The sequence below is a fragment of the Pseudooceanicola sp. genome (assembly GCF_029213205.1).
Classification (GTDB): Bacteria; Pseudomonadota; Alphaproteobacteria; order Rhodobacterales; family Rhodobacteraceae; genus Pseudooceanicola.
In genome coordinates this window covers 111,360-160,494 of the sequence record NZ_JARGNH010000002.1, presented here as the reverse complement: position 1 = coordinate 160,494, position 49,135 = coordinate 111,360, and the positions used below count along the sequence as shown (strand labels likewise).

Here is a 49,135-nt window from a genome sequence, read left to right as displayed (position 1 = left end):
GGCGGCCCCCCCCCGCTTTTCCAGTTCGTTCACATCCTGCCCGCGAGGGGCAGGCCCTTGTCCTTAGGACAGGGTCAGGTTCGACGCGCTTTCGCGACCGTCGCGGCCCGGTTCGATGTCGAAGGTCACTTTCGCGCCTTCTTCCAGCCCGGTCATGCCCGAACGTTCCAGTGCGCTGATGTGCACGAAAACGTCTTTGCTGCCGCCATCGGGTGCGATGAAGCCGTAACCTTTGGTGGTGTTAAACCATTTCACAACGCCAGTAGCCATTGTGTGTCTCCTTACTCATGCTGCCCGCAGAATGCGGCAACTCGGCTCGTCCAAGCATCCGAAGCCTGTAGCCGTGCAGCAAACAGTAGATCGACGGTAGAAACTAAGCGTCATACAGATGGCCTTTTTTCGGCAACTTTTCAAGTAGCATTTCTTTGATTTTGAGGACACAGGCGCGGATTTTGAGGACACAGGCGCGGGTGCGCGCAACGCGTCAATTGCAGTTGTTTTTTCGAAATCCTTTGCTTGACAGCCCCCCGTGGCCTCCTTACCTACGCGCTGTTAGCACTCGATCAAAGCGAGTGATAACGGCTTCGCCGGGAACGCCCGCGAAGTCTCTTGTGGGAAACTTTGAGCCAAGGAGCCTCAGAGATGGCATTTACACCGCTGCATGACCGGGTGCTGGTTCGCCGCACCGAAAGCGAAGAAAAAACCAAAGGCGGGCTGATCATCCCCGACAGCGCCAAAGAAAAGCCGGCCGAAGGCGAAGTCGTCGCCGTGGGCGCCGGTGCCAAGGATGACGACGGTGACCGGATAGCAATGGACGTCAAGGCGGGCGACAAGATCCTGTTCGGCAAATGGTCGGGCACCGAGATCACGCTCGACGGCGAAGAGCTGTTGATCATGAAGGAAAGCGACATCATGGGCATTCTTGCCTGATTTCGCCGATCCCGTTGAATTCACAAAGATTTGAGGAGTCATACTGATGGCTAAAGAAGTCAAATTCGGCACCGAAGCCCGGAACAAGATGCTGAAAGGCGTCAATATTCTGGCCGACGCTGTCAAGGTTACGCTGGGCCCGAAAGGCCGCAACGTGGTGCTCGACAAATCCTTCGGCGCACCGCGGATCACCAAGGACGGTGTTTCGGTTGCCAAGGAAATCGAACTGGAAGACAAGTTCGAGAACATGGGCGCCCAAATGGTGAAGGAAGTTGCTTCCCGCACCAATGACGAGGCCGGCGACGGCACCACCACCGCGACGGTTCTGGCTCAGGCCATCGTCAAGGAAGGCATGAAATCGGTCGCAGCGGGCATGAACCCGATGGACCTGAAACGCGGCATCGATCTGGCCACCGCCAAAGTCGTGGCAGCGATCAAAGCCGCCGCGCGTCCGGTTTCGGACAGCGACGAAGTCGCCCAGGTCGGCACCATCTCGGCCAACGGCGAAGTCGAAATCGGCCGTCAGATCGCGGATGCGATGCAGAAGGTCGGCAACGAGGGTGTCATCACCGTCGAGGAAAACAAAGGCCTGGAGACCGAGACCGATGTGGTCGAGGGCATGCAGTTCGACCGTGGTTACCTCAGCCCCTATTTCGTGACCAATGCCGACAAGATGATTGCAGAGCTCGAAGACTGCATGATCCTGCTGCACGAAAAGAAACTGTCCAGCCTGCAGCCGATGGTGCCGCTGCTGGAGCAAGTGATCCAGTCGCAAAAACCGCTGCTGATCATCGCCGAAGACGTCGAGGGCGAAGCCCTGGCAACCCTGGTGGTGAACAAGCTGCGTGGCGGTCTGAAAATCGCAGCCGTCAAGGCCCCGGGTTTCGGCGATCGTCGCAAGGCGATGCTGCAGGACATCGCGATCCTGACCGGCGGCCAGGTGATCAGCGAAGAGCTGGGCATGAAGCTGGAAAGCGTCACCATGGACATGCTTGGCACCGCCAAGAAGGTCGAGATCACCAAGGACGAGACCACCATTGTGGACGGTGCCGGTGACAAGGCAGAGATCGAAGCGCGCGTCGCCCAGATCAACACCCAGATCGCTGACACGACCAGCGATTACGACCGCGAGAAGCTGCAGGAACGTGTTGCCAAACTCGCCGGCGGCGTGGCCGTTATCCGGGTTGGCGGGATGACCGAAGTGGAAGTGAAAGAGCGCAAAGACCGTGTTGACGATGCGCTGAACGCAACCCGAGCTGCGGTCCAAGAGGGCATCGTTGTCGGTGGTGGCGTGGCCCTGGTTCAGGCGGCCAAGGTGCTCGAAGGTCTGAGCGGCGCCAATGCCGACCAGAATGCCGGCATCACCATCGTTCGCAAAGCCCTGGAATCGCCGCTGCGCCAGATTGCCGAGAATGCCGGTGTGGACGGTGCCGTTGTCGCGGGCAAGATCCGCGAGAGCGAAGACGTCAAATTCGGCTTCAACGCGCAGACTGAAGAATATGGCGACATGTTCAAATTCGGCGTTATCGACCCGGCCAAAGTTGTGCGCACCGCTTTGGAAGACGCGGCTTCGATCGCCGGCCTGCTGATCACCACCGAAGCGATGGTGGCCGACAAGCCCGAGCCGAAAGGCGCCGGTGGCGCTGGCATGCCCGACATGGGCGGCATGGGCGGCATGGGCGGCATGATGTAAGATCAGATTCGCTCCGCGAATTTGATCTCGGAGGCGGCAGGAGAGTGGCAAGGCCATTCTTCGAGAGCCCCCGGCCCGATCTGAGCAAAGGGGCCCCGGCAACGCGGGCCCCTTTGTCCTGCGGAATTCGAAACGCGAATTTGACCGACAGGCGACAGTGGGTCGGCCCCGGCCAATCTGCGAGCGCCCACCGCTCAAAGCATCACAAAGGGGTCCCGTCTGGGGCCCCTTTTCTTATGTGCGCGGGGCGAGGGCAGGGGGCGGTCTGCCTGTGCCGGGCCAGCGCTGAAATTGTGTCAATGCAGGTCAAACCCACCAGCGCCACTGCCGCGGATCACGCTGCGCTCGCTTCGGGCGGGTTGATCCATGCCCCGGCCTTTTCGGCAATCTGACGCCCGGGCTGTTCGACGACGGCGCTTGGCGTTATGCCGGGCGCCATGTTGACCCCCTTTCATATTACCGATGCCCGCATCCTGCGCCCTGACGGGCTGAGCACGGCACCGCTCGGCCTGGCCGGTGGTCTGCTCAGTGAGGCGACGCCGGGACGGGCGGTGTCGTTGCCGGGCTGGCTGGTGCTGCCGGGGATCGTCGATCTGCATGGCGACGGGTTCGAGCGCCATCTGGCACCGCGCCGGGGCGCGATGCGCGATCTGCGCCAGGGTCTGTGCGCCACCGAGGCCGAGCTGGCGGCGAACGGCATCACCACCGCGGTGCTGGCCCAGTTCTGGAGTTGGGAGGGCGGCATGCGCGGCCCCGATTTTGCTCTGGCGATGCTGGCGGCGCTGGCGGAGATGCCGGGCGCCTTCACCACCGATCTGCGGGCGCAATTGCGGGTCGAGACCCATCTGATCGACGACTATCCCCGGATTGCCGAGGCCATCGCGCGCTTCGGTGTCGGTTATGTGGTGTTCAACGATCACCTGCCGCATGCGGCGCTGGCAGCCGGGCGCAGCGTGCCACGGCTGGTTGGGCAGGCGCTGAAATCCGGTCGCTCACCCGAGGCGCATCGGCAGCTGATCGAGGCGCTGCACGGGCGCGGCGGCGAGGTGCCGGAGGCGGTGACGGCGTTGGCCGCAGATCTGGCGGCGCGGGGGCTGCGCCTGGGCTCTCATGACGATGCCAATGCGGCGGCGCGGGCGCTCTGGCGGGGGCGCGGGGTGCGGATTTCCGAATTTCCCGAAAGCCTGGCGGCGGCCGAGGCGGCGACGATGGCGGGCGATGCGGTGGTTATGGGGGCGCCGAATCTGCTGCGCGGCGGCTCTCACGCCGGGCATGTGGCGGCGGCAGAGGTGGTGCGGGCCGGATTCTGCGACGCGCTGGCCTCGGATTATCACTATCCCGCGCCACGGCTGGCGGCGCTGGCGCTGGTGGCCGAGATCGGCTGGCCCGCGGCCTGGGCGCTGGTGTCGGAACGGCCTGCCGGGCTGTTGGGGCTGACGGATCGGGGCCGCTTGCTGCCGGGTTTGCGCGGCGACCTGGTGATCCTTGATCCCGAGAGCGGTGTCGTCGGCGCGACCCTTGCGGCGGGCGAGATCCGCTATGCCGCCGGGACGGTGGCGGCGGCGCTGATCGGCTGAGGGCGGGTCGGGCCGGGAACCTGGGCGCGAAGAGTTGCGATTTCCTGTGGAAATCGCCAGGCCTCCGGCGGGGATATTTTTGACCAGAGGAAGCGGAGGGCGTTAAGTGGCCCGTGGCTTGACGATATTGACATGGCCCATCTTGCGGCCCGGCCGGGTTTCGGCCTTGCCATAGAGATGCAGGGCGCTGTCGGCTTGCCGGGCAAGGGCCGGGACCTGGTCCATGTCATCGCCGATCAGGTTCTGCATGGTGACGTCACTATGGCGGCTGCCATCGCCCAGCGGCCAGCCCGCGATGGCGCGGATATGCTGTTCGAACTGATCGACAGCACAGCCGTTCTGGGTCCAATGGCCGGAATTATGCACCCGTGGGGCAATTTCATTGACCACCAGCCCAGCGTCGGTGACGAACAATTCCACCCCCAGCACCCCGACATAATCGAGCGCGTTGAGAATCCGCGAGGCCAGCAGCACCGCATCGGTCCGCAGCATCGCCGGGATCGGCGCGGGAACACTGGTGGTGCGCAGGATGCCGTCGCTGTGGTGATTGACGCCGGGGTCATAGCAGGCGACCTCGCCCGTCGGGCTGCGCGCCGCGATCACCGAGATTTCGGCGTTGAAATCGACAAGACCCTCAAGGATCGCCGGGGCGCCTGCCAGAGCGGCCAGTGCCGCGGCCGCGTCATCGGCTGAGGCGAGGCGCATCTGCCCCTTGCCGTCATAGCCGAAGCGGCGGGTTTTCAGGATCGCCGGGGTGCCGATATCGGCGATGGCCGCGGCCAGGCTGGCGGCCTCGTCGACGGCGGCATAGGGGGCGGTGCTCAGCCCGAGATCTTGCAGAAACGCCTTTTCGGTGAGCCGGTCCTGAGAGATCCGCAGCGCCTCGCGGTTGGGGTGGATCGGGCGCAGCTGTTCGAGCTGGTCGAGGGTCGAAGTCGGAATGTTTTCAAACTCATAGGTGATCACATCGACCGATTGGGCAAAGGCCCGCAGCGCGGTCTCGTCGTCATAATCGGCAGTGGTCAGCGCATGGGCGACATCGCCGGCGGGCGGGGTGGCGCCGGGTTCGAAGATATGGCAGCGCAGGCCCAGCCTTGCGGCGGCCAGCGCCAGCATCCGGCCCAATTGGCCGCCGCCGAGGATGCCGATGGTGCGGATGTCACTCATCAGCCGGGCTTTCGGGGATCGAGGCGGTGAGGGCGGCGCGCCAGGCGTCGAGCCGCGCGGCGAGCGCCGCGTCCGAAGTGGCGAGGATCGCCGCCGCCATCAGCCCGGCATTGGCCGCGCCGGACGCGCCGATCGCCATGGTGGCGACCGGATAGCCACGTGGCATCTGGACGATGGAATAGAGGCTGTCGACGCCGGACAGTGCTTTGGTCTGCACCGGCACGCCGATCACCGGCAGCCGGGTTTTCGACGCCATCATCCCGGGCAGATGCGCCGCGCCGCCGGCCCCGGCGATGATCACCTTGAGGCCGCGCCCGGCGGCCTCTTTGCCATAGCTCCACAGCCGGTCGGGGGTGCGATGGGCGCTGACGATGCGGGTTTCATAGGCGACGCCCAGCTCGTCCAGGATCAGCGCGGCCTGTTTCATCGTTGGCCAGTCGGATTGACTGCCCATGATGATGCCGACGGTCAGATCTGCCATTTGGGTCTCCCTCGATCCACGCGGTTCGGGTTATAGCCGACGGCGGCGCACATGCAATCGTCAAGGCGGGATGCATTTGGCAGCTCTGGCTGAGCGCCGGTCAGTCCGGGTCAGGCGATGATATCCGGGGTCAGCCGGTCTTCGATCGCGGCGATCTTGTCCTTGAGGTGCAGCTTTTGTTTCTTCAACCGTTGCAGGGTCAGCGCATCGGCGGTGCCGCTGTCATGCAGGGCGCGGATGGCGGCGTCCAGATCCTGGTGCTGGCGGCGGAACACCTCGAGCTCGACGCGCAGCACCTCATCATTCTTCATCGAGATGTCATTCTGTGCGTTCATCGGAGAGCCTCTGTCTGCAAGCTGCGCTACAGAGTATCGCGGCGCGCGGGTCTGCGATAGCCCCGGCAGGGATGAAATCCTGACGCAGGCCAATGCGCCCCCAGATCTTGCACCGGGCCCGGTCTGCCCCCATATTTACCGCAAGAGGATTGCCGCAACGGGATCCCGCTGATGGTCGCTTTGTAAGGACACGTCGATGACGAAACTGAGTTTGGGCTCGCATCCCTATCTGCTGGGGTTCGAACAATTGGAACGGCTGCTGGAACGCAATGCGAAATCCGGCAACGAGGGTTACCCACCGTTCAATATCGAACAGACATCTGACACCTCGTATCGGATCACCCTGGCGGTCGCCGGGTTTGCCGAGGCGGATCTGTCGATCACCGTCGAGGATCGGCAATTGGTCATCCGTGGCCGCCAGACCGAAGAGGGCGATGACCGGGTGTTTCTGCACCGCGGCATCGCGGGGCGGCAATTCCAGCGCTCTTTCGTGTTGGCCGAAGGGGTGGATGTGGGTGAGGCACAGATGGAAAACGGGCTGTTGCACGTTGACCTGAACCGGGCCGAACCAGAGCGCGTGGTGCAAACCGTGCGGATCAGGAAGGGGTAGAGCTATGAATGAACAATATAATGTGAATGCAGTGGGCGAAGGTGAACAGCAGATCGTTTACATCCGTCCGGTGGCGGTGAAAGAACTGCCCGAAGAGGTGCGTGAGCAGGCCGAGGGCGCTGATACTGTCTATGCGGTCTGTGACGCCGATGGCGAACGGCTGGCGCTGGTGAAAGACCGCAAGCTGGCCTTTATCCTGGCGCGCCAGCACGATTATGTACCGGTGACGGTGCACTGATCTGAAACGATCTGCGCCCGGCGTTTTCCGGCGCCGGGCGCGGGTCTTTGACGGCTGAGACGGCTAAGGCTGCTGGCTGAAACCTTGCCGCCTCAGGGCCAAATGCCATAGGTGGCGCGCATATATTCGATACAGGCCTTGTTCGCCTGGCCGCGGTTCAACCCGGCATGAACGGCGGCGTGCAGCGGCTGAGCGGTGTCAGCATCGCCTGCCGGAATGAACGGATGCCCGGCGTCGAGCCAGATCGGCACCCCGTTCTTGCCGATCATTCCGGACAGCCAGACATCATCGACCGAGCGCAGCTCGTGCGGGATTTCAAAGGCGTCGTCGTCAAAGAACTCCGGGCGCACCAGCACCCCGCCATAGCCCAGCACGACGTCGACATAACCAGACCGCAGGTGTGAACGCCGGGTTGCGACCGGCTGTGGCTTGCCGGTCAGGCGGCCCTTGATCCAGCGCAGCAGACGGCGGGTTTGATAGACCGGATCGGTCTTGCGCCACAGCCGCAGGGCCCGTGGCTGATGCGCGCGTTCCATTGTGGCGGGCGCATCGTCGCGCGCCTCGGTGCCATCTGAGGCAATGGCCGCGTTCGGACGCTTGGCGCGCTCCTTTAGGAACCGCGCCGCCCAGTTGGGCGGGTAAAGCGCATCATCGTCGCAGAACAGGATGTCGACATCCTGACCCTTGAATTCCTGAACCGCAGGCAGAACCTTGGTGGCGGGGCCAAAGTCGCGCTCGCAGACATGCACCTCAACCCCCTCCGGCACCTGCGGGAGGCTGCCGTCGTAATCGGGAAAGCGCGGATAGGATTTCGGAATATAGACGATGATCTTGTCCGGCTTCGCCGTCTGTCGCAGCAGGCAGTCCAGAGTCGGGCCAATCTTGTCAAAGCGCGGTGGCACCGTGGAAAGAGAGATCACAAACATATCGGTCACATCCAGCCGTGGTTTCGGTTCCGCGCTTAACATGGGTGGTGGGGTTGGAAAAGCCAAACGCCCGGAGAGTGCTCCGGGCGTTTTATGCGATCAGGGGAAGGGTGCTTAATGCGCCGCGATCAGCCCCATGCTTTCCAGCTTCAGGATCACCTGATGGGCGCAATTGTCGACCTCGACATTTTCCGTGTCGAGCGCCAGTTCCGGCGTCGCGGGCACATCGTAGGGGTCGGAAATCCCGGTGAATTCCTTGATCTTGCCTTCGCGGGCCAGCTTGTACAGGCCCTTGCGGTCGCGGCGTTCGCATTCTTCGATGCTGGTCGCCACATGCACCTCGATGAAGGCGCCGAATTGTTCAACGTCTTCACGCACCGCACGGCGGGTGGTGGCATAGGGCGCGATCGGGGCGCAGATGGCGATGCCGCCGTTCTTGGTGATCTCACTGGCAACATAGCCGATGCGGCGGATGTTCAGATCGCGGTGTTCCTTGGAAAAGCCGAGTTCGGAGGACAGGTTCTTCCGCACGATATCGCCATCCAGAAGGGTGACCGGGCGACCGCCCATCTCCATCAGCTTGACCATCAGGGCGTTGGCGATGGTGGATTTTCCCGAGCCGGAAAGGCCGGTGAAAAACACGGTGAACCCTTGTTTGGAGCGCGGTGGCCGGGTCTTGCGCAGCTCTGACACCACTTCCGGGAACGAGAACCATTCCGGGATCTCCAGCCCTTCGGCCAGGCGGCGGCGCAGTTCGGTGCCCGAGATGTTGAGGATGGTGACGTTGTCGCGGTCGGCGATTTCGTCATTGGGTTCGTATTGGGCGCGCTCCTGCACATAGACCATGTGCTTGAAATCGACCATTTCGACGCCGATGTCGGCCTGATGTTCGCGGAACAGATCCTGCGCGTCATAGGGGCCGTAGAAATCTTCGCCCTGCGAATTCTTGCCGGGTCCGGCATGGTCGCGCCCGACGATGAAATGGGTGCAGCCGTGGTTGGCGCGGATCAGCCCATGCCAGACCGCCTCACGCGGGCCGGCCATCCGCATGGCGAGGTTCAGCAGGCTCATCGTGGTGGTCGAGGAGGGGTATTTGTCCAGCACCGCCTCATAGCAGCGCACCCGGGTGAAGTGATCGACATCGCCAGGCTTGGTCATCCCGACCACCGGGTGAATCAGCAGGTTGGCTTGCGCCTCTTTCGCGGCGCGAAAGGTCAGCTCCTGATGCGCACGGTGCAGCGGGTTGCGGGTCTGGAAGGCGACGACACGGCGCCAGCCCAGTTTGCGAAACAGGGCGCGCAGCTCGTTCGGGGTGTCGCGGCGGCCACGGAAATCGTAATGCACCGGTTGCTGAATGCCGGTGACCGGCCCGCCGAGGTAGATCTTGCCTGCCGTGTGATGCAGATAATTCACCGCCGGATGGGCGATGTCATCGGCGCCAAAGACCTTGACCGCCTCGTTGGATTTGTCCGGGGTCCAGCGGTCGGTGACCGTCATGGTGCCGAGGATCACGCCCTCCTGGTCGCGCAGCGCGATGTCCTGACCCAGTTCGATCGTGTCGGCAAAGTCTTCGGAGACGTCGAGGGTGATCGGCATCGGCCAGAGCGACCCGTCGGTCAGCCGCATCTCTTCGACCACACCGTTGTAATCGGCCTCCGACAGGAACCCTTTCAGCGGGTTGAAGCCGCCGTTCATCAGCAATTCGAGGTCGCAAATCTGGCGCGGGGTCAAATCCCAACTGGTCAGCTCAGCCGCCTCCAGCTTCAACTTCTGGGCGCTGTCATAGGATACGAACAGTTCGGGGATTGGCGCGAGATTGGCGATGTGCATGGGGAACCTTCGTGATTGGGGAAACCGGTCGGGTGGGAACCCGTTGCGCGGCCTTCTAGACCCACAGTCAGGGCGAGCGCAAGCGTTGCAGGCGCGGGTTGGCAGAATGGGAAGAAAAAGACGCAAAAACGCCGCGTAGCCCGGGGATTTTCCCGAATATCACGGCGAATTCGGGCATTCAGACCGGGGGTTTTTCGGTCAATCTTCGGCTTCGGCAAGGAACCGTTCGGCATCCAGCGCCGCCATGCAGCCCATACCGGCGCTGGTCACCGCCTGGCGATAGACATGGTCGGTCAGATCCCCGGCGGCAAAGACCCCGGGGATGCTGGTCGCGGTCGATCCCGGCATCACTTTGACATAGCCGCCGTGATGCAACTCCAGCTGATCCTTGACCAATTCGCTGGCCGGGGCATGGCCGATGGCGACGAACACCCCCTTGGCCGGAATCTCGGTGATCGCGCCGGTCTCGACATGTTTGACCTTCACGTCGGTGACGCCCTTGGGGTTGTCGTCGCCGACGACCTCTTCCAGCTCGTGATGCCAGAGCGGTACGATCTTTGGGTTCTTCATCAGCCGGTCGATCAGGATCTTTTCCGCCCGCAATTCGCCGCGGCGGTGGATCAGCGTCACCTTGGAGGCGAAATTGGTCAGGAACAGCGCCTCTTCCACGGCGGTGTTGCCGCCGCCGATCACCACGATCTCCTGACCGCGATAAAAGAACCCGTCGCAGGTGGCGCAGGCGGACACGCCAAAGCCTTTGAACGCATCCTCGGAGGGCAGGCCCAGCCATTTGGCGCGGGCGCCGGTGGCCAGGATCACCGCGTCGGCGATGAAGTCCGCGCCGCTGTCGGCCTTGGCCTCGAACGGACGTTTTGAGAGATCGAGCGAGGTGATGATATCCGAGATGACCTCACAGCCCATCGCCTTGGCATGGGCTTCCATCCGGATCATCAGGTCGGGGCCTTGCACCTCGGTGTCGCCGGGCCAGTTTTCGACCTCGGTGGTGGTGGTCAGCTGGCCGCCCGGCTCGATCCCCTGGACCAGGATCGGCGACAGCATCGCCCGGCTGGCATAGATTCCGGCGGTATAGCCTGCCGGTCCGGATCCGATGATCAGAACCCTGGTTTTGCGTGTCTCGGCCATGTCGGACTCTCCTCTGTCAGCCGGGTCTATCTAGGCGCGGGGCGGCGGCGGCGCAACCGGGGCACAGCGGCTATGCCGCTGGCGGGCATGCTGCGAATGGAATGTTGCGCCAGCGCGAAATATTGTTGCGCGGACGGGCGGTATGGATATAACAAACGCAATCCTGGGAGGGTAGCATATGGCCGGTGCCCGGCTCGATCCGATTGACCGCAAGATCCTGGCCGAGCTTCAGGCAGACGGTCGGATGACCAATGTCGAACTGGCCCGGCGGGTTGGGATTTCGGCACCACCCTGCCTGCGTCGGGTGCGGGCGTTGGAGGACCAGCAATTCATTCGCGGCTTTCACGCCGATGTCGACACACGGGTGCTGGGTTTCGAGGTGCAGGTCTTTGCCATGGTCGGGCTGTTGAGCCAGGCCGAAGCGGATCTTTCGACTTTTGAAGAGCGCTGCCGTGCCTGGCCGCTGGTCCGCGAATGTCACATGCTGAACGGCGAGGTGGATTTCATCCTGAAATGCGTCGCGCCCGACCTATCGACCTTTCAGACCTTCCTGACCGAGGAACTGACCGCCGCCGACAATGTCGCCAGCGTCAAGACCTCGCTGGTGATCCGCTGCGCCAAGGATGAGCCGGGGGTGCCGTTTGATGTGCTCGAGGACCGGTTGAGCCGGACAGCTTGAGCCAACCCGTCTGATCCGGGCCACCTGATCCCCTCTGAAACCGACCCAGGTTAACGCAAATGGCCCCGCCCGGCGGGAAGGGCCGCAGAGTGCACGCGTGGCCAGGTCAGGCGGCGGATTGCTTCATCATCAGGGTGCGCAGTGACATGCGCGGATGCGCCAGCAGCCCGAAATCCGCCAATTCATCCAGATGCGGGAACAGCGACACGAACAGCGCCAACTTGTTCGGGCCCATGGTTTCCGCAAGGTGATAGCCGGGGTGATAGGATTCGACGGCGACCTCATTGGCAAAGATCGTGGCATGCTGGGCGAGGCACAGGTGGAAGGTTTCCAGCGCCGCCGGCGGCACCACCTCGAACACGCTGTCGCCGTCAACGAAATCGGTAAAACTGGTGTAGGACTGGCCGCGCAACTCGTCATCGCGCAGCATGTCGGGCGAATGCAACATCCGGGCACCGGGGCCGACCATCAGATCAGAGGCCGGTTTGCCCTGGCCGAACCGGTCGCCGGTGATCCGGGTCAGGCGCGATTGTGCCGGATCCACCACCGGGGCGCTGGGCACCAGGGTCATCGAACCGATCCAGGTGATTGCCTGGGGGCCGTTTTCCAGGGTTTCCACCAATTGGCCGGGGCGCAGATCCTCGATCGCGCGCGGCCCGTCCGGGGTGGAGATCAGGGTGCCACGGGCAAAGGCGTTGAAGGCGTTTTCAAATTCCGCCGTGGCCGGGGCCATATGTTCGCTGACCCGCTCATACCCCTTCACCCCGATCGTGGCGTTGGTGTAGCGGCGCAGCAAGGGGCCGCGACGTTTGGCTAAGGACAGCTCAGCCGGGAGGGAACCGTGCCCGAAGGCGCGAGGAGATATCGTCATGTGTGAACCCGTTCAATTGGGTGTCACATCCGCGCTGGCCCCCACCAGCAACGACAGACGGACAGTCGTGCAGCAATGGGTCAAATGTGCCTAGAAACTGGCCAAAAGTCAAAGAATTGCAGGCATTGTGCACGATGCGAGGGGTAATCCGCAGGTGCGGATCCGCTTCGTTTCCGAACGCCGGGGTAGGGCCACAATCTGGCCACATTGGGCCGCAATGCGGCCACATTTGCGCCGAATCACTGTCGTGACGAAGGCGTCAAGATTTCGATGGAGTTAACTGCGGATCGGTCCGCGTCTACCAGGAGCCCGGTCAGGCCCTGGCCACAGGCGATGCGGTTCAGGCGGCCTTTGGGGTGGCGGCATCGCGACGGACGTTCAGGGATTTGCGGGTGCCGCGGTGGAACGGCAGCGGCGCATAGTCGGCCTTGGAGGCTTCGATCACCGATTTCATCCAGCGTTTTTGTTTCGTCCGCATCGGAAAGTTCCTTCCACTATCTGGCACCGGGGGTCTGGTGCGATAGGTCCAGGATGCCGCTGGTTTGGGGCCGACGAAGGGCAAAAACAGACTATTTTTCGAATCTTTGATTTTTCTTTGATGGTTGCCCCTATGAATCAAGGCAGCGGGTCAAAGCCATGAAAACAAGGGTATTGGTGGAAAACCCGGCGCGTGATGTCGCGAATTCAGGCAGAATCCGGGCGCGATTTGCCGCAAGTGTGACGTGATTACAGCCGGATGGTCGAGATCAGCCGTCCGTAGTCGGCTTCGCCCAGATGGGTGGTGCGGCGATAGGAATAAAACCGGTCGGGGTCGGAATAGGTGCAATGCCGGGTCCATTCCGCCTGACCCACACCGGCGCGCCTGAGCCGGTAGAGCCCATAGGCGGGCAGGTCGAACAGCATCCGGTCGCCGTGGCCATTGGCAAAGAACCGGGTATTGGCCTGATCCTCGGCGAGGAAGTCGTCCAGAAACTCCGGCCCGACCTCATAGGCGGCCTGGCTGATGCTCGGCCCGATTACCGCCGTGATCCTGTCGCGCGCGGCACCGAGGGTTTCCATCGCCTCGATCGTCGCCTCAAGCACCCCGTCCAGCGCCCCGCGCCACCCGGCATGGGCGGCGCCGATCACCCCGGCCTCGGCATCGGCAAACAGCACCGGCTGGCAATCGGCGGTCAGCACCGCCAGCACCATGCCGGGCTGATCGGTGACGATCCCGTCGGCCTGTTCGGGGGTGTCGCGGGTCGGATCGGCCACCACGGCACGGGCCGAATGGACCTGATGCAGCCCCTGCAGCTCCGCGGATGTCGTCTGCATCGCCTCGGCCACCCGGTTGCGGTTGATGGCGACGATTTCCGCCAGATCAGAGGATCCATGGCCGCAGTTCAGCCCGGCGAAGACGCCGGAGGAGGCGCCGCCGCGCCGGGTAAAGAACCCGTGCCGGATCGGCGCCAGCGCGTCGGAGGTCAGGATTTCCAGCGTCATGCCTGCGGTCCCCGGGTCTGCAGCCTCATGGCTTCAAGCCCCGGCGGCGGGCTGGCCTGGCTTGGATAAAATGCAATCACCTTAAAGAGCGTCCCCATTTCCTGCGGATGGGTCAAGCGGCGATGTGCGGCAATGTGACCGGAAAGCGCGTCACCGCTCAACCGATCGGCCAGCCGCTGCGCGCGCTCGGTGATCCCCAGCCGTTCCAGAAACACCCCCTGCGGTGTCAGCAGGCTGTGGGCCGAGGCGGCGTCGGCCAGCGTTTCGAAATCGACATGTGCGGTCAGGTCGGCGGTGCCGGGATCGGCCAGCGGATCGGTCGGGGCGTGGCCGCGCAGTGCCTGAAAGGTATCGCCAAGGGCGTGCCAATCGCCGTAATCGACGATCAGCGCCGCACCGCCATGGGTTTCGATCCGGGTGCTGATCGCCTGGGCGATGGCGGCGGCACCGGGGCAGATCTCGACAATATCGCCCTCGGCGGTGTCGCTCAGGCGGTGCTGCAAGGCGCCAATCGGGGCAGGCGGCGACAGCCCCAGGCTCAGCGCGCCTGCCGTCGCCCCGACCACGGTTTCGCGCCAGAGGTCGCCGCTGCGGCGAAACTGGCGGATCGGCAGGGCGTCAAAGAATTCATTGGCGATCAACAGCAGCGGCTGTTCCGGCAGTTCGCTGACCTGGTCATGCCAATGTGCCGGATGACCGGCCAAGGCCGCCTGCTGACGGGCGCGCAGCACCGGCGAGGCCTCGACCAGATGCAGCTCGACCGCGGCGTGAAACCCCGGCACATGCGCGGTGGCGCGCAGCACATCGGCGATCAGCGTGCCCCGGCCCGGCCCCAGCTCGGCCAGGGTCACCGGCGACGGCGCGCCTTGGTCCAGCCAACTCTGCGCCAGGCAGAGGCCGATCAGCTCTCCGAACATCTGGCTGATCTCGGGGGCGGTGATGAAATCGCCGTCGCGGCCCAGCGGATCGCGGCTGGTGTAATAGCCATGCACCGGATGCAGCAGGCAGGCCGCCATGTAATCGGACAGCGGCATTGGCCCCTCGGCGGCGATCCGGCGCAGCAGGATGGCGCGCAGGTCCATGTCACCGCGGCTCATGTCACTGGCGCTCATGTCACTGGCGCGCGACGCAGCGCCAGGACGACCAGTGCCAGCCCGATCAGAATCATCGGCAGCGACAGCAGCTGACCCATGGTGATGCCAAGGCTGTCGGTCAGCCGCAGCACATGGCCATAGGGGTTGTCGGGGCTGATGAATTGCCCATCCGCCAGGCGAAAGAATTCGACGAAGAACCGGGCGAGGCCATAGAGGGTCAGGAACAGCCCGGTGGTCAGCCAGGGCCGTCTGAACGCGCCAAAGCGCCAGACCGCCAGCGCCAGGATCAGCCCCAGCAGCAGCCCCTCAAGCCCGGCCTCATAAAGCTGTGAAGGGTGCCGCCCGCAAATTCCGATGACACCGGGGCAATTCTGCGCCGCTGGCCCGGGAAAGGCGACAGCCCAGGGCACATCGGTTGGCCGCCCCCAAAGCTCGTTATTGATGAAGTTCGCGATTCGGCCCAGCCCGATGCCGATCGGCGCTACCAATGCCAGGGCATCGGCGGTGCTGGCCAGGGATACGCCCTTGGCCCGGCACCAGATCAGCGTCGCGACGCAGACCCCGGCAAAGCCGCCGTGAAACGCCATGCCGCCCTGCCACAGCTTGATGATGTCGCCGGGATGCGACAGGTAATACCCCGGCTGATAGAGCAAAACAAAAGCCAGCCGCCCGCCGACGATGATGCCGATGACCAGCCAGAACAGCAGATCCTCCAGCGCCTCGCGGTCCATTGGCGCGGTGTTGCCGGGCCAGAGCGTCGGGCGTGCCAGGGCCCGCCGGATCAGCAGATAGCCCAGGACCACGCCGCCGATATAGGCCAGCGCATACCAGCGCAGCGCCAGTTCGATCCCGAACAGGGTGATCGAAACCAGCTCGGGTGCGATATCGGGAAATGAAATGACCGCCTGCATGGGCGCATCTGTCGCCGTGGCGGCAGACGAAGTCAACCTTGCGGCGCGGTGCTGTGCAGCGCATATAAAGACAAAGCCATGACCGGAGGGCCGGATGCAGACCCGTTCGAAATTCTTCGACGATATGTCGAAACTGATGACCAATGCGATGGGCGTTGCCCAGGGCGCCAAGGACGAGGCCGACACCGCGTTCAAGTCGATGATCGACCGCTGGCTGGCGGATCGCGACTTTGTCACCCGCGAGGAATTCGACGCGGTGCGGGCGATGGCGCAAAAAGCGCGCGAAGAAAACGCGGCATTGGCGGCGCGGATCGCGGCGCTGGAAGCCGGGAAATAGGCTGGCCGGCCCGCTGGGTCTTTCAAATAGATCCTAGTTTCGGACCGGGCGACCCGAGTCCAGTCAACCGAACCTTCACACCAAGGCGATTAGCTGCCCCGGAATAGCTCTGGAGGCTTCCCTTGTTTCGATCACTGCTGTCTCGCCTGTCGCTGCGCCTGCTCGCCACTGGCATTATCTCAATCACCATGGTTTTGGCCCTGCTGTTCACCGGCGCCTTTGCGGTGATCCTGATCGAGGTCGAGAAATCCGAGGATCAGGCGCATCTTCTCAGCTCTCGGGCCAATCCGCTGGAATCGGCGGTGAACAATCTGGTCGCCGCCCTCGGCTATGGCGGGATGATCCACAATCTGCAAAACGCGATGATCCGGGGCGGGATCGAGTATTCCGACAGGGCGCGGCGGCGGATTGGTGCGGCATTTGCGGCGCTGGACGACGTGGCGGCGCTCGACCGCGACAGCGCCGAGGATGTGGCGATCCTCCGCGCCGTGGTTCAGACCTATGAAAGCGGGCTGGCCAAGATGGAAATGTCGCGTGTCGCTGCGGTGATGCCCGATCTTCTGGCCGTCGATGACGCGGCGGCGGTGGCTTCGCTGGATCGGATCATCGCCCGCCTCGCCGTCGCGGATGCGGTGCCGATTGGCAAGGGGCAGAAACTGCGCGATCTGAAACGCAGCATCGGCTATGGCGGCGCGATCCACGACCTGAAATCCTATGTGTTGGGCCTGGACCCCGACGATGCCAGGGCGGCCGAGGTCGGGTTCCGCGCCGGATTGGGCGAAATCGTCGATCTGCGCGCCATTGGTGCGGAAACCGGCCTGTCTTCTGCGGAATCTGATGCGCTGATGGTGCTGCAGATCACTCTTGAGGATTACCTCGTCGGGCTCGGCAAGGCACGCGACGTCGCTGCAACGGGCGCCGGTGCTGCGGCGATCGATGCGGCGATCGAAGTTGATGATGCCCCGGCCATTGCTGCTTTGGCCGTGCTCGACCGGGCGCTGCTTCTGGATGTCGAGGCCACCACGCGGCGGCTGGGTCAATTGCTGACCCGCACCAAGTGGATCGCCCGGATCGTTGGCGGGGTGGAGATTTTCCTCGGAATCGCGATCTTCTCCATCGTTGCCTTTGCCCTGATAAACGGCGCGGTGCGCCCGGCGGCGCGCATCGTTACGGCGATGAAACGTCTGGCTGCGGGCGATGCCGACGTGGATTTTCCGGACCAGAACCCGCGCACCGAAATCGGGGTGATCGCCGGTGTCGCGGCGCAATTCTCCGAGACCTTGAAGAACAACAAAAGGCTGCGCGCCGAATCCGAAACCCATGCGCGGGAACAAGAGGCGATGGCACGCGAACAAACCCGCCTGCTGGAGGAACAAAAGGCCCTGCAGGTCCAGATGCAGCAGGCGGCGGAAAGCGCCCGCATCCGCCAATCCAAACAGGAATGCTTGCAGGAGCGGATCACCCTGGTGGTCTCGGCGGCAAGTTCCGGCGAATTTTCGGGCCGGATCGAGCAGGATTTCGGCCAGAAGGATCTGGATGAGTTGGCGCGCCAGTTCAACGATCTGATGTCCGGCTTCGCGCATGGGATCGATGCGGTGGCAGCGGCGATCCAGGACATGGCGCGCGGCAATCTCGGCGCCCGGATGGAGGGCGAATTTGGCGGCGCCTTTGCCCGGCTGCAAACCTCGTTCAACGAGGCGGTCGGCGAAATTGGTCGTCTAGTCCGCGAGGTTCTGTCGAACGCCGGCAGCATCGATTCCGAGGCCAGCGCCATCGCCACCGCCTCGGCCGATCTGTCGCGGCGCACCGAGATGCAGGCGGCCACGCTGGAAGAAACCGCAGCGGCGGTGACCGAACTGGCCGCCTCGGTGAAATCGGTGGCCGAAAATTCAGGCGAGGCGCGGGGCATGGCCAACCGTGCCGGGGCGGTCGCCGACGAAAGCGGTGCCGTGGTCGACAGCGCGGTCGCGGCGATGGACCGGATCGTCGCTGCCTCGGCCAAGATCTCAAAGGTGACCGCCCTGATCGATGACATCGCATTCCAGACCAATCTGTTGGCCCTGAACGCCGGAGTCGAGGCCGCTCGCGCCGGGGAAAGCGGCCGTGGCTTTGCCGTCGTCGCCACCGAAGTGCGTGCCCTGGCGCATCGCTCCTCGGACGCGGCCAAGGAAATCAACGCCCTGATCGCCGCCAGCGAGGGCGAGATCAGCGCCGGGGCCGACAAGATCAGCAAGGCCGGTGAATCGATCCGCGAAATCGCCGCCTATGTCACCCAGCTGCGCGAGGCGATCGACACGGTGGCCAATGCGACCTCGGAACAATCGGTGTCGCTGGAAGAGGTGAACGCAGCGATGAACCAGCTCGACAATGTGACTCAGCAGAATGTCGCGATGTTCGAGGAAACCAGCGCCTCGACCGTCGCGCTGCGCTCGCGCTCGGCCGAACTGGTCGAGGCCGGGTCGCGGTTCCACACCGGCGGCGCGGCAGAGGATGGCTGGCACAGCCACGAGAGGCCATCTGGCCCGCTGGTGGCGGTGGTCGTGCGCTAGGGCGCGGAACGGGGGTGCTGTCTTATAGATTCGGGATCGTCACGGGAATGGCGTCAAATCCTGGCAAATCCCTTTCCGGAGTTTGCGGATGGGTCTCACCATCTTCAATAACTCGGCAATTTCTGTGCCACCCGGGGCCAAACCTGCTGGTTTAACAGTGATCCGTTGGCGCGGCCGCAGCGATTTCATGCGCGGCTTCAGCCGACAAAAGCCTTTTCGACCACATATTCCTTGGGCTCGGAATTGGCGCCTTCGCGCAGCCCGTGGCTTTCCAGAATGCGCTTGATGTCGAGGTTCAGCCCCATCGAGCCGCAGACCATCGCCCGGTCGTGTTCCGGCCCGAAATCGGTGATGCCGAGGTCGCGGAACAGGGTGCCATCCTCAAGCAGGTCAGTGACCCGGCCCATCTTGGCGCTCGGCTCGCGGGTGGTGGTCGGGTAATAGACCAGCTTGTCCAGCCCGTCGCCAATCAGCTCGCGCAGCATTTCGTCACTGCGCACGGTTTCGACCAATTGCCGGCCATATTCCAGATCGGCAACACTGCGGCAGGTGTGGGTCAGGATGACCTTGTCGTAATCCTCATAGGTCTGCGGATCGCGGATCAGCGAGGCGAAGGGCGCGATGCCGGTGCCGGTGGCAAAGAACCAGCAGCGTTTTCCGGGCAGCAGCGCGTCATGCACCAGGGTGCCGACCGGTTTCGGGCGCAGGATGATCTCGTCCCCCGGCTCGATATGTTGCAGCCGCGAGGTCAGTGGGCCGTCCTGCACCTTGATCGAATAGAACTCCAGCTCCTCATCCCAGGCGGGCGAGGCGATGGAATAGGCCCGCAGCAGGGGTTTGCTCTTGCCGGTCTTGGGATCGGGGTCGCCCATCAGCCCGATCATCACGAATTCGCCAGAGCGAAAGCGCAGGGTCGCGGGCCGTGTCACCCGGAAAGAAAACAGCCGGTCGGTCCAATGGGTGACCTTGGTCACCACCTGCGCGTCAGGCAGGCTCGGCTGTTTGGGGCTGTCGGTCCGGGTGTCGGTCATGGTCATGCTCGTTCAAGGGCCTGTTGGCCCCCCTCTAGTTTCTTATTCCGTAAATGGAAAGTGTTTCAGCCCTGCCGCAGCCGCGATTGATAGTCATGGACCTGCCAATTGGCGCGGAACCGCCATTGCGCCTCGGGCTGGCGGGTGGCCAGATCGGCGGAGATTTCAACCTCGTCAAAGCCCGAGCGCCGCGCCATCGTATATTGATCGGCGATCACATGGCCCTTGGCCCGCAACCGGCCCTGATAGCCGCGCAGCCGCAGCTGCCGGGCGATGGAAAAGCCGCGCCCATCCGAAAAGCTGGGGAACTCGATGCGGATCAGCCCGGGCGCGCTGCCGAGGTCGACAGCGGCCGGATCGGTGTCAGAGCCAAGGTCGAGCACCGCCTTCGCGGCCCAATCATCACTGGCAAAGCCAGTATCGGTGACGATCACCGGTTCCGGCACCGGTTCCGGCGCATTTGCTGCCAGGGGTGTCGGTTCGCTCACAGGGTCAGTCATCGGGTCACTCCTTCGCACCACCTTGCCATCGACAATATGGATGCCGCATTCGTTCTTGTCCTGGCCGCGCCAGCGTCCGGCGCGGGGGTCCTCGCCTGCCGCCACCGGTGAGGTGCAGGGCGCACAGCCAATCGAGGGATAGCCGCGCGCCACCAGAGGATGCCGTGGCAGGCGGTTTTCGTCCATATAGGCGCGCACGTCTTCGGGCGCCCAATGCGCCAGCGGGTTGACCTTGATCCGGGTCGGGCCATCGGTCTCAAAGAATTCCAGTGTCGCACGGGTGCTGCCCTGAAACCGTTTGCGCCCGGTGATCCAGCCGTCGAAACCGGCCAGCGCCCGTTGCAGCGGCACGGTCTTGCGCAGATCACAGCAGGCATCGGTGTCGAATTGATGCAGGGTTCCGTCCGGGTCCTGCCGGGCCAGCGCGATATCATCGGCGCGGATTACCCGCACGTCGCGCAGATTCAGCCGCTCGGCCAGCTCCTGCTGATAGGCCAGGGTTTCCGGGAACAGCAGCATCGTGTCGATGAACAGTACCGGGGTGCTGCGGTCGATCATCGACAGCAGATGCAGCAGCACCACCGATTCCGCACCAAAGGATGAGACCAGGGTCAGCCGCCCGGCCTGCGGATCCTTCAGCGCGCGCTCCAGCACCGCGGTCGCGCCGTGATGCTCATAGCGCGCGTTCAGATCGGCGATCCGGGCGGCTTGGGCCGCGGGGGCCTCGCCGCTGAAATCCAGCGCGGCCTCAGGCATCGACGGTTTCCTTATCATAGAGTGCCGCCTTGAACGGCGCGGTCCCGATCCGCCGATAGGTGTCGAGGAAGGTTTCCGCCGGGCTGCTGCGTTCGGCCAGATAGGTGCGGATGATACGCTCGATCGCATCGGTCACCTCGTCATAGGCAAAACCCGGCCCCATCCGTTCGCCGATCACCGCATCCTCGGTGTGATTGCCGCCCAGGGTGATCTGATAATTCTCCACCCCGGCCCGGTCGAGGCCCAGAATGCCGATATGGCCGACATGGTGGTGCCCGCAGGCGTTGATGCAGCCCGAGATCTTGAGTTTGAGCGGGCCGATGTCATGCTCCAGCTTCAGCGCCTTGAACCGTTCGGCGATCTCCTGTGCCACCGGGATCGCCCGAGCCGTCGCCAGGGAACAATAATCCATGCCCGGGCAGGCGATGATATCGCTGATCAGACCGATATTGGCGGTCGCCAGATCGGCGGATTTCAGAGCCGCGTGCACAGCGGGCAGGTCGGATTTGTGGATATGCGGCAGCACCACGTTCTGCTCATGGCTGATCCGCAGCTCATCATGGCCGAATTGTTCGGCCAGATCGGCCATCACCCGCATCTGTTCGGCGCTGGCGTCGCCCGGGGTGGCACCGTGTTTCTTGAGGCTGATCGAGGCGATGGCATAGCCTGGCGCCTTATGCTCGGCCAGGTTGGTATCGCACCAGTCGCGGAACACCGGATCGGCGGCATAGGCGGCGTCAAAAGCGTCGATGGGTGCGGATTTGAATGCGGGCGGGGCAAATTGCGCCTCGATATCGCCCAAAACCTCTTGATCGACGCCCGAGAACAGCGGCTTGCGTTTAAGGAATTCTTCCTCGACCATCGCGCGGATCTTGTCGATGCCGTTTTCATGCACGGTGATCTTGACCCGGGCCTTGTATTTATTGTCGCGGCGTCCCAGCAGGTTGTAGACGCCGACGATCGCCTCGAGATAGGGCAGCAGATCGGCGCGCGGCAGGAACGCGCGTACCACCTTGGCGATCATCGGGGTGCGGCCCAGACCGCCACCGACCAACACCTCGAACCCCGGCTCGCCCGCATCGTTGCGGATCATCCTGAGGCCGATGTCATGGGATTTCACCACCGCCCGATCATTGGGGCTGCCGGTGACGCCGATCTTGAATTTGCGCGGCAGGAACTGGAATTCCGGATGGTCGGTGGACCATTGCCGGATCAACTCGGCCACCGGGCGCGGATCAGCGATTTCATCCGCCGCAGCCCCGGCGAAATGATCGGCGGTGACATTGCGGATGGTGTTGCCCGAGGTCTGGATCGCATGCATCCCGACCTCGGCCAGCGCGTCGAGGATATCGGGAACCTCGCTGAGTTTCGGCCAGTTATACTGGATGTTCTGCCGGGTGGTGAAATGGCCATAGCCGCGATCCCAGCGTTCGGCGATCATCCCCAGCTGCCGCATCTTGGCAGAATTGAGCGTGCCATAGGGGATCGCCACCCGCAGCATATAGGCGTGCAATTGCAGATAGAGCCCGTTCATCAGCCGCAGCGGCCGAAACTCGTCCTCGGTCAATGAGCCGTCGATGCGGCGTTGCACCTGGTCGCGGAACTGATCGTTGCGCGAGGCCAGAAAGGCGCGGTCGAAATCGTTGTATTGATACATTGCGGATTGGCGCGGGTTACGCGCACTCCTCCTGCTTGCCATGGAAATAATTGGACGGGCCAGTGCGGCGGAAATCCTCGCGGAAATGGCGCGGTTCGGGGCCGTTGGCGCCGGGGGCCATATCGGCGAGATAGGCGCCGACGATTTCGCCGCCGCGCCGCTCTGCCTCAAGCAGCCGCAGATCCGCATGCGCCGGATCGTTGATCAGCTCGGCCTCGGCCAGGTCACGTGACCAGCGGTCATCGGCGGTGAGATAGACCACATCGCCCTCGATCAGGGCGTTGGCGGTCACGACTTTCGGGATAAAGGCGCGGGACATCAGGCGGTTTCCTTCAGGGCAGGGGGGCGGGCGTGGCCCGGCAGGCCGGGAATGTCAGTGACGGGCAGGCCCGAGGCGCGGCAGCCCTCGATCAGGGCATCGGGCAGCGGTGTGGCCGAGATATAGAGGACAGCGGTGCCCCCGGCGGCCTGCGCGGTCAGCAGGCGCGGCATCGGCGGCACGTCGACCGGGTGCTTCAGCGCGATGAACCGCGCCTCGCGTCGGGCCAGCTCCAGCACCGCCGGTGCGATGGCGGCATCGTGGATCACCACATCCGCCCGATCCAGCGCCTTGCGCGCCTTCAGGGTCAGCAGGTCGGGATCGTCAGAGCCGGTCCAGGTCAGGGTGATCTGCCCCGCTGGCGCTGTCGCCGTCAGGTGCCGGTCAAGCAGCAGGCTCAGCGCCGGGTCGAGCGCCAGGGCGCCGCCTGCGTCAAAGGCCTCGGGCCCGTCGCGATCAAAGAACTCCGCCCAGAAGGCGCGGCGACGGCGCCCGGCGGGCAGCCGCTCCACCGCCTTGCGAAAGGTCTGCGCGGCGCGGGTCAGTGGCCCCAGGCTGGTCGGCAAGCGGGCCTCAAGGTCGGCCTTGATCTGCCGGGCCAGCATCGGGGCGGCACCTTCGGTGCCAATCGCGATGCAGACCGGATCACGGTCGACCATCGCCGGGGTGATAAAGGCGCTGCCGTTCAGATCGTCGACGATATTGGCCAGAACCCCGGCCTCGGCGGCCAACGCGGCGGTGCGGGCATCGTGCGCCGCGTCCTCATCGGCGGCATAGGCCAACCGCGCGCCGACCAAATCTTCGGGGTGCAATGCGCGCCGATGCAGCGCGATCCGGCCGGCATTGGCCAGGTCGACAAGCTCGGGCGCGGGTGCCTCGGCAAAGACGCTGATCCGTGCCGGGGTTTTCAGCAGCAGCCGCAATTTCGCCAGCGCCGCCGCGCCGCCGCCCGACATCACGATGTGGGCCTGTTCCATATTCACGAAGATCGGAAAGTGCCGCATGGCACACCTCTTTCAGATCAGTTTGACTTGCCCGCCAATCTAGGAAATATTCCCATTACATGGCCAGTAGGGCGATTTAATAAGAACTCTGTTCTAATCTGGGGCACTCCAAGGTCGGATGTTCCGAAAAACCGGAGAAGTTGGAAATGTCCGTCCGCCTAGATGAGACCGACCGGAAAATCCTTTCGCAATTGCAGCAGGACGCGGGCCAGTCGCTGGACGAAATCGCCCGAAAAGTCGGGTCATCCAAGACCCCGGTGTGGAATCGGATCCGCAAATTGCGCGAGGCGGGGGTGATCGGCGCGCAGACGGTCATTCTGGACGCCGAGTTGCTGGGTTTCGAAGCCTGTTTCTTTGTGCTGATCCGAACCTCGGAACATGACGCGAACTGGCAGGCGCGATTTCTCGACACCCTGAACAAGCGCCCCGAGGTGCAAGAGGCGCATCGGCTGGCAGGGGAAATCGACTATATCCTCAAGGTCCGGGTGCGCAATGCGCGGGCCTATGACGCCTTTTATCAGGCGCTGATTTCAGAGGTGAAGGTGCATAACGTCACCGCTCTTCTGTCGATGGAAGAGATCAAATCGACCACCGCGCTGCCGATCTGAGCGGCGGCCCGGCCAGGGCGCGGCCGCGCAGCGACCACAGGCAGAACCCGCCGATCAGCGCGGCGCTGAGAAACCCGTTCTGGCCATAGCGCACGCAGACCACCGCGGCGGGCAGCACCATCAGCGCCGCGCCCCCGGCCTGGGCTATCCCGAGACGGTTGAGGATCAAGAGCCAGGCGGCAAAGCCACCACCGACAATCATCAGATAGGCCAGCGCTTGTGGCAGCAGCGCCAGCACCGCCGCGATCAGGTTGAATTGCGGCGGGTAAGTATAGGGCATGAACGCGGAAAAGCCGGGCTGGGTTTGCTGCAACGGGGCGAAATCGGCACTGTGATAGGCCTGCGCCAGATTGCCCGACAGCGCCAGTTTCCCGGCCAGGTGAAAGACATGGAAATCGACAAAGGCCGCCGATTGGCCGAGCAGGCCAGGCAGCCCGATCTGCGCTGCGGTGACCGCGATCAGCACCGCGATCATCGCCAGGATCAGCCGGATGCTGGAGGCGCGCAGCCCGACCAGCGGGGGGGCCACACGGGGATGGAAACTCATGCTCTGCTCGCTGCGCCTCGAACCGACTTTTTGGGGCGTTGTTGTGTTTTCTTATGCCAGAATCCCATGATCCAGGCAATCCAAGCCTCAGGCATCGCGCCAGTCGCCGGGGCGCAGCCCGCCCAGGTGCCAATGGCCGACCTGCGCGCGGATCAGCCGCAGGGTCGGGTGCCCGACATGCGCCGTCATTCGTCGCACCTGCCGGTTGCGCCCCTCGCTGATGCTGATCTCAAGCCAGCAATCGGGCACCGATTGACGCTGACGGATCGGCGGGTCGCGCGGCCAAAGTGCCGGTGGCTGGTCGATCCGGCGCACCTGGGCCGGACGGGTGGCGCCGTCGTTCAGGGTGACGCCCGCGCGCAGGGCCGTCAGCGCCGCCTCATCCGGCAGCCCCTCGACCTGGGCCCAGTAGGTTTTCGGCGTCTTGTGGCGCGGGTTGGCGATCCGCGCCTGCAACTTGCCGTCATCGGTCAACACCAGCAGCCCCTCGCTGTCGCGGTCCAGCCGCCCGGCGGCATAGATCCCGGGGATGTCGATGAAATCCGACAGGGTCCGCCGCTTGCTGCCGGAGGTGCCCCGGTCGGTGAATTGCGACAGCACGTCGAACGGTTTGTTGAACAGGATGGTGCGGGCCATGCGGCTGGCATAGCCGGATGCGACTGAAAGCGGAAGGGTCTGGCGCGGCGGGCGGGAATGGCTACCCTGATGCCACGCAATGTGAAGGCTGGTCGGAAGGCAGGACGAATGAGCATTCTCGCAATTTTCTGGCTGGTGGTTGCCGGGGCGATCTTCGCGCTCTGGACCTATCTGGCCTACGCCGTGCTGTTTCGCCTGCGCCGGGATGCGGTGACAGAGAGCGGGCGGATGTTTCCCGGTCTGGGCGCGACGTTGAAAAGCTTTGCCGGATTTCTGCGCCGCCCCGATTATGCCCGCGAGCGTCGGCGCATGTGGTGGCTGACGCTGCTGTTGTTCGCGGTGATCGGGCTGCGGCTGGTGGTCTTGTCCAACCTCTAGCGCCGCCACCGGGCAGATCAAAGACTGACAGGCGCGGCCAATGTGGTCAGCACGGGCCCCGGTATAGGGCCGCGGTCAGGGGGGGGTATGGCTGCCCATTCAGATGTCGAGGTGATCGGCACCGGTCTGGCCGGGCCGGTCGCGGCGGCTATCACGGGTATAGCGTGCTGGAGGGCACCTTCCTGGGCGGCTGCCTGTTTTCGCGGCGGGCGGCAGGTCAGGAGGCCTAGGGGCGGCCCGCCAGACCGGTCCGTTTCCCCGGTCAAAACTGTCAGCCGCATCAATCGAAGGCGACATGATCCGTGCGTAAATGCGTATTGGCGATCTCACTTAGATTGATGGCAGGGTGTTAGGTCTGTGGTCACCTTCAAACAGGCCAAATCGGCGCCCGCGCGGAAAACATAGAAATATGTATCGGCGGGATTGCGCGCATCCGAAGCTCGAAGCCTACCTGGTTCAGGGTCAGCGGTTGCGAGGTCGCGAGCCGGTGTTGGCATGGCGCATCGGGACTGACCACATCGGGCTGGGGTGCCTTTGGAAAATTGACCCGGTCGACAGCCAGTCAAGTGTTTGGAACTCCATGGATTTTCGAAGCATTCGAATCATATGGCTTTGACCCGTAGCAGTGGCCTCGGGCTGTTTGCATGGAAAATTCCGTCAGCCTTCATTTCCACATATGTATTTTAATGTCGGCTGAATATACATATGTATATAGCCATTGCCCATGTTGCTGGATGCAATTCCGCCGAGTAACTTTATTTCAAGGCGGAGCTGTTTTCGAGATGTGCATGCCTTTTTCAGGTGTCTCAAAGGATCAGTAAAACCGCCTGTAAACGCATTTGAGGTTTCGCAAGAAAACCTTAAATGAATGGGAGGAATACATGAAATTCAAAGTTCAAAACCGGGCAATTACCGGATTGGCGTTGGTTGCCATGCTGTTGGCGACGCCGCTCGCGGCGCAGGACGATTTCAAATGGCCACGGCTGTTGGTCATTGGCACGCCTGGCACCTCGACCGGGTCCTTCGCCTCGACCAATGGCTGGGCGCCGGTGATGCAACAGGAAACCGGAATGACGGTGCGGGTGGTTCCGAACGGGGCCGAGCCTGAGCGTTACAAACGGCTGGTCGATCGCAGGGACATTCAGATTTCCTCGGTCTCGGCCTCGGAAATGCGGTTTCAAATCCAGGGGATCGGCGGTTATGCGGCGGTGCCCGCGAAATCGATGCGGATGATCTGGCACCACAACGACACGCCCTGGGGCTTTGTCACCAGCGGCAAATCCGGTGTGACGGCGCTTGAAGATCTTAAAAAGGGCGGGCTGAAATTTGCCCAGGCCGCGTCATCGCCAGCGATGACCGATGCGGTCAAGGTTGGTATGCCCGCTTACTTGGGGATGACCCAGGAAGAGGTGGACAGCAAGATCACCTATGTTCCGACCTCGTCCTATGGCGAGAACTGCAAATCCGTGGTCGAGGGCAAGGCCGATATTGCCTATTGCTCGCCGATCTCGTCGGTGTTGTCGGAAATGGAAGCGGCGCCCGGTTCGATCCGCTGGCTGCCGATGCCGGCGGACAATCCCGGTTGGGCCGCCTATCTGAGCTTCAACCCGATGTTGGTGCCTGCGACCTTCACCGTCGGCGTTTCCAGCGCCAAGGGCGTGCCCGGGGCAACCTCGAACTTTGTCTATACGGTGCCGACCGATGCGGACGAGGATTTCGTTTATCACATGGCGAAATGGTTCGACACGAGTTTTGCCACTTACTCAAAAACCCACATGCTGGCGGCGCGTATGAGCCGCGAATTGTGGCGTGGCTACCTTGATCGGACTCCGATGCCTGTGCATGCGGGCACTGTGCGTTATCTGAGGGAAATCGGTGTCTGGACCGATGCTGACGACAAGTGGAACGGCGAAGCGATTGCCACCATGGATGCCTGGATTGCGGCCCGTGACGCGGCGTTGAAAGACGCCCGGAACCAGAAGGTCGAGATCAATTTCGAGAATCCCGAATATCTGGCGATTCTGGAAAAGCACACCAAAGGTCTGACCGAGTTCCGGTCGCGCCTCTAAGCTTTGTCGGCGATTGGGGTGGTCGTTCGCGACCGCCCCAGAACGGTTTTCCAAAATACCGCGCGGCAACGCTGCGGCAGCCTCAGGCATATCGAAATGACACAAACCACGTCCCCCATGACACAACCAGTAATCGAGGAAGAGGCGATGCCTCAGGGTGAGATCACCCGCCTCGGCGCGCTGTTTTCCTGGCAGAGCATCCTGTTCGTCGTGCTCTGCGTTGCCGGGCTGGCGCTTGGCATCAACTATATATTTGGTTTGCAGGCAACTGGCGGCCTCATGCTGGAGGCCCAGTATTACTGGATCTTCATTGGTCTTTTTGGCGCCGCCTCCTTTGTCGCGCTGCCCGCGTTCAAGGGGCAAAAGAACGTGCCCTGGTATGATCTGGTTGCCGGGGGGGCGATCATGGTCATCAGTTTCTGGTTTTCCACCCATGCCTGGGACATGGTCCAGTCCGGCTGGGTGAGTGTGCCGTTCGGCATCCTGATCTATCTGCTGATGCTGGAACTGGCACGGCGGTCAGGCGGTATCCCGTTTCTGGTCGTGGTGATCGTGCTTGGGCTCTATCCGCTGATCGCCGACCGGCTGCCCGGGATAATGATGGGCATTCCCTATAGTTTTGACCGGATGATCGAATACCATGTCTTCAACACCGAGGGTCTGATGGGGGTCACCACCAAGGTTGTGGCCGAGATTATCCTGGGTTTTCTGGTGTTTGCCGGGGTGCTTCTGGCCACCGGGGCCGGGGATTTCTTTATCGATCTGGCCAATGCGGGCTTCGGCAAATATCGCGGTGGCCCGGCCAAGGTGTCGATTGTCGCCTCGGGCTTTTTCGGATCGCTTTCCGGGTCGATCTTTTCCAACATCGCGGGCACCGGGTCGATCACCATTCCGACGATGAAAAAGGTTGGCTACCCGCCGCATTACGCCGCCGCAATCGAGGCCTGCGCCTCGACCGGAGGGGTGGTGATGCCGCCGGTGATGGGGGCGATTGCCTTTGTCATGGCGATCACCATCGGGGTAGATTACGCGACGGTGATGATCGCAGCGATCCTGCCGTCGTTTCTCTATTACTTCGGACTGATGCTGCAGGTTGACGCCTATGCGGCCAAGACCGGGATGCAGGGCATGTCGGCGGATCAGTTGCCCAAGGGCCGGGACGTGATGAAACGCGGCTGGCCCTATCTGCTGGTGATGATCTTTCTCACCTGGGGCCTGCTCTACATGCGTTGGGAATATTACGCGCCCTGGTATGCCTGTGTGCTGATGTTCGTGCTGAGCTTTCTGCGCAAAGATACGATGATGACCCCATTGCGTATTTTCGAAACGATACGTGCCATCGGGGTGCTGATCGCGCAATCGGCTGCGATCATCCTGCCCATCGCCTTTGTGGTGTCAGGTCTGACAATCACCGGGGTGACCGGGTCGATGACCTCGTCGCTGGTGCAGGCGGGCGGCGACAACGTCTATCTCATCATCGCGCTGGGGGTGCTGGCCTGTTTTGTAATGGGCATGGCCGGGCTGGCCATCGTGGCCTATATCTTTCTCGCCGTCACCCTGGCGCCAGCAATCATCGAGATCGGCGGGCTGAACGAAATCGCGGTGCACTTCTTCATCATCTACTACGCGATGCTGTCAGTGATCACGCCACCGGTCGGCGCGGCGGCCTTTCTTGCCGCGACCATCGCCGGGGCCAAGCCGATGCAGAGCTCGTTCACCGCGATGCGGCTGGGGGTGGTGATCTACTTCGTGCCTCTGTTCTTTCTGTTCGAGCCATCGCTGGTGCTGCAGGGCGATCTGACGCCGCTGATCTATGTGCTGCCCTCGGTGATCATCGGGATCACCATTCTGGCAGGTGGCCTTGAGGGCTATCTGTTGGGGTTTGGCCGGGTGCGGACCATCTTGCGGCTGCCGCTGGCGATGGCGGGCTTTGCCTTCAGCTATCCCGGCATCTGGGGCACGGTGGTCGGTGGCATCGCCTGCGTGGTTCTGGTCGGGCTGGTCTGGCTGGACAACCGGGACAGTCGTGACAAGGCGGCTATTCAAAGCGCCCCATAAAATCCGCCATCAGGCGGAATATCTCGGGCTGCTTTTCGTCAAGGCGATTAAGCGGCCCGTGAATGGCCAGGGTGAAATAGCGTTTGTGACGGCCCTGCGGCATGTTGAAGGCGATCACCCCGACGCCCTCGTAGACCAGGTTGCGCGAATAGGTCCAGCCGCGCATTCGCCCGGTTTCCACGTGGCGCATCAGCACATCCAGGTCAACCCGCGGATAGCCGGAATTCGGCAAGGCATTCATGCGCCGCACCAGCTTTTCGATCTGCTCGTCCTTATGCCGCCCCAGCAACAGCCAGCCTGGCCCGGAAAAGGCCAATAACCGGCTGAACCCGATCGACGGGTTATAGGCAAACGTCAGCGAGCTGGGCACAGCATGGACGTATTGGGTGTAAAGGTCGGATTGGGTTCCCAGGGTGATTGCCTCCTGGGTGGCTTCTGACATTACGTTGATTTGATTAAAGATCGTCGGATCCTCGAAAATCTCGCGATCCACCCAGCGACCGAGTTCGGCAATCCGCATTGTCGGGAAATAGGTCCGGGTATAGCGATCGTGATCCAGATAGCCGAGCTTGACCAGGGTTTTCAGCAGTGCCGCCGTCGAAGAAGTCGGCCAGCCCTGGGTCTTGGCCACATCGTGCAATGTCATTGGCGCCCGGGTTTTTTCGAACATTTCGAGAATGAAAAAAACGCGCTCTGCGGATTTGACGAATGCCATTCGAGCTCCACCATATGTGCCATATGTGCCATATGTGCCATATGGTTCCATATCTTTAGGTCAAGCTCTGAAACCGGTAAACTCGGCTCTGTGTCGCAGCGGCTGCTGGAGGGGGACCGGGGCGCGTCGGCGCGGATGAGCTGGCGTGGCCGGGGTCATGGGGCGCGCGCTGACTGGCTTGGCCATGGCGGCGGTTCCGATTGCGGCGCAGGCTCAGGACGGGTTGGGAACCGCGAACAAGCCGATTGAATTGCGGATCGCGGCCAATGACTCCCATGCCAACCTCTGTCGGCAGCAGCTCGTGCCCGAGTTCAACAAGACTTGTCCCAAGATCATAAGGTGGTGGACAGTGGCCCCCTTGTTTTTCCGCTTCCGGCCAGGACCGGTCGGCACCGATTTAGCCCTGCAATGCGCGCCTCAAGCGGCGATTTCTGGAGTATCGCAAATACGCGCGGCAACTCTCTGACAAGTCCCTCGACAGGGAACTTGCAGCACTTGAGCGCTTCGATGTTTGGAACGGGCGCAAGGATTTCGGCAAGTTCCACATCGAATGGGCCATGGGGTTCCGAACTCACCTGGAACAGGCCAAGAGCGCGAGCGGCAAGCCTTTGGGCAAGTCTACCACCCGCGCCATTCTGGCAACCCTGCGCGAGTTCACATTGTGGCTTTCTCAGCAAGACGGTTTTCGCAGTCGGATCAGGGCAGCAGACGCGGACTATTTCAACTTGTCCCGCCGCGACGAGGCGGAGGCACGCGCCGCCCCAACCCGACCGGCCCCCAGCGTGAAGCAGGCGAAGCGGGCGCTGGCGATGATGCCCGCGACCACGCCACGCGAGATGCGCGACAAGGCGGTCTTTGCGCTGTTGTGTCTGACGGGCATCCGTGTGGGCGCTTTGATCTCCTTGCGGATTAAGCACGTCAATTTGGATGAGAAATCCGTGACGCAGAATCCGCGCGAGGTGGCAACCAAATTTGGTAAGAGCATCGACACCTGGCGCTGGACCCCGTTCATCGTGCTGATCGGCACCGCCGCGATGCTGGCCCTGCCCAAGGATGTATTCGAGACGGCAAGGATCGACGGCGCCAATTGGTGGTCGATGCTCCGGCAGATGGCGCTGCCATTGCTGGTGCCGATTTCCCTGCCCGGAATTCTGTCGACGCTGATATTCTCGATGATCCTCGCCTGGGAGGAATTGCTGTTCGCCCTGGTGCTGACCAATCGGGTGGCCTCGACCATCCCGGTGGCAATTGCCGGGATCGCCGGGGATACGATCAACGGCGCAAATTGGGGGGCCTTGACGGCGGTCGGCACGATCACCGTGGTTCCCGTCGTCATTTTCGCACTGCTGGTCCAGAAATGGTTGATCCAAGGATTGGCCGATGGCGCAACCAAAGGATAAGAACGGATCACCCCGACACTTAGGAAAGAGTGGCATGTGATGACACAGGACAACGGCTATATCACCAAGACCGAATTGGCGCGGCGGTATATCCAGAAAACGATTTTGTCCGGTCAGGTGCGCGCCGGGGACCGGGTGACCACTCGCGAGGTTTCGGACGCCCTCGGGGTGAGCGAAACGCCGATCCGCGAGGCGATCCGTTCGCTCAGCTCTGAGGGCTGGTTGACCGTGCAGAACCATGTCGGCGCTGTTGTGGCCTCGATACGGCCCGAGCAAATCCATGAGATCAGCGCTCTGCGCGGCGCCATCTGCGGCCTGGCGATCGAACTTAGCGGTGATTATTACGACGCCGCGATCCTGGCCCAGCTCGATGCCAACCTGGAGGCCGCGCACAAAGCGGTGGCCAATGGCGAGGTCCACGCCTTTGCCGAGCTCAACAGCAAATTCCACCATATGCTGTGCGACACGCCCTTTGCCCCGTGGTGCCTGCGGATCGTTGAAAACATGTTGGGGCTGATGTCATCGCAGCGGCATGGCTTTCCACCCGATCTTGCCCGTTTGAAACAGGCCGTTGGTGAGCATCAAGAGATCGTCGAGCACATTCGACGCGGCAACTATGCCGAGGCCGCAGCCGTAGCCCGGACCCATGAATTGAACGCCGGGATCTACCTTGTCGGCGCAATGCACGACGCCGGAATTTTCGAAAACCAAAGGGCCGGTTAGGCGCGTCAGATGCGTCCGGCGAGGGAGGAACAGGAACAGATGAGCCAGGTCGATATACGCAACATTCACAAATCCTATGGAACGCTGGAAGTGATCCACGGGATCTCGGTGCATATCCCCGACGGCGAATTCGTCGCGCGGGTCGGGCCGTCAGGCTGCGGCAAAACCACGCTTTTGCGGATGATCGCCGGGTTTGAGGACATCTCGGGTGGTGAATGACATCGCCCCCAAGGATCGTGACATCGCCATGGTGTTCCAGAACTACGCGCATTATCCGCATATGGATGTGCGGCCGAATATGGGGTTTGCGCTGCGCCAGCGAAAGTTCCCGAAACCTGAGATCGAGACAAGGGTGATGGAGGCGGCCCGGATTCTTGGGCTGGAGCCATTGCTGGACCGCTAGCCGCGGGCGCTTTCCGGTGGTCAGCGTCAGCGGGTGGCGATGGGCCGCGCCATCGCGCGCAATCCGAACGTGTTCCTTTTTGACGAACCGCTCTCCAATCTCGACGCCAAGCTGCGGGGGCAGATGCGCTCGGAAATCAAGGAGTTGCACCAACGGCTGGGCACCACCACGGTCTATGTCACTCATGACCAGATCGAGGCGATGACCCTGGCCGACCGGGTGGTGGTGATGAATGGCGGGGTGGTCGAACAGGTTGGCGCGCCGCTTGACCTCTATGACAATCCGGCCAGCCTGTGTGTCGCCGCCTTTATCGGATCCCCGCCGATGAATTTCTTTGAGGGCGATGCCGATGGCACCGCGCTGCGCCTCGATGACGGCACGGTTCTGACCCTGCCGATCCCGGATCCACAAGGGCGCGCCCGGTTGACCCTCGGGGTGCGTCCCGAACATCTGCTGCTGGCGGAAACCGGCTGGCCCGCGACCGTGGCGGTGGTCGAGCCGACCGGCTCGGAAACCCAGATCACCGCGCGGGTCGCCGGGAAACCGATCCGGGTGCTGATCCGTGGCCGCACCTCGGTCGAACCGGGGCAGACGATCCACCTGACCGCCACGGCCGATCATCTGCATTTCTTCGACGCCGGGCCGGTGCCTGACATTCTGCTGGCCGAAGACGACTGACAACGGGCCAAGACCCTGGGAGAAATGACAAGGGGAGCAACCGCAGGTTCTATCGCGACAGCGGCAGGCGGATGCGGCGCCATATGGCGAATTTCCTCAACACGACGAGGGAAGTGACCTCATTCGCCCGCATGGCCCGCATGCGCCGGATGACCGCATCCTGATGGGGCCGGGCGCAATCTTGTGGCATGGCAATTGCGCTCAGGCATGGTCGAAATGAACGGCCAGCTGCGCCTATTGGCGGCATCCGCGCCTCGGGCAATGCCCGCGCGGGCGCAGTCTGGGGGCGGGAGAATTCATGACGGTATACTCCGTCGCCGCCTGGGGCGCCTGACCCCGGGGGCGGGGCGCCCCGGTCCCGCTTCATCTTGCCAAAAATATTCCCGCCGGAGGCCTTGGCCGCGCAACGCGCGGCCAATCCTTTACAGCTCAGCCCTCAAAGGCCGAACCGCCCGAATGCGGGCCCGGAAATCCGCATCAGCATTTCCGGCTGCATCTCTGCCAGCCGGTTGATCCCGATCAGCGCCATGTCGCGGTCGACCTCTTCGGCCAGCAGCCGGATCGCATGATCGACCCCGGCCGCGCCCGCCAGCGCCGCGGCAAAGATGAAGGGCCGTCCGGCAAAGACGAAATCGGCACCCAGTGCCAGTGCTTTCAGCACATCGGCGCCGCGGCGGATGCCGCTGTCCATCATCACCGGCACCCGGCCTGCCACCGCCTCGGCGACCGCGGGCAAGACCCGCAGCGGCGCTGGCAGGCTGTCCATCTGGCGCCCGCCATGGTTCGATACGATCACCCCGTCCGCGCCATGCGCCACCGCCAGCTTGGCGTCGCCCGGGGTCATGATCCCCTTGATGATCAACCGGCCTTTCCAGTGCCGGCGGATCAGATCGACATGGTCCCAGTTCAGATGATCGCGGGCGCCGACGGCACGGGTCACGTTGCGCGATACGATCGCCGGACCCCGCGCCACCCGCGCATTTTCGAAATGCGGCATGCCATGTTGCACGATGGTGCGCAGGAAGGTGCCAAGGCTCCATTCGGGCCGCACCATCCCGTCCCAGGCCAGCCGCAGCGACGGGCGCAAAGGTGCCGAAAACCCGGCGCGGTAGTTGGTTTCGCGGTTTGACACCACCGGCATGTCGACGGTCAGGACCAAGGTGCGGAACCCGGCCCCGGCGACCCTGTCAAGCATCGACAGGATCACCTCTTCCTCGCCCGGCAGATAGATCTGGAACCAGGAGTCCGGCGCCGCGGCGGCGACCTCTTCCAGCCGGATCAGGGAGGCGCCGCTCATGATCATCGGGATATTGGCGCGGGCGGCAGCCTGGGCCAGCACCAGATCGCCGCGATAGGCGGTGAGGGCCGAGAACCCAACCGGGGAAAAGCCGAAGGGCGCGGCATACTCCTGATCGAACAGCCGGGTTCGGGTGCTGCGACCGGTGACGCTGACCAGGGTTTTGGGCAGAAACGCAAGCTCGCGGTAAACCGCACGGTTGTCGGCAATCGTGGCTCCGGTTTCCGAAGCGCCAGCGACATAGGCAAACACCGGGCGCGGCAGAAAGCCCTTGGGCAGGCGTTCGAAATCATCCAGCGCCAGCGCTTGTTTCAACCGCCGCCGCGCCAGAAAATGCGGACGCGGCGGCGGCATCACTTGCGCCCCGGTGTCTTTCATTGACGCACCGAATTGGCACCGCGTTCGGGAAAGCCCGCCTCTTCGAAACAGACCTGGGCGAGGGCGGCAACGCCGTCTTCCAGCACCTTTTCGGGCAGATGCGCGAAGCACAGGCGCAGGTTGCGCAGCCCGGCATCGGCGCCGACCGACCAATCGGCCCCGGCGTTAAAGATGATCCCTTGCTTGTCCGCCGCTGCGGTCAGGCGGCGGGTGTCAAAGCCTTCGGGGAAGGTCAGCCAGATGAACAGGCCACCGGTCGGGCGTTCAACTTCGACGCTGGTGCCGAATTCCCGGTTCACTGCGGCGGTGATGACCTCGAGCTTGTGGATCAGCGCGTCCGAAACCCGGCGGATATGGCTGTCATAGCCATCGTCCAGGAATTCAGCCACCAGCGCCTGGGTCATCGCACTGGTGCCGCTGTCGGATTTCAGCGCCGCAACCTGGCGCACGATTTCCGGCGCGGCAATAATATAACCCAGCCGGATTGCCGGTGAAATCGTCTTGGAGAAGGAGCCGACATAGATCGTCACATCCGGCGCCAGCGAATAGATTGATGGCGGGCGTTCCACGCCGAAAGTCAGTTCGGAATAGCATTCATCCTCGATGATCGGCACGCCAAAGTTGCGCGCCAGGTCGATCAGCTGATGCCGCCGCTCCAACGGCAGGATCGATCCGGTCGGGTTCTGCACCGTCGGGATGGTGAAGATAAAGCGCGGGCGGACCCCCTTGGTGGCCAGCGCCTGTAGGGTCTGGCGCAGCCGGTCAATGTCGATCCCTTCGCTATCCAGCGGTGCCGGCAGGATCGTCGCGCCGAGCTTCTTCAGCCGGGTGGCGGCGGCGGAATAGGTGTGTTGTTCCATGATGACGGTATCACCTTCACCGACCATGCTTTGGTTCAACAGATCAAGCCCCTGACCGGAGCCGGAGGTGATCAGCACATTGTCGCGGGTCACATTGGTGCCGCGGGTGCGATTCATCCGCTCGGCCACCCGGTCGCGCAGCAAACCAAAGCCGAGCGGTCCGTCGCCCATGTTGTAAAACGCCATCGCGCGCCCGTGTTTGCGCATCGCGGCGGCGGCCTTTTCGGCCAGATCATCGATCGCGACCATCTCGGGGTCGATATTGCCACCGACAAAGTTAAAGGCGGCATAGCCTTTCCATGGTGGCACTGCGGCGGGAATACCGTCACGAAACCAGGTGGTGTAAGTGTCCATGTCATCCTCTCAATTCGTGGCTGCGGGATTTCAGCGACAAATCCTTGCGGCTAGAAATTTATATATAATATAGGATCGTCACATTAGAGGAATCCCATGACAAGTCGTTGGTCAGCAAATCTAAGGATGTGGTTGCTGTCGGGTTTGCGGCCCCTTTGGCCGGATCACGGTATATGATTTGTTACCGTAGGATAGAGGGAAGTCATCATGCAAAATACCGGTCAATCGCCCGTCGCCGTGACTCTGGCCGCGGCGCTCAAACGCAATGGGATCGAGGTGCTGTTCGGGCAGAGCCTGCCCTCGGCACTGCACCTGGTGGCGCCGGATTTCGGCATGTTGCAGGTGAATTACCGGACCGAGAACTCCGGTGGCGTGATGGCCGATGGCTATGCCCGGATTTCTGGCAAGATCGGCGTTGTCACCGCGCAGAATGGCCCGGCGGCCACCCTGTTGGTGGCGCCGCTGGCCGAGGCGACCAAGGCCTCGGTGCCGGTCCTGGCCATCGTGCAAGAGGTCAACCGCGATCAGGCTGACCGCAACGCCTTTCAGGAGTTCGACCATTTTGGCCTGTTCGCGTCCTGCGCCAAATGGGTCAAGCGGATCGACCATGAATCCCGGGTCGAGGATTATGTCGATATGGCAATCACCGCCGCGACCACCGGGCGACCCGGCCCGGCGGTGTTGCTCTGCCCCGCCGATCTGCTGGTCGAGCTGCATTCCTCGATCGACACCCGCAACGAGGTGCTGGGTCATTTCCCGCTCGACCGGTCGGTGCCAGACCCATCCCGGATCCGCGAAGCGGCGGAACTGCTGGCGCAGGCGAAAGCGCCGCTGGTCATCGCCGGTGGCGGGGTGCATCTGTCGCAGGCCTGCGCGGCGCTGTCGGCCCTGCAGGAGGAGGCGCATCTGCCGGTGGCCACCACCAATATGGGCAAGGGCGCGGCCGATGAAACCCATCCGCTTTCGGTCGGGGTGCTGGCCAATGCGCTGGGCGCCCAGTCGCCCTTTCGCCACCAGAAACCGTTGCTGGAAGAGGCCGATGTGGTGTTGCTGATCGGCACCCGCACAAACCAGAACGGCACCGACAGTTGGAAGCTCTATCCGAAGACTGCGCGGTTCATCCATCTCGACATTGATGGCATGGAGATCGGCCGCAATTACGAGGCGTTGCGCCTGCAGGGCGACGCCAGGCTGGGGATCGAGGCGCTGACAGCCGCGATCAAGGCGGTCGGTCTGAGCACCCGCGCGGCGGCCCGCGAAGGGCTGGAGGCGCGGATCGCCGAGGGTCGGCAAAAAGGCCTGGCCGAGGCGGCGCCAGTGGTCCAGTCCGAAGCCTCGCCGCTGCGCCCGGAACGGATGATGGCCGAGCTGGACAAGCTGATCGACGCCGACACCATCGTCTGCGCCGATGCCAGCTATTCCTCGCTCTGGGTGGTGAATTATCTGACCGCGCGCCGTGTCGGGCAGCGGTTCCTGACCCCACGCGGCCTGGCCGGGCTGGGCTGGGGTCTGCCACTGGCACTGGGCGCGCAGGCGGCGGAACCGCAGAAAAAGGTGGTCTGCCTGGTCGGAGACGGCGGCTTTGGCCACACCTGGCAGGAACTTGAAACCGCCCGTCGCATGGGCCTGCCGGTGACGGTGATCGTGCTGAACAACGGCATCCTCGGCTTCCAAAAACATGGCGAGCTGTCGAAATTCGGCGCTCATACCGGGGCGATCTTTTTCACTGAGGTGGATCATGCCGGCGTGGCCCGCGCCGCCGGGGTCAAAGGCATTCGCTGCGAGACCGTTGAGGATTACGTTACCGCGCTGAAAGAGGCGCTGGCGGCGGATGAACCGGTGTTGCTGGACGTGATGACCTCCCCCGATGCGCATCCGCCAATCGCGGCGTTCGAAGGGAAGGTCTGACCATGCAGGCGCTGAGAAAGGTTGCGGCCCAGGGCGGCGTCACGCTCGAGGAGGTGCCGGATCCGAAGCGGCCAGAGGGCACCGATGTGGTGGTCGAGGTCGCGGCGGTGGGGATTTGCGGATCCGATCTGCATGTCGACGACTGGACCCCGGGCTATGAATTCATGACCGACCTCCTGCCGGTCACCCTTGGCCATGAATTCGCCGGTCGGGTGACGGCGGTTGGCCCCGACGTGACCCAACTCGCGGTTGGTGACCGGGTCGCGGTGATGCCCGCCGCGCCCTGTCATGCCTGCCCGGCCTGCCGTGCGGGCGACAGCGAGAAATGCCAGAACAAGCAGACCCTGGGCCTCTACCGGGACGGCGCCTTTGCCGGCAAGGTTCTGGCCCGCGCCTCGGGCTGTCTGCCGATCCCCGATGCGCTGGACTTTGAACTGGCGGCGCTGACCGAACCGCTTGCGGTTGCCGCCACTGCGGTGCGTGTTGGTGGCGTCGGGCAGGGCGACCGGGTGGTTGTCCTCGGCCCCGGCATCATCGGCCAGGCGGTGGCGATCTTTGCCCGCCTCTCTGGCGCCGCCGAAGTGGCGATCTGTGGCTTTGACGACGCGCTGCGGCTGGACGCCTGCCGGAGCCTTGGCTTCGAGCGGCTGTACGACCTTGCCGAAGACGGCACCCGCGAGCGGCTGATGGCCGAAATGGGCGGCGCCGATCTGGTGTTCGAGGCCACCGGCCAGAGCATCAGCGTCACCGACGGGTTGGCGCTGTTGCGGATGGAAGGGATCCTGGTGATGCTGGGCATCCATTGCCGCGATGCGCAGTTTTCGGCCACCGATTTCGTGCGCCGGCGCCTGCAAATCCGGGCCAGCCATTCGTCGCGGCGCCGGGAATGGACCCGGGTCATCGACGCGATGGCGCGCGATCCAGAACTGTTCAGAAAGATGATCTCGCATCGTTTGCCACTCAACGAGGCGGTGCGCGGCTTTGGCTTGGCGCATGAAAAAGCCGCGTCAAAGGTGATGATCTTTCCGAATTGACGGTTTTCAGAACCGGCGGCGGGGCGGGCTGATTGCGCAGCCTCAGGCCTGCGGCAGCGGATGGCTTTTGTTTTCCCCGCACCACCCGCGCGCTGCTGCAAACTGACCCTTTGCACCCTTGCCCGAAACCCACTAGGAACGTCGCTACAAATTCAGAACGGTGGCAAGATATGGATGTATTCGTGAGCATGACCATGGAGATTCTTCACTCCGGTCACCTGAAAATCCTCAAAGAAGCCAAGAAACTGGGGCATGTCACTGTCGGGCTGTTGACCGACGGCGCCCTGGAGAACAAGAAGCCGACCCCGCTCCTGTCCTATGAACAGCGCGAAGAGATCCTGAACGCGCTGGAATATGTCGACGCGGTGATCCCGCAGACGGTCTGGGATTACGGTGTGGTAATTGACACCCACAAGCCCGCGAAATTCGTGCATGGCGACAAATGGGACGGCCCGCTTGAGGGCATGCGCGAACGGGCGCTGGACCGGCTGGCGCAATATGGCGGCCAGCTTGTCGAGTTTCCCTATAGTCACGAATTTGACTCCTCCCGGATTGCGCCGCAGATGGCGGCCTCGGTTGCCACCCCCTATGCCAAGCAACGGGCGTTCCGGCGGATGCTGCAATCCAAGGGGATCATCCGTATTCTTGAGGCGCACAGCCCGCTGGCAGCGCTGATCGGCGAACACATGAAGGTCGAGCGCGGCAATGGTGATGTCCTGCAATTCGATGGGTTCTGGTCGAGCTCGCTGACCGACAGCACCGAAATGGGCCTGCCCGATATCGAGGCGCTGGATGTGTCGCGGCGGCTGCAGAACATCGACGAGATCTTTGAGGTCACCACCAAGCCGCTGATCATGGACGCCGATACCGGCGGCAAGGCCGAACATTTCGAGCTGAAGGTCCGCACGATGGAGCGGATGGGGATTGCCGCCGCCATTATCGAGGACAAGACCGGCCTCAAGAAGAACTCGCTGCTCGGCAATGACGTGCCGCAGACCCAGGCCAGCATCCCGGAATTCTGCGAAAAGATCTCGGCCGGGATCGAGGGCCAGAAATACCACGGCATGATGGTGATTGCCCGGCTGGAAAGCCTGATCCTGGGCCGTGGTATCGACGACGCGCTGACCCGTGCTGACGCCTATGTCAAGGCCGGGGCCGGGGCGGTGATGATCCACAGCCGCGAAAAGGAACCAGACGAGATTTTCGCCTTTACCCGCCAGTTCATGCAGGCCCATCCGACAGTGCCGATCGTCGCGGTGCCATCGTCCTATAACCAGGTTTACGATCACGAATTGCAGGCCAATGGCATCAAGATGGTGATCTATGCCAACCATATGCTGCGCGCCTCCTACAAGGCGATGGAGCAGACCGCGCGCAGCATCCTTGAACATGGGCGCACCGCCGAGGTCGAGGATGACATGATCTCCATCAGCCAGATCCTGAAACTGATCCCCGGGACGGTCTAGGCGGCGATGCTGAACACATCTAACTTTCTGGAAGACCTTGCGGCGCTGGGCCTGCGCGATTTCTTTGGGGTGCCGGATTCCCTGTTGTCGCCTTTCATCTCGGGGATCGAGCTGCGCGCCGAACAGGGGCTGGCGCGGCTGGAGATCACCGCGAATGAGGGCGGCGCGGTCGGGCTGGCGATCGGGGCGCATCTGGCGAGCGGCGCGGTTTCGGCGGTGTTCATGCAGAATTCCGGCCTTGGCAATGCGGTGAATCCGCTGGCGTCGCTGGCCAGCCCCAAGGTCTATGGCACGCCGATGTTGCTGATCATCGGCTGGCGCGGGGAGATGCGCGACGGGGTGCAGCTGAAGGACGAGCCGCAACATGTGCTGCAGGGCGAAATCACCCTTGGACAGCTCGATTTGCTCGACACGCCTTACGCGATCATCCACCCCGAGATGGGGCGCGCGTCGGCACAGGCCGCTGCCGCCAGGATGATCGAGCTGGCCCGCGCGGAGAACAAGCCGGCGGCGCTGGTCGTGCGCAAGGACAGTTTCAGCAAGGTCGCCGGACCCGCCAAAGCCACGGACAACAAGATGACGCGCGAGGCGGCCATTGCCGCGGCCCTCGGCGCCTTGCCGGACGGACCGTCGATCGTCGGCACCACCGGCAAGATCTCGCGCGAGATCTATGAGCTGCGCCAGTCTCTGGGCATCGAGATCGCCGCCTTCCTCAGCGTCGGCGGCATGGGCCATGCCAGCGCCATCGCCGCCGGTATTGCCATGCAAGCACCGGAGCGGCCGGTCGTCTGTTTCGATGGCGACGGCGCGACCCTGATGCAGGCCGGAAATCTGGCCACCGCCGCCAAGCAGGCCAATCTGCTGCATCTTGTGTTCAACAATCAGGTGCATGATTCCGTCGGCGGGCAGCCAACCGCCGCGCCGGATCTGCGGCTCTGCGATCTGGCCGGCGCCATGGGATACCAATTCACAGACAGGATCACCGAAATCGACGCGATTGCCCCGGCGATCAATGCCGCACTTGCCACCGATCATGCCTGTTTCCTCGAAATCATGGTCGCGCCGGGCGCCAGATCCGATCTTGGCCGCCCTCGGGAAACCCCGGGCCAGAGCAAGGTCGCGTTTATGCGCGCAACAGGAGCCTTGAATGACTGACACCACCCTGTCGCGTGAAGCGATTGCCCGGTTCAATGCGGAAAAGCCGCTGTTCACCGCTGGCCCCGCCAGTCTGATCTATGAAAACGTCGCCGCCCTGCGCCCCTGTTTCGGACGTGGCGACAGCGCTTTTCTGACCTCCTATGACGCGGTTTTAACGGCGATTTCCGGCATCGCCGGGCAATCGCGCACCGTCGCCATGCAGGGGTCCGGCAGCAGCGCCATCGAGGTGATGATTGCCAATTTCCTCTATGGCAAGGTCCTGGTCGTCGACTCAGGGTACTATGCCAAGCGCTTGAAAAGCATTGCCGAATCCCGGGCCCGCCGTGACGGTTTCATTCAATCGGTTGAGGTGGTCGACTGGCAGCAGATTGATGAGGTTGCCGCGCCCTACGACTGGGTTCTCTCGGTCTATGCTGAAACCAGCGAGGCCGTTCTGGTGCCGATTGCCGGGCTGGAGGCCCTGAGCAAGCGCTGCGGCGCCAAACTGGCGCTTGATGCCACCGCCTCAATCGGGCTGGAACCGGGGCATGACGTCGCCGATGTCACCGCCTTCAGTTCTTGCAAAGGGCTGTTTGGCCTGACCGGCGCCGGGTTCATCGCCTATTCCTGCGAGGTGCCGAACCAGGTCGAGGATATGATCGCGGCGCTGTCGACCTATGCCGATCGCAAGACCACCGGCCCCTATCACGCGATCCTGTCGCTGGAACCGATCCTGGCCAATCACGGCTATTTCAAAGAGGCGGTCACGATCAACAAAGCGGCGTTCTGCCGAAAATTTGCCGATCATCTGATCTATCCCGCGGCGCTGCAGCCGCAGCTCTGCACCGCGACCTCGGCCCCCATCCGCGCCAGCAACCCAAACGCGGTTCTCTACGCCCCGCGTGAGACCAGGGCCGCCAGCATCACCTGCCATATTGGCGAGGTGCATCTTGGCGCCGAAGCCAAGGGCGCATTGGTGGATATGCTGGAAATCGGCTGAGCGCTGCCTGTAGGCGGCGTTTGGATGGGGTTTGTCTTGCTGTGTCGGGATGAATTTGGCGCGTGGCAATGTCACATTCCCGGTCTGTAACCGCGATTGCACTCGACCAGGGCGGCCAGGGCCCGGAGGCCCTGACCAGATCGCTTACTGCCAGGACTTGATCAGCTCGTCATAGCTGATGGTCTTGGGCTCTTCGTCTTCGTTGGCGAGTTTCGCCTTGGGCGACCCCGGCTGGCTCAGCCAGTAGTTCGGCTCTTTTGCCTCGTTCATTTTCGGGCCGATATCGCCCTGAACGCCGGCACGCTCGAGCCGCTCCAGCACTTTCTCCTGATCGGCGCAGAGTGAATCCAGCGCTTGCTGCGGGGTCTTGGCGCCCGACATGGCATCGCCGATATTCTGCCACCACAGCTGTGCCAGCTTGGGATAGTCAGGCACGTTGGTGCCGGTCGGCGACCACTGAACCCGGGCTGGCGAACGGTAGAATTCGACCAGACCACCCAGTTTGTCCGCACGATCGGTAAAGCTCTGGTGCTGGATCGTGGATTCGCGGATGAAGGTCAGGCCGACATGGCTTTTCTTCACGTCCACGGTTTTCGAGGTGACGAATTGTGCATAGAGCCAGGCGGCCTTGGCACGATCGACCGGGGTCGATTTCATCAGGGTCCAGGAACCGGCATCCTGATAGCCGATCTTGGTGCCCTGTTCCCAATAGGCGCCATGCGGCGAGGGGGCCATGCGCCATTTCGGCGTGCCGTCCTCGTTCATCACCGGCAGGCCCGGCTTGACGGTATCCGCAGTAAAGGCGGTGTACCAGAACATCTGCTGGGCGACATTGCCCTGCGCCGGGATCGGCCCGGCTTCGCCAAAGGTCATGCCGGCAGCGGCAGGCGGCGAATATTTGTTCAGCCATTCGATCGCCTTGGTCACCGCATAGACGGCGGCAGGGCTGTTGGTGGCCCCGCCACGCGCAACGCAGGAACCGACGGGTTGCGATTTCTCGTTCACCCGGAGGCCCCATTCGTCAACCGGCAGACCGTTCGGTTCGCCCTTGTCGCCCATACCGGCCATCGACATCCAAGCGTCGGTGTAGCGCCAGCCCAGGCTCGGGTCTTTCTTGCCGTAGTCCATGTTGCCATAGACGTCGCCTTTGACACCCAGACGCGACAGGTCGCGACCGGTGAAGAATTCGGCGATATCCTCATAGGCTGACCAGTTCACCGGCACACCGAGGTCATAGCCGTATTTGGCTTTGAAATCGGCCTTGTTCTGCTCGTCGTTAAACCAATCGTAGCGGAACCAGTAGAGGTTGGCGAACTGCTGATCGGGCAGTTGATACAGCTTGCCATCCGGCGCCGTGGTAAAGGATTTGCCGACGAAATCGTCGATGTCGAGACCGGGGTTGGTCACGTCCTTGCCTTCGCCTTCCATCCAGTCGGACAGGATCCGTGCCTGTTGATAGCGCCAGTGAGTGCCGATCAGGTCGGAATCGTTGATATAGGCGTCATAGATGTTCTCGCCCGATTGCATCTGGGTCTGAAGCTTTTCGACGACGTCGCCTTCACCGATCAGGTCATGGGTGACCTTGATGCCGGTGATCGCGGTGAATGCGGGGGCCAGAACCTGGCTTTCGTATTCATGGGTGGTGATGGTTTCCGAAACCACCTTGATTTCCATGCCCGCAAACGGTTTCGCTGCATCGATGAAAAACTGCATTTCCGCTTCCTGACCCGCGCGATCAAGCGACGACAGGTCACCGATCTCTTTGTCCAGGAACGCCTTTGCATCGTTCATGTCGGCCAGGGCCGGGGCAGTTGTCATCGCCAGAGCGAAGATCACCGCCGTGGATGATTTTAGTGACAAGGCCATAATGTCCTCCCAATTGTAGACACTTGTTTTCTTTGACGGTCCCGTGACCTTGTCGTCACGGACCCGTCGATTTCCCTCAGCTACACCCAGCGAAATACCGCCGCGGCATAGATCAGGCATACGATCAGGGCATAAGGTTGGTTTGCCCCGACCAATCCGAGCCAGGCCAGGTTGATAAAGGCCGAGCCGAGAAGCGTGATGAACAGTCGATCCCCGCGGGTGGTTTCGATCCTGAGAACGCCGGTGCGCGGCGTTTCCGGAAACCGGATCGCGAGAAAGGTAAAGGTGAGCAGCAGCGCCGCGATGACCATGAAGAAGATCGCCGTCGGCCAGGTCCATGCCATCCAGTCCATTATTGGATCTCCTTCCAAGCTTGAGTCTGCTTTTCAATGCAGTACGCAACCATCCGAAAGTTATTTCCCCATTTTTCAGAGCAATTATTTGAAATCAGGTCATGTACATTCTTGGGGATATCGGATCGAGAATTCGAAAGCTCAGAGAGAGCGTCTGCCTGTTTCTCATAGCAATAAGCAACCATCCGGTAGTCGGTGCCCCATTTTTTCTCACAGTCGCGCAGAACGATCTCGGCGGTGCCGTTTCCGACAACTCTTGCGCGCAGATCATCGACTTTCCGACCTGCTTCCTGCTGGTGCTCCCGACAGTATTTGACCATCCGGAAATCGGTCCCCCACTTGGCATCGCATTTATCGTTTATAGCTTTTTGATCGAAAGCCATCGCAGCGGTGCCGGCGCAGAAAAGCGAGGCTGCACTTATCAGTCTGAGGATCATCACACCCTCCCCAGGGCAAAGCCCTTGGCGATGTAATTGCGCACGAAATAGATGACGAGCACGCCCGGCAGGATGGTCAGCACCCCGGCGGCGGCCAACACCCCCCAATCGATGCCACTGGCGCCCTGGGTCCGGGTCATGATCGCAGCGATGGGTTTGGCATCGACCGTGGTCAGGGTGCGGCTGAGCAGCAGCTCGACCCAGGAGAACATGAAACAAAAGAACGCCGCGACGCCGATGCCCGAGGCGATCAGCGGCATGAAGATCCGGGTAAAGAAGCGGAAAAAGCCATAGCCGTCGAGATAGGCGGTTTCGTCGATTTCCTTGGGCACGCCACGCATGAACCCTTCAAGGATCCAGACCGCCAGCGGCACGTTGAACAGGCAATGCGCCAGCGCCACCGCGATATGGGTGTCGAACAGCCCGACCGAGGAATACAACTGAAAGAACGGCAGCGCGAACACCGCCGGCGGCGCCATTCGGTTGGTCAGCAGCCAGAAAAACAGATGTTTGTCGCCCATGAACTGATAGCGCGAAAACGCATAGGCGGCGGGCAGAGCGACGGCGAGGCTGATCGCGGTGTTCATCAGCACATAGATCAGCGAATTGACATAGCCCATATACCAGGCCGGATCGGTCAGGATGGTGGCGTAATTGGCAAAGGTCAGGTCACGCGGCCAAAGGGTAAAGGAATTCAGGATCTCGGTATTGGTCTTCAGGCTCATGTTCAGCAGCCAATAGATCGGCAGCAAGAGGAACAGCAGGTACAGGGTCATCACCACGGCACGGGAGTTCACCCGGGGCAGGGACAGGCGGCGGCTGGTGCTGGGGGATTGGGTCATGTCGCTCATCGCTCAGGTCTCCCGCTTGTCGAGATGGGTCATCACGGTGAAAAACACCCAGCAGATCAGCAGGATGACCAGGAAGTACATGATCGAAAACGCCGCTGCCGGGCCCAGATCGAACTGACCCAAGGCCATTTTCACCAGGTCGATCGACAGGAGGGTGGTAGCGTTGCCCGGCCCGCCGCCGGTGACGACAAAGGGTTCGGTGTAGATCATGAAACTGTCCATGAAACGCAGCAGGATGGCGATCACCAGCACCCCGGACATCTTGGGCAGCTCGATATAGCGGAACACGTTCCAGCGCGTCGCCTGGTCGATCTTGGCGGCCTGGTAGAACGCATCCGGGATCGATTTCAGTCCGGCATAGGCCAGCAAGGCGACCAGCGAGGTCCAGTGCCAGACATCCATCACCACGATGGTCACCCAGGCCGCCAGGGTATCCTGGGTGTAATTGTAAGAGATCCCGAGCTTGTCGAGCGTATAGCCAAGCAGGCCGATATCGACCCGACCGAAGATCTGCCAGATGGTGCCGACCACGTTCCAGGGGATCAATAGCGGCAACGACATCATCACCAGACAAAAGCTGGCCCAGAAGCCGCGCTTGGGCATGTTCAACGCCACGAACACCCCGAGCGGCACTTCGATGGCGAGGATCAGCGCCGAAAACACCAATTGCCGCCCCAGCGCATCCCACATCCGTTGCGAGGCCAGCATTTCCTCGAACCATTCCAGCCCGGCCCAAAAGAACTTATTGCTGCCAAAGGTGTCCTGAAACGAATAATTGACCACGGTCATCAGCGGGATCACTGCAGAAAAGGCGACCAGGATCAGCACCGGCAAGATCAGGAACCAGGCCTTTTGATTGACGGTCTTGTTCATCAGGCAACCTCTCCGGGAACCCGCCAGTCATTGGCGTAGACATTGATATGGGCGGCATCAAAGCTGACGCGGTTCATATCGGCGCTGACCGTCTCATCCTCATCCGCGATGATGTTGATTTCGGAGCCAAAGAATTCGGCGCGCACGATCTTGTGGCGGCCGACATCCTCGATCCGGCGCACCTTGATCGGCATGCCCTCGGTCTGCGACAGCTTGGCGAATTCCGGGCGCACGCCGATTTCGACCTTGCCCTCCAACGGCTTGTAGCCGCGCGCCAGCTGCATATGGGTGCCGTTGATATAGGCTTTGTCACCGTCGATCCGCGCCGGGATCAGGTTCATCCCCGGCGAGCCGATGAAATAGCCGACAAAGGTGTGTTCAGGGGCCTCGAACAGCTGCTGCGGGGTGCCGATCTGCACCACCCGGCCCTCATGCATCACCACCACCTTGTCAGCAAAGGTCAGCGCCTCGGTCTGGTCATGGGTGACATAGATCATCGTATGACCGAACTGGTGGTGCAGGGCGCGCAGCTGGGTGCGCAATTCCCATTTCATATGTGGGTCGATTACCGTCAGCGGCTCGTCGAACAGCAGCGCGTTCACGTCTTCGCGCACCATGCCGCGACCCAGGCTGATCTTTTGCTTGGCATCCGCCGTCAGCCCACGGGCGCGCCGGTCGAGATCGGCATCGAGCCCGATCATCTGTGCCACCTGATTGACCCGGGCAGCGATATAGGCGGCATCGGCGCCGCGGTTTTTCAGTGGAAACGCCAGGTTCTGGCGCACGGTCATGGTGTCGTAGACCACCGGAAACTGGAACACCTGGGCGATGTTGCGCTCGGCCGTCGGCGCATCGGTCACATCCTGATCGTTGAACAGGATCCGCCCCTGCGAAGGGCGCAAAAGGCCGGAGATGATGTTCAGCAGGGTGGTCTTGCCGCAGCCCGAGGCGCCCAACAGGGCATAGGCCTCGCCATCCCTCCAGTC

48 protein-coding genes and 2 pseudogenes (1 of these 50 running past the window's edge) are annotated in these 49,135 nt (G+C 62.6%); 21 read left to right on the top strand and 29 right to left on the bottom strand.

All coding sequences use genetic code 11. The annotated features are described in order from the left end of the window. Positions 1-63: 63 nt before the first annotated feature. A complete protein-coding gene (locus P1U48_RS03225) occupies positions 64-270 on the bottom strand; it encodes a cold-shock protein (RefSeq protein ID WP_301067136.1) in 207 nt (68 codons plus the stop codon). Between the two features lie 372 nt (positions 271-642). On the opposite strand from P1U48_RS03225, the gene groES reads away from it, so the two are divergent. The 3 genes from groES (at position 643) to P1U48_RS03210 (ending at position 4,200) form a co-directional block, all read left to right on the top strand. Further along, entirely contained in the window at positions 643-930 is a 288-nt protein-coding gene (gene groES / locus P1U48_RS03220) for a co-chaperone GroES (protein WP_301067135.1), read from the top strand. A 43-nt stretch (positions 931-973) separates the two neighbouring features. Continuing rightward, the gene (groL, locus tag P1U48_RS03215) at positions 974-2,623 is read left to right on the top strand and encodes a chaperonin GroEL (RefSeq protein ID WP_301067301.1); all 1,650 of its coding nucleotides are present in this window, start codon (positions 974-976) and stop codon (positions 2,621-2,623) included. Between the two features lie 437 nt (positions 2,624-3,060). Next, positions 3,061-4,200, top strand: coding sequence for an alpha-D-ribose 1-methylphosphonate 5-triphosphate diphosphatase (locus P1U48_RS03210; RefSeq protein ID WP_301067132.1), 1,140 nt, complete (start codon positions 3,061-3,063; stop codon positions 4,198-4,200). A 102-nt stretch (positions 4,201-4,302) separates the two neighbouring features. Here the strand turns inward: P1U48_RS03210 and P1U48_RS03205 are convergent, their stop codons facing one another. The 3 genes from P1U48_RS03205 to P1U48_RS03195 form a co-directional block, all read right to left on the bottom strand. Continuing rightward, positions 4,303-5,367, bottom strand: a complete 1,065-nt coding sequence (locus P1U48_RS03205; RefSeq protein ID WP_301067131.1) for a 5-(carboxyamino)imidazole ribonucleotide synthase — start codon at positions 5,365-5,367, stop codon at positions 4,303-4,305. After that, positions 5,360-5,848 carry a 5-(carboxyamino)imidazole ribonucleotide mutase gene (purE, locus tag P1U48_RS03200; protein WP_301067130.1) on the bottom strand — a complete coding sequence of 163 codons (489 nt, stop codon included), beginning with the start codon at positions 5,846-5,848 and terminating at the stop codon, positions 5,360-5,362. Before purE ends, P1U48_RS03205 begins: the two co-directional genes overlap by 8 nt. Positions 5,849-5,958: 110 nt before the next feature. Further along, on the bottom strand, positions 5,959-6,183 hold the full coding sequence (locus P1U48_RS03195; RefSeq protein WP_301067127.1) for a DUF465 domain-containing protein: 225 nt from the start codon (positions 6,181-6,183) through the stop codon (positions 5,959-5,961). Between the two features lie 196 nt (positions 6,184-6,379). On the opposite strand from P1U48_RS03195, the gene P1U48_RS03190 reads away from it, so the two are divergent. Next, positions 6,380-6,793, top strand: a complete 414-nt coding sequence (locus P1U48_RS03190) for an Hsp20 family protein (protein ID WP_301067125.1) — start codon at positions 6,380-6,382, stop codon at positions 6,791-6,793. A gap of 4 nt (positions 6,794-6,797) precedes the next feature. Beyond that, positions 6,798-7,031 carry a DUF1150 family protein gene (locus P1U48_RS03185; protein ID WP_301067123.1) on the top strand — a complete coding sequence of 78 codons (234 nt, stop codon included), beginning with the start codon at positions 6,798-6,800 and terminating at the stop codon, positions 7,029-7,031. Positions 7,032-7,123: 92 nt separating this feature from the next. On the opposite strand, the gene P1U48_RS03180 is transcribed toward P1U48_RS03185, so the two are convergent. From P1U48_RS03180 to trxB, 3 genes are all read right to left on the bottom strand, one after another. Beyond that, positions 7,124-7,999, bottom strand: coding sequence for a glycosyltransferase (locus P1U48_RS03180; protein WP_301067122.1), 876 nt, complete (start codon positions 7,997-7,999; stop codon positions 7,124-7,126). Positions 8,000-8,071: 72 nt separating this feature from the next. Next, positions 8,072-9,787 carry a bifunctional sulfate adenylyltransferase/adenylylsulfate kinase gene (locus P1U48_RS03175; RefSeq protein ID WP_301067121.1) on the bottom strand — a complete coding sequence of 572 codons (1,716 nt, stop codon included), beginning with the start codon at positions 9,785-9,787 and terminating at the stop codon, positions 8,072-8,074. Positions 9,788-9,985: 198 nt separating this feature from the next. Beyond that, on the bottom strand, positions 9,986-10,930 hold the full coding sequence (trxB, locus tag P1U48_RS03170) for a thioredoxin-disulfide reductase (RefSeq protein ID WP_301067120.1): 945 nt from the start codon (positions 10,928-10,930) through the stop codon (positions 9,986-9,988). A 178-nt stretch (positions 10,931-11,108) separates the two neighbouring features. On the opposite strand from trxB, the gene P1U48_RS03165 reads away from it, so the two are divergent. Continuing rightward, positions 11,109-11,609, top strand: a complete 501-nt coding sequence (locus P1U48_RS03165) for an Lrp/AsnC family transcriptional regulator (RefSeq protein ID WP_301067119.1) — start codon at positions 11,109-11,111, stop codon at positions 11,607-11,609. A gap of 106 nt (positions 11,610-11,715) precedes the next feature. On the opposite strand, the gene P1U48_RS03160 is transcribed toward P1U48_RS03165, so the two are convergent. From P1U48_RS03160 to lgt, 5 genes are all read right to left on the bottom strand, one after another. Then, positions 11,716-12,405, bottom strand: coding sequence for a Hint domain-containing protein (locus tag P1U48_RS03160; RefSeq protein ID WP_301067116.1), 690 nt, complete (start codon positions 12,403-12,405; stop codon positions 11,716-11,718). A gap of 415 nt (positions 12,406-12,820) precedes the next feature. Continuing rightward, positions 12,821-12,958: a hypothetical protein gene (locus tag P1U48_RS03155; RefSeq protein WP_301067113.1), complete on the bottom strand. Its 138-nt coding sequence runs from the start codon at positions 12,956-12,958 to the stop codon at positions 12,821-12,823. A gap of 248 nt (positions 12,959-13,206) precedes the next feature. After that, entirely contained in the window at positions 13,207-13,962 is a 756-nt protein-coding gene (pgeF, locus tag P1U48_RS03150; RefSeq protein ID WP_301067111.1) for a peptidoglycan editing factor PgeF, read from the bottom strand. Continuing rightward, on the bottom strand, positions 13,959-15,059 hold the full coding sequence (locus tag P1U48_RS03145; protein WP_301067109.1) for an SAM-dependent methyltransferase: 1,101 nt from the start codon (positions 15,057-15,059) through the stop codon (positions 13,959-13,961). The genes pgeF and P1U48_RS03145 overlap by 4 nt, the downstream gene beginning before the upstream one ends. Before the next feature lie 11 nt (positions 15,060-15,070). Continuing rightward, positions 15,071-15,967 carry a prolipoprotein diacylglyceryl transferase gene (gene lgt, locus P1U48_RS03140; protein WP_301067107.1) on the bottom strand — a complete coding sequence of 299 codons (897 nt, stop codon included), beginning with the start codon at positions 15,965-15,967 and terminating at the stop codon, positions 15,071-15,073. Positions 15,968-16,061: 94 nt separating this feature from the next. Here lgt and P1U48_RS03135 point away from each other — a divergent pair, with 94 nt between their 5' ends. Then, a complete protein-coding gene (locus tag P1U48_RS03135; protein WP_301067105.1) occupies positions 16,062-16,304 on the top strand; it encodes an accessory factor UbiK family protein in 243 nt (80 codons plus the stop codon). Between the two features lie 122 nt (positions 16,305-16,426). Then, entirely contained in the window at positions 16,427-18,853 is a 2,427-nt protein-coding gene (locus tag P1U48_RS03130; RefSeq protein ID WP_301067103.1) for a methyl-accepting chemotaxis protein, read from the top strand. A gap of 197 nt (positions 18,854-19,050) precedes the next feature. On the opposite strand, the gene P1U48_RS03125 is transcribed toward P1U48_RS03130, so the two are convergent. The 6 genes and pseudogenes from P1U48_RS03125 to P1U48_RS03100 all read right to left on the bottom strand — a co-directional run bounded on the left by P1U48_RS03125 (position 19,051) and on the right by P1U48_RS03100 (position 24,120). Beyond that, positions 19,051-19,884: a ferredoxin--NADP reductase gene (locus P1U48_RS03125; RefSeq protein WP_301067101.1), complete on the bottom strand. Its 834-nt coding sequence runs from the start codon at positions 19,882-19,884 to the stop codon at positions 19,051-19,053. 65 nt (positions 19,885-19,949) lie between these two features. Next, positions 19,950-20,384, bottom strand: coding sequence for a DUF934 domain-containing protein (locus P1U48_RS03120; protein WP_301067300.1), 435 nt, complete (start codon positions 20,382-20,384; stop codon positions 19,950-19,952). Between the two features lie 12 nt (positions 20,385-20,396). Beyond that, positions 20,397-21,140: pseudogene (locus P1U48_RS03115) on the bottom strand (phosphoadenylyl-sulfate reductase); the annotation flags it as partial. After that, positions 21,133-22,797 carry a nitrite/sulfite reductase gene (locus P1U48_RS03110; protein ID WP_301067098.1) on the bottom strand — a complete coding sequence of 555 codons (1,665 nt, stop codon included), beginning with the start codon at positions 22,795-22,797 and terminating at the stop codon, positions 21,133-21,135. The gene P1U48_RS03110 and the pseudogene P1U48_RS03115, both read right to left, overlap by 8 nt. A gap of 16 nt (positions 22,798-22,813) precedes the next feature. Beyond that, a complete protein-coding gene (locus P1U48_RS03105) occupies positions 22,814-23,116 on the bottom strand; it encodes a DUF2849 domain-containing protein (protein WP_301067096.1) in 303 nt (100 codons plus the stop codon). Next, positions 23,116-24,120 (bottom strand): NAD(P)-dependent oxidoreductase, encoded by a 1,005-nt coding sequence (locus tag P1U48_RS03100; RefSeq protein ID WP_301067094.1) that lies wholly within the window; start codon positions 24,118-24,120, stop codon positions 23,116-23,118. Before P1U48_RS03100 ends, P1U48_RS03105 begins: the two co-directional genes overlap by 1 nt. Before the next feature lie 146 nt (positions 24,121-24,266). On the opposite strand from P1U48_RS03100, the gene P1U48_RS03095 reads away from it, so the two are divergent. After that, the gene (locus P1U48_RS03095) at positions 24,267-24,728 is read left to right on the top strand and encodes an Lrp/AsnC family transcriptional regulator (RefSeq protein ID WP_301067092.1); all 462 of its coding nucleotides are present in this window, start codon (positions 24,267-24,269) and stop codon (positions 24,726-24,728) included. On the opposite strand, the gene P1U48_RS03090 is transcribed toward P1U48_RS03095, so the two are convergent. Both P1U48_RS03090 and P1U48_RS03085 read right to left on the bottom strand, forming a co-directional pair. Next, entirely contained in the window at positions 24,700-25,275 is a 576-nt protein-coding gene (locus P1U48_RS03090) for a glycosyltransferase family 87 protein (protein ID WP_301067091.1), read from the bottom strand. The genes P1U48_RS03095 and P1U48_RS03090 overlap by 29 nt on opposite strands. An 87-nt stretch (positions 25,276-25,362) precedes the next feature. Further along, complete coding sequence (locus tag P1U48_RS03085) at positions 25,363-25,911, bottom strand: pseudouridine synthase (protein ID WP_301067088.1); 549 nt, start codon at positions 25,909-25,911, stop codon at positions 25,363-25,365. A gap of 108 nt (positions 25,912-26,019) precedes the next feature. Here P1U48_RS03085 and P1U48_RS03080 point away from each other — a divergent pair, with 108 nt between their 5' ends. The 3 genes from P1U48_RS03080 to P1U48_RS03070 all read left to right on the top strand — a co-directional run bounded on the left by P1U48_RS03080 (position 26,020) and on the right by P1U48_RS03070 (position 30,416). Then, positions 26,020-26,289: a hypothetical protein gene (locus P1U48_RS03080; protein WP_301067086.1), complete on the top strand. Its 270-nt coding sequence runs from the start codon at positions 26,020-26,022 to the stop codon at positions 26,287-26,289. An 881-nt stretch (positions 26,290-27,170) separates the two neighbouring features. Next, positions 27,171-28,358 carry a TAXI family TRAP transporter solute-binding subunit gene (locus P1U48_RS03075; RefSeq protein WP_301067085.1) on the top strand — a complete coding sequence of 396 codons (1,188 nt, stop codon included), beginning with the start codon at positions 27,171-27,173 and terminating at the stop codon, positions 28,356-28,358. A 117-nt stretch (positions 28,359-28,475) separates the two neighbouring features. Beyond that, positions 28,476-30,416: a TRAP transporter fused permease subunit gene (locus tag P1U48_RS03070; RefSeq protein ID WP_301067083.1), complete on the top strand. Its 1,941-nt coding sequence runs from the start codon at positions 28,476-28,478 to the stop codon at positions 30,414-30,416. Here the strand turns inward: P1U48_RS03070 and P1U48_RS03065 are convergent. Continuing rightward, positions 30,397-31,131 carry a helix-turn-helix domain-containing protein gene (locus P1U48_RS03065; protein WP_301067081.1) on the bottom strand — a complete coding sequence of 245 codons (735 nt, stop codon included), beginning with the start codon at positions 31,129-31,131 and terminating at the stop codon, positions 30,397-30,399. The two genes, P1U48_RS03070 and P1U48_RS03065, sit on opposite strands and share 20 nt — an antisense overlap. Positions 31,132-31,276: 145 nt before the next feature. Here P1U48_RS03065 and P1U48_RS03060 point away from each other — a divergent pair, with 145 nt between their 5' ends. The 4 genes and pseudogenes from P1U48_RS03060 (at position 31,277) to ugpC (ending at position 34,335) form a co-directional block, all read left to right on the top strand. Beyond that, entirely contained in the window at positions 31,277-31,597 is a 321-nt protein-coding gene (locus P1U48_RS03060; protein WP_301067079.1) for a hypothetical protein, read from the top strand. 91 nt (positions 31,598-31,688) lie between these two features. Continuing rightward, positions 31,689-32,531: an ABC transporter permease subunit gene (locus tag P1U48_RS03055; RefSeq protein WP_301067077.1), complete on the top strand. Its 843-nt coding sequence runs from the start codon at positions 31,689-31,691 to the stop codon at positions 32,529-32,531. A gap of 39 nt (positions 32,532-32,570) precedes the next feature. Continuing rightward, a complete protein-coding gene (locus tag P1U48_RS03050; protein WP_301067075.1) occupies positions 32,571-33,254 on the top strand; it encodes a GntR family transcriptional regulator in 684 nt (227 codons plus the stop codon). Positions 33,255-33,293: 39 nt separating this feature from the next. Beyond that, positions 33,294-34,335: pseudogene (gene ugpC / locus P1U48_RS03045) on the top strand (sn-glycerol-3-phosphate ABC transporter ATP-binding protein UgpC). A 436-nt stretch (positions 34,336-34,771) separates the two neighbouring features. On the opposite strand, the gene P1U48_RS03040 reads toward ugpC, so the two are convergent. Together P1U48_RS03040 and P1U48_RS03035 are read right to left on the bottom strand one after the other, a co-directional pair. Beyond that, positions 34,772-36,010, bottom strand: coding sequence for an alpha-hydroxy acid oxidase (locus P1U48_RS03040; protein ID WP_301067073.1), 1,239 nt, complete (start codon positions 36,008-36,010; stop codon positions 34,772-34,774). After that, complete coding sequence (locus tag P1U48_RS03035) at positions 36,007-37,224, bottom strand: PLP-dependent aminotransferase family protein (RefSeq protein ID WP_301067071.1); 1,218 nt, start codon at positions 37,222-37,224, stop codon at positions 36,007-36,009. Before P1U48_RS03035 ends, P1U48_RS03040 begins: the two co-directional genes overlap by 4 nt. Before the next feature lie 207 nt (positions 37,225-37,431). Between P1U48_RS03035 and P1U48_RS03030 the strand changes: the two genes are divergently transcribed. The 5 genes from P1U48_RS03030 (at position 37,432) to P1U48_RS03010 (ending at position 43,769) form a co-directional block, all read left to right on the top strand. Then, a complete protein-coding gene (locus P1U48_RS03030; RefSeq protein WP_301067069.1) occupies positions 37,432-39,132 on the top strand; it encodes an acetolactate synthase catalytic subunit in 1,701 nt (566 codons plus the stop codon). 2 nt (positions 39,133-39,134) lie between these two features. Next, on the top strand, positions 39,135-40,166 hold the full coding sequence (locus P1U48_RS03025; RefSeq protein WP_301067067.1) for an alcohol dehydrogenase catalytic domain-containing protein: 1,032 nt from the start codon (positions 39,135-39,137) through the stop codon (positions 40,164-40,166). 170 nt (positions 40,167-40,336) lie between these two features. Beyond that, positions 40,337-41,632: a phosphoenolpyruvate mutase gene (gene aepX, locus P1U48_RS03020; RefSeq protein ID WP_301067065.1), complete on the top strand. Its 1,296-nt coding sequence runs from the start codon at positions 40,337-40,339 to the stop codon at positions 41,630-41,632. 6 nt (positions 41,633-41,638) lie between these two features. Then, positions 41,639-42,787, top strand: coding sequence for a phosphonopyruvate decarboxylase (gene aepY / locus P1U48_RS03015; protein WP_301067051.1), 1,149 nt, complete (start codon positions 41,639-41,641; stop codon positions 42,785-42,787). Then, a complete protein-coding gene (locus P1U48_RS03010) occupies positions 42,780-43,769 on the top strand; it encodes a hypothetical protein (protein WP_301067049.1) in 990 nt (329 codons plus the stop codon). The genes aepY and P1U48_RS03010 overlap by 8 nt, the downstream gene beginning before the upstream one ends. Before the next feature lie 144 nt (positions 43,770-43,913). Here the strand turns inward: P1U48_RS03010 and P1U48_RS03005 are convergent, their stop codons facing one another. The 6 genes from P1U48_RS03005 to P1U48_RS02980 form a co-directional block, all read right to left on the bottom strand. Continuing rightward, positions 43,914-45,635: an ABC transporter substrate-binding protein gene (locus P1U48_RS03005; RefSeq protein ID WP_301067047.1), complete on the bottom strand. Its 1,722-nt coding sequence runs from the start codon at positions 45,633-45,635 to the stop codon at positions 43,914-43,916. Positions 45,636-45,715: 80 nt separating this feature from the next. Further along, complete coding sequence (locus tag P1U48_RS03000) at positions 45,716-45,988, bottom strand: DUF2160 domain-containing protein (RefSeq protein ID WP_301067045.1); 273 nt, start codon at positions 45,986-45,988, stop codon at positions 45,716-45,718. Beyond that, positions 45,988-46,425 carry a hypothetical protein gene (locus P1U48_RS02995; RefSeq protein WP_301067043.1) on the bottom strand — a complete coding sequence of 146 codons (438 nt, stop codon included), beginning with the start codon at positions 46,423-46,425 and terminating at the stop codon, positions 45,988-45,990. The genes P1U48_RS03000 and P1U48_RS02995 overlap by 1 nt, the downstream gene beginning before the upstream one ends. Then, on the bottom strand, positions 46,425-47,276 hold the full coding sequence (locus tag P1U48_RS02990; RefSeq protein WP_301067041.1) for a carbohydrate ABC transporter permease: 852 nt from the start codon (positions 47,274-47,276) through the stop codon (positions 46,425-46,427). Before P1U48_RS02990 ends, P1U48_RS02995 begins: the two co-directional genes overlap by 1 nt. Positions 47,277-47,279: 3 nt before the next feature. After that, positions 47,280-48,149 carry a sugar ABC transporter permease gene (locus P1U48_RS02985; protein ID WP_301067039.1) on the bottom strand — a complete coding sequence of 290 codons (870 nt, stop codon included), beginning with the start codon at positions 48,147-48,149 and terminating at the stop codon, positions 47,280-47,282. Beyond that, positions 48,149-49,135: the 3' portion of an ABC transporter ATP-binding protein gene (locus tag P1U48_RS02980; protein WP_301067037.1), read on the bottom strand. Its footprint extends 90 nt past the window's final position; 987 of the gene's 1,077 nt are visible here — the last part of the coding sequence; its start codon lies off the right edge, out of view; it ends in the stop codon at positions 48,149-48,151. The genes P1U48_RS02985 and P1U48_RS02980 overlap by 1 nt, the downstream gene beginning before the upstream one ends.

Excerpts from the sequence above, each read along its gene's own strand:
- P1U48_RS03120 (WP_301067300.1), bottom strand. The coding sequence starts at position 20,384 with ATGACTGACCCTGTGAGCGAACCGACACCCCTGGCAGCAAATGCGCCG.
- P1U48_RS03180 (WP_301067122.1), bottom strand. The coding sequence starts at position 7,999 with ATGTTAAGCGCGGAACCGAAACCACGGCTGGATGTGACCGATATGTTT.
- P1U48_RS03195 (WP_301067127.1), bottom strand. The coding sequence starts at position 6,183 with ATGAACGCACAGAATGACATCTCGATGAAGAATGATGAGGTGCTGCGC.
- P1U48_RS03135 (WP_301067105.1), top strand. The coding sequence starts at position 16,062 with ATGCAGACCCGTTCGAAATTCTTCGACGATATGTCGAAACTGATGACC.
- trxB (WP_301067120.1), bottom strand. The coding sequence starts at position 10,930 with ATGGCCGAGACACGCAAAACCAGGGTTCTGATCATCGGATCCGGACCG.
- P1U48_RS03090 (WP_301067091.1), bottom strand. The coding sequence starts at position 25,275 with ATGAGTTTCCATCCCCGTGTGGCCCCCCCGCTGGTCGGGCTGCGCGCC.
- lgt (WP_301067107.1), bottom strand. The coding sequence starts at position 15,967 with ATGCAGGCGGTCATTTCATTTCCCGATATCGCACCCGAGCTGGTTTCG.
- P1U48_RS03055 (WP_301067077.1), top strand. The coding sequence starts at position 31,689 with ATGGGGTTCCGAACTCACCTGGAACAGGCCAAGAGCGCGAGCGGCAAG.
- purE (WP_301067130.1), bottom strand. The coding sequence starts at position 5,848 with ATGGCAGATCTGACCGTCGGCATCATCATGGGCAGTCAATCCGACTGG.
- groES (WP_301067135.1), top strand. The coding sequence starts at position 643 with ATGGCATTTACACCGCTGCATGACCGGGTGCTGGTTCGCCGCACCGAA.
- P1U48_RS03050 (WP_301067075.1), top strand. The coding sequence starts at position 32,571 with ATGACACAGGACAACGGCTATATCACCAAGACCGAATTGGCGCGGCGG.
- P1U48_RS03000 (WP_301067045.1), bottom strand. The coding sequence starts at position 45,988 with ATGGACTGGATGGCATGGACCTGGCCGACGGCGATCTTCTTCATGGTC.
- P1U48_RS02995 (WP_301067043.1), bottom strand. The coding sequence starts at position 46,425 with ATGATCCTCAGACTGATAAGTGCAGCCTCGCTTTTCTGCGCCGGCACC.
- P1U48_RS03080 (WP_301067086.1), top strand. The coding sequence starts at position 26,020 with ATGAGCATTCTCGCAATTTTCTGGCTGGTGGTTGCCGGGGCGATCTTC.
- P1U48_RS03085 (WP_301067088.1), bottom strand. The coding sequence starts at position 25,911 with ATGGCCCGCACCATCCTGTTCAACAAACCGTTCGACGTGCTGTCGCAA.
- P1U48_RS03185 (WP_301067123.1), top strand. The coding sequence starts at position 6,798 with ATGAATGAACAATATAATGTGAATGCAGTGGGCGAAGGTGAACAGCAG.
- P1U48_RS03165 (WP_301067119.1), top strand. The coding sequence starts at position 11,109 with ATGGCCGGTGCCCGGCTCGATCCGATTGACCGCAAGATCCTGGCCGAG.
- P1U48_RS03005 (WP_301067047.1), bottom strand. The coding sequence starts at position 45,635 with ATGGCCTTGTCACTAAAATCATCCACGGCGGTGATCTTCGCTCTGGCG.
- P1U48_RS03065 (WP_301067081.1), bottom strand. The coding sequence starts at position 31,131 with ATGGCATTCGTCAAATCCGCAGAGCGCGTTTTTTTCATTCTCGAAATG.
- P1U48_RS02985 (WP_301067039.1), bottom strand. The coding sequence starts at position 48,149 with ATGAACAAGACCGTCAATCAAAAGGCCTGGTTCCTGATCTTGCCGGTG.
- P1U48_RS02990 (WP_301067041.1), bottom strand. The coding sequence starts at position 47,276 with ATGAGCGACATGACCCAATCCCCCAGCACCAGCCGCCGCCTGTCCCTG.
- P1U48_RS03205 (WP_301067131.1), bottom strand. The coding sequence starts at position 5,367 with ATGAGTGACATCCGCACCATCGGCATCCTCGGCGGCGGCCAATTGGGC.
- P1U48_RS03035 (WP_301067071.1), bottom strand. The coding sequence starts at position 37,224 with ATGGACACTTACACCACCTGGTTTCGTGACGGTATTCCCGCCGCAGTG.
- P1U48_RS03040 (WP_301067073.1), bottom strand. The coding sequence starts at position 36,010 with ATGAAAGACACCGGGGCGCAAGTGATGCCGCCGCCGCGTCCGCATTTT.
- P1U48_RS03210 (WP_301067132.1), top strand. The coding sequence starts at position 3,061 with ATGTTGACCCCCTTTCATATTACCGATGCCCGCATCCTGCGCCCTGAC.
- P1U48_RS03155 (WP_301067113.1), bottom strand. The coding sequence starts at position 12,958 with ATGCGGACGAAACAAAAACGCTGGATGAAATCGGTGATCGAAGCCTCC.
- P1U48_RS03110 (WP_301067098.1), bottom strand. The coding sequence starts at position 22,797 with ATGTATCAATACAACGATTTCGACCGCGCCTTTCTGGCCTCGCGCAAC.
- P1U48_RS03145 (WP_301067109.1), bottom strand. The coding sequence starts at position 15,059 with ATGAGCCGCGGTGACATGGACCTGCGCGCCATCCTGCTGCGCCGGATC.
- P1U48_RS03190 (WP_301067125.1), top strand. The coding sequence starts at position 6,380 with ATGACGAAACTGAGTTTGGGCTCGCATCCCTATCTGCTGGGGTTCGAA.
- P1U48_RS03030 (WP_301067069.1), top strand. The coding sequence starts at position 37,432 with ATGCAAAATACCGGTCAATCGCCCGTCGCCGTGACTCTGGCCGCGGCG.
- P1U48_RS03075 (WP_301067085.1), top strand. The coding sequence starts at position 27,171 with ATGAAATTCAAAGTTCAAAACCGGGCAATTACCGGATTGGCGTTGGTT.
- P1U48_RS03070 (WP_301067083.1), top strand. The coding sequence starts at position 28,476 with ATGACACAACCAGTAATCGAGGAAGAGGCGATGCCTCAGGGTGAGATC.
- P1U48_RS03105 (WP_301067096.1), bottom strand. The coding sequence starts at position 23,116 with ATGTCCCGCGCCTTTATCCCGAAAGTCGTGACCGCCAACGCCCTGATC.
- P1U48_RS03025 (WP_301067067.1), top strand. The coding sequence starts at position 39,135 with ATGCAGGCGCTGAGAAAGGTTGCGGCCCAGGGCGGCGTCACGCTCGAG.
- P1U48_RS03175 (WP_301067121.1), bottom strand. The coding sequence starts at position 9,787 with ATGCACATCGCCAATCTCGCGCCAATCCCCGAACTGTTCGTATCCTAT.
- aepX (WP_301067065.1), top strand. The coding sequence starts at position 40,337 with ATGGATGTATTCGTGAGCATGACCATGGAGATTCTTCACTCCGGTCAC.
- P1U48_RS03225 (WP_301067136.1), bottom strand. The coding sequence starts at position 270 with ATGGCTACTGGCGTTGTGAAATGGTTTAACACCACCAAAGGTTACGGC.
- P1U48_RS03095 (WP_301067092.1), top strand. The coding sequence starts at position 24,267 with ATGTCCGTCCGCCTAGATGAGACCGACCGGAAAATCCTTTCGCAATTG.
- P1U48_RS03125 (WP_301067101.1), bottom strand. The coding sequence starts at position 19,884 with ATGACCGACACCCGGACCGACAGCCCCAAACAGCCGAGCCTGCCTGAC.
- pgeF (WP_301067111.1), bottom strand. The coding sequence starts at position 13,962 with ATGACGCTGGAAATCCTGACCTCCGACGCGCTGGCGCCGATCCGGCAC.
- aepY (WP_301067051.1), top strand. The coding sequence starts at position 41,639 with ATGCTGAACACATCTAACTTTCTGGAAGACCTTGCGGCGCTGGGCCTG.
- P1U48_RS03010 (WP_301067049.1), top strand. The coding sequence starts at position 42,780 with ATGACTGACACCACCCTGTCGCGTGAAGCGATTGCCCGGTTCAATGCG.
- P1U48_RS03100 (WP_301067094.1), bottom strand. The coding sequence starts at position 24,120 with ATGCGGCACTTTCCGATCTTCGTGAATATGGAACAGGCCCACATCGTG.